This window comes from Bradyrhizobium japonicum USDA 6 (assembly GCF_000284375.1).
GTDB classification, from domain to species: Bacteria; Pseudomonadota; Alphaproteobacteria; order Rhizobiales; family Xanthobacteraceae; genus Bradyrhizobium; species Bradyrhizobium japonicum.
The window spans coordinates 3,836,676-3,893,259 of sequence record NC_017249.1; the positions used below are offsets into that span (position 1 = coordinate 3,836,676).

The following is a 56,584-nucleotide window of genomic DNA, read 5'->3' on the forward strand; positions in this document are numbered from 1 at the left end:
CAGTATTCCAGAGACGCTCGACGTTCCCCGAGAGGCCGCGGCGTACTGGATCCCCCGCTTTCGCGGGGGATGACAGTTGTGCGTGCAGCGAGAGCTAAGCTCACCACCCCAGCAGTTCCGGCTTGCGCGGCAGCTCGATGGTCTTGACCTTCTCGAGCTTGATCGTGCCCTTGGCCATGAGGTCGTTGAGGTCGCCGTCGGTCGCGCCAGCGATCTTGGTGCGATAGAGGTCGACCTTCAGCGTGCCGCGGTGGTCCTTGTCGGTCCAGGTCGAGGCATTGCAGACGCCTTCCATGCCCGACGGCACCCAGTCCTTCTTCTGGTAGAAGCCCTTCACGACGTTGTCGCCGGTGGCGCCGCCGTTCTTGGCAGCCCAGTCGAGCGCTTCCTTCATGTAGAGCGCCGAGCACACGGCGGCGATGTAGTGCACCGGCCGGTAGACTTTGCCGCTGGGGTCGGACATCTTCGAGATCTCCATCACCGTCTTCATGCCGGGCGCATCGCCGCCCCAGCTCACTGCGGTGCGCAGCGGGAAGATCACGCCGTTGGCGGCATCGCCGGCGGTCTTGGCGGCGTTCTCGTCCATGCCCCAGACATTGCCGAGGAACTGGATCTCGACGCCGGCGGTCTTGCAGGCCTTCATCACCGAGATGTTGGAAGCGGCGGTGTTGCCGAGATAAGCGTAGTTGGCGCCCGAGGATTTCAGGCTCAGGCACTGCGCGCTGTAGTCACCCGGGGCGAGCGCGAACACCAGCGGCGGCAGCACCTCGAAGCCGAGCTCCTGCGCCATGGCCTCGCCTGCGGCCTTCGGCGCGTTCGGATAGGGGTGGTTGGCGCCCATGTGAACGAACTTCGGCTTGCCGGGCTTGCCCTTGGCCTTCCAGTCCTCGGCCGCCCACATCAGCATCGCGCGCAGCGAGTCCGAGTAGCTCGGGCCGTAGAAGAAATTGTAGGGCGCGGGCTTGGCCTTGCCGCTGACGCCTTCGGGGTCGGTGAGGGCTGCGGCATAGGAGCCGGAGAGGTCGGGGATCTTGTCCTGGGCGAGGAAGCCGGTCAGCGCTTCGGTGTCCGCGGTGCCCCAGCCCATGATCGCGGCGACCTTGGAGTCCGGCGCCGACCATTTCTTGTAGAGCGCTATCGCGCGCGGCACCTGGTAGCCGTAGTCGTTGGTGTCGACATTGAGCTGCTTGCCGCCGACGCCGCCGTTCTTGTTGACCCAGGCGAAGGTGTCGGCGACGGCTTGGCCGTAGGGCGTGCCGACGTCGGAGGTGCCGCCGGAATAATCGGCGAGATGGCCGATCGCGATCTGCGCCTGCGCGCCGGCCGAGAATGCGGCGATCGCCAGCGCAAGCGATGCGGTGCTCAAAAGGGATTTTGTCTTCATTGGTTGCCTCCTCCTGTTTCTTCGTTGGTTAGAGAGTGGCCCGCGCTCAATGCGAGAACGGGTAGAGTTTCCAGTACGCCTTGATCTGTCGCCAGCGATGGGCGAGCCCGTCCGGCTCGAACATCAGGAACGCGATGATGATCACTCCGATCGCGATCTCGCGCAGGAAGGTGATGTTGGTGTTGAGGGACAGCGCCTTGTCGATCGCGCCGCCCTTCAGGTAGAGGCTGATGAATTCCATCGTCTCAGGCAACAGCACCACGAAGGCGGTGCCCATCAGCGTGCCCATGATCGAACCGGTGCCGCCGATGATGATCATGGCGAGGAACAGGATCGAACGCTCGATGCCGAAGCCTTCCTGGGACACCACGAGCTGGTAGTGCGCATAGAGCGCGCCGGCGATGCCGGCGAAGAAGGCGGCCAGGCCGAACGACAGCGTGCGGTATTTGGTGAGGTTGATGCCCATGATCTCGGCGGAGAGATAATGGTCGCGGATCGCCACCAGCGCGCGGCCGTCGCGTGTGCGCATCAGATTGGTGACGAGGACGTAGCTCGCGACCACATAGGCCAGCACGACATAGAAATATTGCCTGTCGCCGCGCAGGGTGAAGCCGAAGATCGAGAACGGATTGGCGCTGGCCGGCACCGAGCCGCCGGTGAACCACTCCGCGCGGGAGAAGAAGTCGAGCAAGATGTATTGCGCCGCCAGCGTTGCGATGACGAGGTAGAGCCCCTTCAGTCGCGCCGCCGGAATGCCGAAGATCAGCCCGACCAGCGCGGTGACGACACCCGCAAGCGGGATCGCGAAGAACACCGGGATCGGCGCGTTGTTGGAGATGTAGGCCGAGGTGAAGGCGCCGAGCAGGAAAAAGGCGGCATGGCCGATCGAGATCTGGCCGGTGAAGCCGACCAGGATGTTGAGGCCGAGTGCCGCGATCGAGAAGATGCCGATCTGGATCAGGATGCTGAGCCAGTACCCGCCAAGGATTTGCGGCACGAGGCAGAGCAACAGCACGCCGATGATCGCAAAGTTGCGGCTGGTCGTGGTCGGGAAGATCGTGGTGTCCGCCGCGTAGGAGGTGCGGAAATCACCAGCAGGGATGAGGGCAGGGCCGGCCATGGATCAGATCCGCTCGATGTCGTGGGTGCCGAACAGGCCGTAGGGCTTGATCATCAGCACGATGATGAGGACGTAGAACGGTGCGATCTCGTAGAGATTGCCCCAGTGCAGATACTCGCTGTCGACATATTGCGCGATGTTCTCGAGCAAGCCGATGATGATGCCGCCGAGCACGGCGCCGCCGACCGAATCGAGCCCGCCGAGGATCGCCGCCGGGAACACCTTGATGCCGTATGCTGCAAGTCCCGAGGACACGCCGTTGACGACGGCGACCACCACGCCCGCGACCGCCGACACTGTCGCGGAGATCGCCCAGGCCATCGCGAACACGCTCTTGACGGAGATGCCGAGTGATTGCGCGACCTGCTGGTTGAACGCGGTGGCGCGCATGGCGAGACCGTATTTGGAGGCGCGGAAGAACCAGGCCATGCCGATCATCATAGCGACCGAGACCACGAGGCTCATGACATAGACGGTCTGGATCTGAAGCCCGAGCAGGCTGACCGACTGGCTCTCGAACACGCGCGGGAACGGTTGCGGATTGACGCCGAACATCCATTTGAGCGTGGCCTGGAGCACGGTCGAGAGGCCGATCGTCACCATGATCACGGAGATGATGGGTTCGCCGATCATCGGTCTCAGGATCAGGACCTGGATCGCGATGCCGAATACGAACATGAACACCAGCGTCATCGGCATGCCGATCCAGAACGGCACCTGGTACTTCGCAAGCAGCGCCCAGCACACCCAGGCGCCGACCAGCAGCAGTTCACCTTGCGCGAAGTTGACGACCTGCGTCGCCTTGTAGATCAGCACGAACGACATCGCGACCACGCCATAGAGCGTGCCGACCACGAGGCCGTTGACCAGGAGCTGGATGAGGAAGGCGGTATTCATGTCGATGTCCGCGCAAAATGCAGAAGCGATGTCGGTGCACCCTCTCCCCTTGCGGGAGAGGGTGGCTTCGCGAAGCGAAGCCGGGTGAGGGGTTCTCTCGGCAGCAACGGTGCGGAGAGAGGACCCCTCACCCGGGCGAGGATGTGGTTGACTGTGGAGATGCCCTCTCCCTCAGGGGGAGAGGGCGCATCGGCTGGCAACGCGGTCTCGGTTCGAAGCAGGCTCACTCCGCGGCCTCCGCCATGTGGCCGTGCCCGCCGAGATCCACCACGCGCAGCGTCGTTCGCACGCGCTGCGTGGTGCCGTCCTGGAAGCGGATCACGGTGTCGACGGGGATGTCGGCATCGCCGCGGTAGATCGCGTTGATGATGCCTTCGTATTTCTCGTTGATGACGCTGCGGCGCACCTTTCGGGTGCGGGTGAGCTCGCCGTCGTCGGCATCCAGCTCCTTGTAGAGCAGCAGGAAGCGAGAGATGCGTTGAGCCGGCGGCAATGTGGCGTTGACGGTCTCGACTTCCTTCTTGAGCAGCGCGTAGACCTCGGGCCGCGAGGCGAGGTCGCTGTAGGTCGTGAACGAGAGTCGGCTCTTCTCCGCCCATTTCGAGATGATGGAGTAACGGATGCAGATCATCGCCGCGAGCGCGTCGCGGCCGGCGCCCAGCACTACGGCTTCGGCGATATAGGGCGAGAACTTCAGCTTGTTCTCGATGAACTGGGGCGAGAAGCGCTCGCCGCGCGAGGTCTCGGCCAGGTCCTTGATGCGATCGATGACGACGAGCTGCTTGCTATCGTTGAAGTAGCCGGCGTCACCGGACAGCATCCAGCCGTCCTTGATGTCGGCGACGCTCGCCTCGGGGTTCTTGTAATAGCCGAGGAACATGTTGGGATGCCGCACCACGATCTCGCCGACGCCGTGGACGTCGGCATTGTCGATGCGGATCTCGACGCTGTCGGCCATCGGCACGCCTGTCGTGTCGGGGTCGACCTTGCCCTCGGGGTGCAGCGTATAGGCTCCTAGCAGTTCGGTCTGGCCGTAGAGCGTGCGCAGCGGCACACCCATGGCCTGGAAGAACTTGAAGGTGTCAGGGCCGAGTGCCGCGCCGCCGGTCGCGGCCGAACGCAGGCGGGTAAAGCCGAGGCGGTCGCGGAGCGCGCGGAACAGGATTGCGTCGGCAAAGCTCGAACGCTTGCCGTCCGCGAGCGCCGCGAGGCCGCTTTTCATGCCGATGTCGAACAGGCGCTGCTTGAAAGGCGTCGCGTCCATCACCTTGGCGCGGACGTCGGCGGCGATGGATTCCCAGACGCGCGGCGCAAACAGCACGAACGTCGGCGCGATTTCGCGCAGATCGTTCATCATCGTATCAGGCTCTTCGACGAAGTTGATCTTCATCCGGCACAAGAGGCCTTTGCCGAGCACATAGACCTGCTCCATGATCCACGGCAGCGGCAGCACGGAGACGTATTCGTCGTCCGGCCCTTTCGGATCGAAGGCGAGATAGGTCGCGCAATGGCCGAGCACGCGGCCGGCGGCGAGCATGGCGAGCTTCGGGTGCGAGGTGGTGCCCGACGTGGTGCAGAGAATCGCGACGTCCTCGCCCTTGGTGGCATCGACGAGGCGATCGTAGAGCTCCGGCTCACGCGTGGCGCGGCCGCGGCCGAGTTCGGCGAACGCTTCCGCCGACATCAGTCTGGGATCGTCGTATTTCCGCATGCCGCGCGGATCGGAATAGATGATGTGCTTCAGCCGCGGCACGCGCTCGGCAAGCGCGAGCAGCTTGTCGACCTGCTCTTCGTCCTCGGCGAAAACGACCTGCGCCTCGCCATAGTTGAGGAGGTAGGAGGCTTCCTCGTCCAGCACGTCGCGATAGAGCCCAAGGCTCAGTCCACCGATGGCGTGCGTCGCCACTTCCGCCGCGACCCAGTCCGGCCGGTTGTCGCCGATGATGCCGATGACGTCCTCGCGCCCCAAGCCCAATTCGATCAGGCCGAGCGCAAAGTCGCGTACGCGGGTGTGGTAGTCATTCCAGGTGAAGACGCGCCAGAGCCCGAGATCCTTTTCGCGCAACGCGATCTCGTTGCCGTGCTCCCTGGCATTGAGCCGCAGCATCTTCGGATAGGTGTCGGCCTGCGCGACGCGGCCCGCGTAATCCATCATGCCGCACTCTCCTGCGCTGGCGGAGCATCGTCCGGATCGACCAGCACCTCGTCCTCCTCGCCGAGATAGGCACGCCTGACGTGGGGATCGGCGAGCACGGCGGCCGGATCGCCCTCGGCGATCTTGCGGCCGAAATCGAGCACCATGACGCGGTGGGAGATGTCCATCACCACGCCCATGTCGTGCTCGATCATCACCACCGTCATCCCGAACTCCTCGTTGAGGTCGACGATGTAGCGGGCCATGTCCTCCTTCTCCTCGAAGTTCATGCCGGCCATCGGCTCGTCGAGGAGAATGAGGCGCGGCTCCAGCGCCATGGCACGGGCGAGCTCGACGCGTTTGCGCAGGCCGTAGGAGAGGGTGCCGGCTTGCGCCTTTCGCACCGACTGGAGATCGAGGAAGTCGATGATCTCCTCGACCTTGCGGCGGTGCTCGAGTTCTTCCTTGCGCGCGCCGGTGAGCCAGTACAGCGATCCCGTGAGGAAATTGTTCTTCAGGAGGTGATGGCGCCCGACCATGATGTTGTCGAGCACACTCATGTGGTGGAACAGGGCCAGATTCTGGAAGGTGCGGCCGATGCCGAGCGTGGGGCGCGCGTTCGGCGTCAGCCCTGTGATGTCGCGGCCCCGGTAGAACAGCTGGCCCTCGGTCGGCTTGTAGCGACCGGAAATACAATTCACGATCGAGGTCTTGCCGGCGCCGTTGGGGCCGATGATCGAGAACAGCTCGCCGTCATTGATCGCAAAGCTGACATCGGTCAGCGCACGGACGCCGCCGAATCGCAAGGACACGCCGCGCACTTCGAGACTGGTAGCCACCAACAAATCCCTCCCGGTGATGGCGCATTCAGCGGCGCTCTTCGTCCGTTCCTGTCGGGCGATCCTAGTACGGCCGTGCCGGTGAGGCCATGCAGCTATTGGTCTCGACCGGCGCCGCGCCACTCTTGCTCCCGATCGGGATCAAAAGCCGCATCACCCAAGGTGGTCCTCAATAGGGGAAAGCGCTATTTTGAAATGTCTCCCGCCTGACAATTCTGCGACAAAGTTTTTTCAGGCGGGAGTGGCCTTCATCTTTCGTCGGATGGTGGTCGAAGCGATCGTGTTGCAGTGCAGCAGAGAGATTGGGTGGCGAACGGTGCGGCTGGCTTCGGCATCATGATTTCAGAGGATCAACTGAAGCGGGTCGCCGCCTGGTCGCGCGAGCTCACGGAAGCGGAGATCGAGGTCGCACGCGCCGGAATCACGGAACGGTCCTACCGCACCGGCGAGACCGTGTTCATGCGCGGCGACACGTTCGGCTATTGGGCGGGCATGGTGAGCGGCCTGGCACGGATGGGCGGGGTCTCGCGCGACGGCAAGGAGACGAGCCTTGCGGGGCTGACGGCCGGGGCCTGGTTCGGCGAGGGCAGCGTGCTCAAGAACGAGCCGCGCCGCTACGACGTGGTCGCGCTGCGCGACAGCCGCGTCGCGCTGATGGAACGCAGCGCCTTCATGTGGCTGTTCGAGAATAGCGTCGGCTTCAACCGCTTCCTGGTGCGCCAGCTCAACGAGCGGCTCGGCCAGTTCATCGGCATGCTCGAGGTCAACCGCACGCTGGATGCCACCGCGCGTCTCGCGCGCAGCATCGCCTCGCTGTTCAATCCGATCCTCTATCCGGAATCCACTGCACATCTGGAAATCACCCAGGAGGAGATCGGTGCGCTCTCGGGCATGTCACGGCAGAACGCCAACCGCGCGCTAAACCGGCTGGAGAAGGAGGGGCTGCTGCGGCTCGAATATGGCGGCGTCACCATTCTCGATGTCGAGCGGCTGCGCGGCTACGGGGACTAGCGCGCGTACTCCTAAACGTCAGCTTCCGAGGCTTAAGCGGAAGTTGCCCTGTTCGGTCGGCATCGACTGCTTGTGACCGGTTGCGGACCTCGGCCAACGATCGCCGCTACCTCAGGGGTAGCCGCCGCCGTGCGGCCGTGTCCAGCTGTTGCCGGGTAGTGTTCGGGGGGTGACGAAACAAAATCCGCCGGGATGAAACCATTTTCCGGCCTTCACGAAGGCATGGTGAAACAGTCGGACGTTTAAGAAAGTATTGGAAGCGATGGGCAAAGGGGCACAGCACAAAGAACGACGATCGCCATGGGGCGGGGAGCGAAGCCATGTCACAGATTCGCAAAGCTTTTTTGGGTGCTCTCGCGACAGTATTGACGATCGGTGCCGTGCAACTCGCTTCAGGTCACGACCTCGGAGACCGCTGGCAGGCGGGCTCTGAACAGCCAGGTCACATCGTCAATCGCGCCGGCAAGGCAGATCATCTTGCTGCCCCCAAGCCGTTCGCAGTCCAGACGAAAACGGTTTCCCTGCGCTTGAACGATCAAGCCGATACATCGGTCCTGATGCGTATTCCATTTGCGCAGGCCCGCATCACCAAGACGCCGCTGTGGAATCAGAGCCGTAAGCCGACAGTCGCCTGCGAGCCCATGGTCAGCACGCTCACGGAAGTCGCAAGGCTCCTGCAGCCCGGCCGTTGCGTGACCTGATCACTCAATCCGCTTTTCGGGGTGAAGCGGAAATGTCTGTGAAGCTTCTTGATATCGTGCTTTGACCCTCAACAGACCTTTCAATGTCTGCAAGGCCCTAGCGTGCATTGGCGGGGGCGTGGAGCGGCCAGAGGTCGGCGCGCCAGTGGATCGCGATCGCCAGCATCGCGATGAAGCCCGCGACGGCATAGAGCGAACCCGTCGCGGAATAGCCGATGATGTCGATCAGACTGCCGGCCGCGAGCAAGCCGAGCGGCAGGCCGTAGATCACCATCATGCGCACGCCCATCACGCGCCCGCGCAGATGTGCGCTGGCCGTACGCATCAGGATCACGGCTGCCGAGATCATGGACATGCTCTGGGCGATGCCGGCGAGAACGAGGCAAGCCATGGCGACAGGCATGGTCCTGATCTCGACGAACACCAGCAGCAAGGTGTACCAGGCCAGCGTCGCACAGATCAGGAGCCGGGCAATGCGCAGTCCGCCGACCAGGCTGAGCGTGATGGAGCCGATCAGCGAGCCGACGGCGAAGCTCGCCGAGAGATAGCCGAGGCCGGTCTGGTCGGTCTGGAAAATTTCGCGCGCGATATAGGGCAGCAATCCTCCGGTGAAGGGAAATGCGGTGAGATTGGCGAGGAAGGCGACGCACAGCGCCGCACCCATGCCCGGGCCGTTCCAGGCGTAGACGATCCCTTCCTTCAGTTCGTCGAGCAGTTTTGAAACGGCGCGGCTGTTCGCCGGCAGATCGGTCGTGGCAACGGACCTTTCCGGCCGGGTCAGGCAGAACATGAAAATCGCAGCAACCAGATAGAGGCCGGCGACCGCCGCATAAACGAGCCCAATGCCAAGCACGGCAAACAGCCCGGCTCCCGTCAGCGCTCCGGCAATGCGCGCGCTGTCCTGGGTCGTGCGTGACAGGCTGATCGCGCCGATCAAAAGCTCGGCCGGCATGATGTCGGCGAGCAACGCGCTGCGAAGGCCGAGATCGGAGGAGCGGATCAGGCCCATGATCGTCACGATGATCATGACGTTGAGCGGCGCCAGATGGCCGGTCAGCGCCAGCACCATGATGGTCGAGGCGAGCACCGTATAGACGAGGCGCATCACGACCAGGAGATCGCGATGACCGATGCGGTCGCCGATCATGCCGAACACCGGCGCGACGAGCGTCCCGACGAACTGGAGCGAGGCAAGCACGGTCAGCAGCAACACCGAGCCGGTCTCGACCAGGATGTACCAGCCGAGCACCAGCGTCTCGATCTCGAACGCCCAGGAGGTGAGCAGGTCGGACGGCCACTGGAAGCGATAGTTGCGGATGCGGAATGGCGCGAGTGCGGAAGGTCGTGCGGATGTGCTCAAGATGCGATGACGGGTTTCACGATGATTCCCCCTTATTCTTGTTCTTCTGTTCGGCAGGGTAGCTCCGGCCATGCCCCTGTCAATTGGTGCTACCGCATGCCGCCATGCTTGCCGACGACGCGCGGTGCGCCAGTGCGCCCGCAGCATCGCTTCGTCGCCCAGCCGATACGGAGAGGTCGACCAACCACCGCTTGCTCTTCCCGTGCGAGGAGCCCATGCTTGCCAGGTTCCTGGGCCCATCCGGCAGGTCCGGGAGCTCGCGCCATCGCGGCTTCCGCGAGGTCATGACCCATGAACTGCTCTTGCTGTGGTTTAGAGGTCCAGAGCGGCTTTGCCTTCTGCCCGAAGTGCGGCACGAAGCAGCCGAACGCGTGCCCCGGCTGCGGCTTTCCATGCGCGCCGGATTTCGCCTATTGCCCGAAATGCGGTGCCTTCGTCTCTGAGGCCTCTACAGGCGGCGGGCAGGCATCGGCGCGGACGAGCCCGACGACGCTCCCGATCCGGTCCTCGTCTCCGCCGCTCGTGCCGGCGGAGGACGCTCAAGCCGTATTTCGAGCTCCGTCGGACAAGATCGACAGCGAGGCGAACCGCCGTACCATCACCGTGCTGTTTGCCGACCTCAGCGGCTTCACTGCGATGAGCGAGCGGCTCGACCCCGAGGTCATGCAGACGCTTCAAAACGCATTGTTCGAGGAGTTGACGGCCGCGGTGCAAAGTTTTGGCGGCTTCGTGGACAAATTCATCGGCGATGCGCTGCTGGCTCTGTTTGGTGCGCCGGCGGCGCACGAGGACGACCCGGAGCGAGCGGTGCGCGCTGCCCTCGACATGATCGGCCGGACGGCGCGCCTCAGCGAACGCGCGGAGGCGTATGCCGGTTCACCGCTGCTGCTCCATGTCGGCATCAACACCGGGCACGTCGTCGCGGGCGGGCTCGGTGCGGGTGTTTCCAAATCCTATTCGGTGACCGGCGACACGGTGAACACCGCCCAGCGGCTACAATCGATGGCGGCTCCGGGCGAGGTGCTGGTCGGGCCGTTGACCCACCGTCTGACGCGGCATGCGTTCTCCTATGACTCGCTTGGCGAGGTCTCGCTGAAGGGCAAGATGGGCAGCGTGCTGGTCCACCGTCTGAAGGAGCCGCTCGACACGCCCCGTGCGGCGCGCGGTCTCGACATGCTGGGTCTCAATGCGCCGTTGATCGGACGCGACGCCGAGCTTGCGCGCCTGATCGGCAGCCTTGATCGCGCGTGCGGGGGCGCGGCTCAACTGGTGCGGCTGGTCGGTGAAGCCGGCATCGGGAAAACGCGCCTGGTCAGCGAATTCGTTGCGCGCATTCGCGATCAGGATCGATTCGCCGGCGTGGCGATCCGGCACGCGGCGTGCTCGCCGCTCGGCGAACAATCCTACGGCACGCTCGCCGCCGTGCTGCGTAGCGCCTATGGCATCGCGCAGAAGGCGGGCGCCGCAGAGGCGGAGGCGAAGGTCGCCGAAGCGCTGTCGGAGCTTGGCCTCGCGACCGACGAGGCCGACCGCCTGATGCCCCTCTATCTGCACGTCCTCGGCCTCGGCGACCCCAACGCCGCGCTCAGGCATGTCGAGCCCGAACAGCTCCGCCGGCAGATATTCTTCGCGATTCGCACCGTCTTCGAACGCCGCCTGGCACTGTCGCCACTGCTGATCATCGTCGAGGATCTGCACTGGGCCGACGCGGTGTCGCTTGAAGCGTTGCGGTTCCTGATGGATCGGCTGGAGCGGACGCGGCTGATGCTGCTGTTTACGCATCGGCCGATGCTGGAACTGGACCAGTTCGGTTCGAGCAGGATCAGTCACACGACCCTTCGGCTGCCCCCGCTTGGCGACGCCGACGGACAAAGGCTGCTCGCGGCCTATTTCAGTCACGGTTGGCGTGAACCGCCGGGAGGTCTGTTCGGTCGAATCCTCGATCGCGCCGGCGGCAATCCGCTTTTCCTCGAGGAGATCATACGCGGCCTGATCGAAGCCGGCACCCTGGAGCGCGACGGCGCGCAGTGGCGGATGAAGTCGGATGAAGCCTCCGCCGATATTCCGGCAAGCATTCAGGCATTGCTGCTGGCGCGTCTGGACCGGTTGCCGCATCAGGTGCGCCGCCTGGCACAGGAAGCCGCCGTAATCGGCCCGCGGTTTGATGCGGCCGCTCTCGGTGCGGCGGCAACCGAGCCGGCAAGGGTTGAAGCAGGGCTCGAGCTTCTGTGCGACGCGGAGATCATCGAGGAGATCGCGGGCGCGAACTCGATTTCGCTGCGGACCTACCGCTTCACGCAGACCATGCTTCAGGACGTGATCTATCAAAACCTGCTTCTGCAGCGCCGGATCGAGCTTCATGGACGGATCGGCGGGGCGCTCGAGAGGCTCTATGGCCATGAGCCCGAGCGCCTCGAAGATCTCATCCTGCTCGGACATCACTTCAGTCTGAGCGCGAGCAAGCCGAAAGGCGCGCGCTATCTGCGCGCGGCCGCCGATCGCGCTCGCGCCAGCTATGCCAATGACGATGCCATCCGTCTCTACCAACAGGCCCTCGCCGTGCTGTTGACCGGCGGCGAGCGGGAGCCGGAACGTCTGGTCCTGTACGAGCGGATTGCGGACCTCTGTGCCGCGGCTGGCCGCCGGAACACGGCCGAGGAGCACTATCAGAGCGCGTTTGAGGGGCACCGCGCCATCCAGGACCGGATCGGCGAAGCGCGAATCCTTCGCAAGCTTGGCCGATTGCTGTGGGACGCCGGCAAGCGGATCAAGGCAGAGACGCATTACGCCGAGGCGGCCAACCTGCTTGGAGGGATCGACGCGCCCATCGAGTGGGCGCATCTCCTGCAGGAGCGCGGCCGTCTCGCGTTTCGGACCGGCGATCACGTGGCCGCCGCAAGATGGGCAGACGAGGCGCTCGGCTATGCACGGTCCGCCCCCGCGGACGCGGACGAGCAGGCCGGTCTCGAGGCGGCACGCGCCATTGCGGAGGCCCTCAACACCAAGGGCGTTGCGCTGGCGCGGCTTGGACGACACGCGGAGGCGGTGCGCGAGGTGGAGCAAAGCGTTGCAGCCGCCGAAGCCGCCGGCCTCCTCAACGTAGCCTGCCGCGGCTACACCAATCTCGGTGTGCTCTACACGATCGTCGACCCGGCGAAAGCCGTGGAGGTCTGCCGGTGCGGACTCGATGTCGCGCGTCGGATCGGGGATCTCGGCTTCCAGGCGCGTCTTCTCGCCAATTTTGCCGTTGCCTGTTGCACCTTCACGGACAGATGTACCGAGGAAGGGGTACCGGCTGCCGAGAAGGCGATCGAAATCGACCGTGCGCTCGATCAGCGCGAGCATCTCTCCGTGCCCTTGATCGTGCTCGGGCAAATCCATCAATGCCACTTCCGCCCCGATCTGGCCGCCCTCTGCTACAATGAGGCAATCGAGGTGGCGAACGAAACCGGCGAACCGCAGCAGCTCTTTCCATGCTATGATGGTCTTGCGACGCTGAGCCTTGATCGAGGCGACATGCCCGAGGCCGACCGATATTTCGCGCTGGCGCATGATGTCTGCGCCCGCCACGGGCTTGATCCCGCCGGGCTGATCGTACTGCCATTTCTTGACTAGGTCATATGAAGGAGTTCAACCATGCCAGAACTTCATGTCGATGGACCGCTTCAACCGGGCGATCGCGCACCGGACATCGTGCTGGACGCCATCACACGCGACGGAACGATCTCGCTCCAGGATTTTCGCGGGCACAGTCCGATATTGATCGGCTTGTTTCGCGGGCTGCACTGCCCGTTCTGTCGGCGCCACATCGCGGCACAGGCGCAGCTTGACGCAGCCCTGCGCGACAAGGGCGTCGAAAGTCTCACGGTCGTCAATACGCCCATCGAACGCGCGCGGCTCTACTTCCGCTATCATCCCTTGCCCAATCTGCTCGCCGCGTCCGACCCCGAGCGGGTCTCGCACCGCGCGTTCGGCCTGCCCACTATCGAGTTTACGGAGAACGAAACCGAGTGGCCGCGCAAGGTGGGTATGGACGTCGTCAAGAGCATGCAGGTGGACATGCCCGGGGAGTTGCCCGGGCCAATGAATCGCTTGGCGGCCGCCGAGCAGCTCAACAATAAGGACGGTTACGAGATGATGGAGGCCGATCAGCGCATGGCGGCAACGGGCCAGGGCCAGCTGTTCGGCCAGTTCCTGCTCGATCGCGAGGGGATCGTGCGCTGGACCTTCACCGAGGTTCCTGAAGGCGGCCACCGCATGTTCGGGGCTCCGAGCCCTCAGGAGTTGATGTCGGCCGCATCGCAGGTGGCGAGCTAGGCATCGTCGGCTGGTGATTAACCCGCCACCTTCGGCCGCTTCTCGGCGAGCGCTGCCGCCATCGCCGAGATCAGCGGGCGCATGAAATAGTGGTCTTCCGCCGGCGCGATGTCCGTGCGCAGGCCATGCGCGGCGAGCTCTCCCGACACCGCAGGGCCCACTGACGCGATCAGCGTCCGCTCCAACCCCGCGCGCAACTTCGCCTCGCTGCCGTGTGCCTTCGCGGCTTCCACGAGGCGGCGGACCTGGCCAAGATTGGTCAGCGCGATGGAATCGATCCGCCCCTCGGCCATGTCGTCGATGGCGGCGACGATGTTGGCATCCGCCGCCTTGGAATCGTAGGCATAAGGCAGCACGGTGTCGACATCGGCGCCTTGGGCGGCAAGCGCGCCGGTCAGTGCGCTGTGATCCTTGTCCGGATAAAGCTGAAGGCCGACGCGTCGCCCGTTCAGATCGAGCCTGCCCAGCATTTCGATCACGCCCTCGGTGGTCGGCTTCTCCGTGGTCTGCTGCGCATCGAGGGAGATCTCGCGCAACGCCTTGCCGGGCTTCGGGCCGCGGGTGAATTTTCGCGACTTGGCAAGCGCTGCGACCAGAGCTTGGTCGAGACCACGGGTCCGCGCGAGCTTCATGATCCGCCGCAGGCCTTCGCCCGTCATCAGCACGAGGTCGTCAAAGGGTTGGTCGATGGCGCGGCGGATCCAGGCCTCGACCGGGGCGGGATCGGGCGCGTCGTGAATGGAGAACATCGGGCACTGCACGACTTCGGCACCTTGCTCCGCCAGAAGCTTTGAAAACTGCGCCTCCTCGCGCGTCTCCAGGATCAGGATGCGGTAGCCGTTCAAGCGGTCGGCCATGGGTGTGCTCCGGCGGTAAACTGCAATGGTCCGTTCATCCTGACTCCGCGCTTTATGTAGAAGCAAGTCTTGGGATCAAAGTCTTGGGATCAAGTCTTGGGATTGGCGCAAGGGCAGGGTCGGTGATAGAGCAGGGCGCAAATCGCGGGTCGCTCCGCACCCCGTTGCACAAACCTTCATCAAGAGCCATGCCCGATCATCAATATGTCCTGACCCTGTCCTGTCCGGATCGTCCCGGCATCGTCTCGGCGGTGTCGACCTTCCTGGCCCACAACGGACAGAACATTCTCGATGCCCAGCAGTTCGACGACGTCGAGACCAAGAAGTTCTTCATGCGCGTGGTGTTCACCGCCGCCGATCTCGCCGTGGAGCTGTCGGCGCTCCAAACCGGCTTTGCCGCGATCGCGGAGCGTTTCGGCATGGATTGGCAGATGCGCGACCGTGCCGCGCATCGCAAGGTGATGCTGCTGGTGTCGAAGTCCGACCATTGCCTGGTCGACATCCTCTATCGCTGGCGCACCGGCGAGCTGCCGATGGTCCCGACCGCAATCGTCTCCAACCATCCGCGCGAGGTCTATGCCGGGCTCGATTTCGGCGGCATCCCGTTCCACCATCTGCCTGTCACCAAGGAGACCAAGCGCGAGCAGGAGGCGCAGATCCTCGATCTCGTCGCCAAGACCGGCACCGATCTCGTCGTGCTCGCGCGCTACATGCAGATCCTGTCGGACGATCTTTCTGCCAAGCTTTCCGGCCGCTGCATCAACATCCACCACTCGTTCCTGCCGGGCTTCAAGGGCGCAAAGCCCTATCACCAGGCCCATGAGCGCGGCGTCAAGCTGATCGGCGCCACCGCCCATTACGTCACGCGCGACCTCGACGAAGGCCCGATCGTCGATCAGGACGTCGAGCGCATCAGCCACCGCGACACGCCGGAGGATCTCGTCCGCAAGGGCCGCGATATCGAGCGGCGCGTGCTGGCCCGCGCGATCCGCTACCACCTCGACGACCGCGTCATCCTCAACGGCCGCAAGACCGTGGTGTTCATGGATTGATTGCCCGTCGTTCCGGAGCGCGCGACGCGCGAATCCGGAACCTCGAGATTCCCCGGTGCGCAATTGCGCACCATAGGTCGCCTCTGCGAGCCGCCCCGGAGTGACAGCGAGATCGTTGTCGTGCCTCAGCGCACCGCACCGCCCGACGTGGACCCCGTCGCACCCTTCTGCGCCTGCTCTTCCTTCTCGCGATCGGCCGCCGGCAGCAGCCGCTTGCGTTCGCGCTCTTTCATGTAGGCGTCGTATTGCGGCGTGCCGGGCCGCGGCGGTGCGTCGGCCGGCAGGCCACCGGCCCATTGCGGGACGTAGTCGCCCATGCCGGCGGACAGCTTTTCGTTGACGGTGCCGCAGCCGGACAGCCCCGCGGCGAGCGCTACGAGGGTGAGGACGGAGCGGAAGGGTTTGAGCATTGTGCGCGCGCGAATTCAGTCAGGTTGGGCGCCGGGTTAGGCTGGCGCGGGAAGAGTAGTCTTCAACAAGGTAAAATAGACTTATTCGAGGTAGGTAATTAACTACCGATTTGCGGTGAGCCGAAGCCTCGCCGGTGTCCGAATTCTGCAAAAGAAAGACGAAATCCTCCATCCACGCGGCCGGCCGCTTTCTAGACTGTGGCAAGGGGCGCGCGACAAACTGGCTTGGTCGGCGGCGGGGCTTTTTCGTTGACAGGTCCATTTTATTTGTACATTCGTACAAATAGGAACGACCGGGATGGGGATGCTCGGGTTACCCCGACGTAACCAAGGCATCGCTCCTGTCGTCGGCAATCGGGACGCGCGGCTTGCGCCGAATGGTCGCCAAACGTCCGATTGACAATAAGGGCGCGAAAGACGCCATGTGGCGCGACATCGCGCGTGCGTGAGCTAAGGTTGAGCCAAGGACCGGGCACTCGGTCCGGCGCAAGAGGTCAGGAATGAAGGGGAGGGACATCTGATGTTCGAACGGAAGACGTTTTCTTACAAGGTCTCTTGGACCGCAGCAGCGGCCGCCATCGCGGGCCTTGCGGCCATCGTGCCGGCCAAGGCCGAGGACACCGTCAAGGTCGGCCTGATCCTGCCGATGACCGGCGGCCAGGCCTCGACCGGCAAGCAGATCGAGAACGCGATCAAGCTCTACATGCAGCAGAAGGGCGACACCGTCGCCGGCAAGAAGATCGAGATCATCCTCAAGGACGACGCCGCGATTCCGGACAAGACCAAGACGGCCGCGCAGGAGCTGATCGTCAACGACAAGGTCAATTTCATCGCCGGCTTCGGCGTGACGCCAGCCGCGCTCGCGGCCGCGCCGCTCGCAACCCAGGCCAAGATCCCGGAAGTCGTGATGGCGGCCGGCACCTCCATCATCACCGAGCGCTCGCCCTACATCGTGCGCACCAGCTTCACGCTGGCGCAGTCCTCGACCATCATCGCCGACTGGGCGGTGAAGAACGGCATCAAGAAGGTGGCGACGCTCACCTCCGACTACGCGCCGGGCAACGACGCGCTGAACTTCTTCAAGCAGAATTTCACTGCCGGCGGCGGTGAGGTGGTCGAAGAGGTGAAGACGCCGCTCGCCAATCCCGATTTCGCGCCGTTCCTCCAGCGCATGAAGGACGCCAAGCCCGACGCGATCTTCGTGTTCGTGCCGGCCGGCCAGGGCGGCAATTTCATGAAGCAGTATGCCGAGCGCGGCCTCGACAAGGCCGGCATCAAGGTGATCGGACCGGGCGACGTCACCGACGACGACCTGCTCAACAACATGGGCGATGCCGTGCTCGGCACGGTCACCGCGCATCTGTATTCCGCGGCGCATCCCTCGCAGATGAACAAGGATTTCGTCGCGGCCTACAAGAAGGCCTTCGGCAACCGTCCGGGCTTCATGGCCGTGAGCGGCTATGACGGCATCCACCTCATCTACGAGGCGCTGAAGAAGACCAATGGCGACACCGACGGCACCAAGCTGGTCGAAGCCATGAAGGGCCAGAAGTGGGAAAGCCCGCGCGGCCCGATCTCGATCGACCCCGAGACCCGCGACATCGTGCAGAACATCTACATCCGCAAGGTCGAGAAGGTCGACGGCGAGCTCTATAATGTCGAGTTCGCGACCTTCGAAGCCGTCAAGGATCTCGGCAAGACCAAGAAGTGACGCGCGAAAGCGCGTCATCCCCGAGCGCGCTTAGCGCGCATCGGGGATCTCGACGTGATGGAAATGGATTCCGGGTTCAGCGCTGCGCGCTGCCCCGGAATGACGAGTGATTACCAGGGTTCACCCGGCTTCCGATGACCTCTATCCTCACCAACCTGTTCGATGGCGTTGCCTACGGCATGCTGCTGTTCGTGCTCGCTTGCGGGCTTGCGGTCACGCTCGGCCTGATGAACTTCGTCAATCTCGCCCACGGCGCCTTCGCCATGGCCGGCGGCTATGTCTGCATGGTCCTGGTCAACCGGATGGGCTGGCCGTTCTTCGCAGCACTGCCGCTCGCCTTCGTCTCGTCGGCTGCGATCGGCATCGTGCTGGAGCGAACGCTCTACCGCCATCTCTATACGCGCAGCCATCTCGACCAGGTGCTGTTCACGATCGGTCTCACGTTCATGTCGGTCGCGGCCGTCGACTACATCCAGGGCTCGTCGCGCGTCTTCATCAATTTGCCGGCTGCGCTCCAGGGCCAGTTCGACGTGTTCGGCGTCGGTATCGGCCGCTACCGGTTGATGATCATCGTGATCTGCGGCCTGCTCACCATTGGTCTCCAGATGGTGCTGGCCAAGACCCGTTTCGGCAGCCGGCTGCGCGCCGCGGTCGATGATCCCCGTGCCGCGAGCGGCCTTGGCATCAACGTGCCGCAGGTGTTCGCCTTCACCTTTGCCTTCGGTTGCGGGCTCGCCGGTCTCGGCGGCGCGCTAAGCGCCGAGATCCTCGGCCTCGATCCGTATTTCCCGCTGAAGTTCATGATCTACTTCCTGATCGTGGTCACCGTCGGCGGCTCGTCCTCGATCACCGGGCCGTTCCTGGCCTCGCTCCTGCTCGGCATCGGCGACGTCGCCGGCAAATATTACGTGCCGAAGATGGGCCCCTTCGTGATCTACACCATGATGATCGTGATCCTGATCTGGCGCCCGAACGGCCTGTTCGGCCGCACGGCCGCGCGTTGAGGCCGCCATGAGCGCTTCCTCCGACGTCGGTTATCACGCCCAGCGCCAGGCGCGCTGGCACTACGGCGAAGTCGCCTTCTGGCTCGTCGTGCTGGCCTGCGGCTTCGCATTCCCCACGCGCTATCTGATCATGACCGACATCCTGCGGCTGGCGCTGTTCGCGATGTCGCTCGATCTCATCCTCGGTTATGCCGGCATCGTCTCGCTCGGCCACGCCGCTTTCTTCGGCGTCGGCGCCTACGCCGCGGGGCTCCTCGCCTTGCATGGGATCATCAACGAGCCCGTGCTCGCGCTGATCGTAGCCGGCCTTGCCGCGATGGTGCTGGGTTTCGCCACTAGCTTCCTGGTGATCCGGGGCGTCGATCTGACCCGGCTGATGGTCACGCTCGGCATCGCGCTGCTGCTGGAAGCGCTCGCCGAGCGCTTCTCCAACATCACCGGCGGCACCGACGGCCTCCAGGGCATCGAGATGCAGCCGATCTTCGGCGAGATTCCGTTCGACATGTTCGGCAAGACCGGCTTCTTCTACTCGCTGGCGGTGCTGTTCCTGTTGTTCCTGTTCGCCCGCCGCGTCGTGCATTCGCCGTTCGGGCTGTCGCTGCGCGCGATCAAGAACAATCCGCTGCGCGCAGCCGCCATCGGCATCCCTGTCAACCGCCGCCTGATCGCGATCTACACGCTCGCGGCGTTCTATGCCGGCATTGCGGGCGCGCTGTTCACCCAGACCACGGCGATCGCCTCCCTCGACGTGTTCGCCTTCGAGCGCTCTGCCGATTTGATGCTGGTGCTCGTCATCGGCGGGACCGGCTATCTCTATGGCGGGCTGGTCGGCGCGGTGGTGTTCCGCATGCTCCAGGAATTGTTCTCCACCATCACCCCGCAATATTGGCAGTTCTGGATCGGTCTCGTGCTGGTCGTGATCGTGCTGGTCGGCCGCCAGCGCCTGCATCGCTGGGTGCTGTACGTGCCGAACCTGGTCATCAAGCAGGTTGCCGGACGCAAGGCCGTCGTTGCCGTGCCGGAGAGCGACGCATGACCATCGCGCTCGAAACCCAGAACCTCGAAAAGCAGTTCGGCGGCCTGCGCGTGACGCGGGACCTGTCGCTCAAGATCGAGCAGGGCGCCCGCCACGCGCTGATCGGCCCGAACGGCGCCGGCAAGACCACTGTGATCAACCAACTGACCGGCGTGCTGAAGCCGAACTCGGGCCGGATCCTGCTCGAAGGCCAGGACATTACCGATCTGCCGGTGCACAAGCGCGTGCTGCGCGGCCTGTCGCGCACCTTCCAGATCAACCAGCTCTATCCCGACCTGACCCCGCTCGAGACCATCGGCCTCGCCGTTTCCGAGCGCCTCGGCCATGGCGGCGACTGGTGGCGGCGGATGGGCACGCGGAGCGACGTCAATGGCGAGATCGCCGATCTCCTGAGGCGCTTCCATCTGCTCGACGTGATGAACGAAGAGACCGTGACGCTGCCTTACGGCAAGCAACGCCTGCTCGAGATCGCGGTCGCGATCGCCGCCAAGCCGCGCGTGCTGCTGCTCGACGAGCCTGCCGCCGGCGTGCCGGAGAGCGAACGCCACGACATTCTTGCGGTCGTAGGCAGCCTGCCGCGCGACGTGACCGTGCTCCTGATCGAGCACGACATGGACCTCGTCTTCTCCTTCGCCGACCGCATCTCGGTATTGGTCTCGGGCGCGCTGCTCACCGAAGGTCCGCCCGACGTGGTCGCGCGCGACCCGCAGGTCAAGGCCGTCTATCTCGGCGAGGAGGCGGTCAATGTCTGACCTGCTCGCGATCGACGCCCTGCGCGCCGGCTATGGCGAGGCGGTGGTGCTGCCCAACATGTCCCTGCGCCTCGCCGAGGGACAGGTGCTTGCGTTGCTGGGCCGCAACGGCACCGGCAAGACCACGCTGATCAACTCCATCGTCGGCGTGACCCGCCGTTTCTCCGGCTCGGTCGCGCTCGCCGGCACCGATGTCACGAGCTTGCGGCCCGATCAGCGGGCGCGGGCCGGCATTGGCTGGGTGCCGCAGGAGCGCAACATCTTCCGCTCGCTGACGGTGGAAGAAAACATGACCGCGGTGGCGCAGCCCGGCCCCTGGACGGTCGAGAGGGTCTACGAGATGTTCCCGCGGCTGAAGGAGCGGCGGACCAATTTCGGCAACCAGCTCTCTGGTGGCGAGCAGCAGATGCTGGCGATCGGCCGGGCGCTGACCCTCAACCCCAAAGTTCTGCTGCTGGACGAGCCGACCGAGGGCCTCGCCCCCATCATCGTCGAGGAGCTTCTGAAGGCGATCGGCACCATCACCCGGGCGGGCGGCATCTGCTCGATCATCGTCGAGCAGAACGCGCAAAAGATTCTGGGGCTCGCCGACCGTGTTGTGATATTGGAGCGCGGAACGATCGTCCACGACGCCCCGAGCGCCGCGCTGAAGGCCGACCCGTCGGTTCTCGAGCGCCACCTCGGCGTCGCAGGGGCGGCGGCCCACTAAGTGCTCTGACGCGTTTTCTTAACGCGAACCGGTACCCACTTCGCTTGAAAACGCTATAGAAAATACCCGGGAGTAGAAAATGCAGCGAACCAAAGCCCCCTTCCGCGCCGACGAGGTCGGCAGCCTCTTGCGTCCCGCGAAGATCAAGGAAGCCCGCGCCAGGCTCGAGAAGGGCGAGATCTCGGCTGACGATCTGCGCAAGATCGAGGACATGGAGATCGAGAAGGTCGTGCACAAGCAGGCCTCGATCGGCCTGAAGCTCGCGACCGACGGCGAATTCCGCCGCTCCTGGTGGCACTTCGATTTCCTGGCCAAGCTCACCGGCTGCGAAATGTTTCACCCGGATACGGGCATCCAGTTCGCGGGCGTCGAGACGCGGCATGACGCGGTCCGCGTGATCGGCAAGCTCGACTTCCCCGACGACCATCCGATGCTGGATCACTTCCGCTTCCTGAAGAAGTCCGCCGACCAGGCCCATGTCACCGCCAAGATGACGATTCCCTCGCCGGCCGTGCTGCACTTCCGCGGCGGCCGCAAGGCGATCTCCAAGGACGTCTATCCTGATCTCGACGCGTTCTACGAAGACCTCGGCAAGACCTACCGCAAGGCCGTGAAGGCGTTTTACGATGCCGGCTGCCGCTATCTTCAGTTCGACGACACCGTGTGGGCCTATCTCTGCTCGCAGGACGAATCGAAGAAGGCGCGCGAGCGCGGCGACAATCCCGAGGGTCTCCAGCAGATCTATGCGCGCGTCATCAATTACGCGCTGGCCGAGAAGCCGGCCGACATGGTGGTGACGACGCATGTCTGCCGCGGCAATTTCCGCTCGACCTGGATTTCTTCGGGCGGCTACGAGCCCGTGGCCGAGACCATGCTGGCCGGCACCAATTACGATGGCTACTTCCTCGAATACGACTCTGACCGCGCCGGCGGCTTCGAGCCGCTGCGCTTCCTGCCCAAGGGCAACAAGGTCGTCGTCGTCGGCGTCATCACCTCGAAGTTTGGCGAGCTCGAGAAAAAGGACGACATCAAGCGTCGCCTCGAAGAGGCCGCCAAATTCGCGCCGCTGGAGCAACTCGCGCTGTCGCCGCAGTGCGGCTTTGCCTCAACCGAGGAAGGCAACATCCTCTCCGAGGAAGAGCAGTGGGCCAAGCTCGGCCTTGCGGTGGAGATCGCGAAGGAAGTGTGGGGCCAGTAAGCCCCGCTTAGCTCCTCGCGTGAGTGACGGGAGCCCTCTCCACATATTCGCTGTCATCCCCCGCGAAGGCAGGGAATCTCGGTGAATTACTGGCGTCTCGGATTACTGGATCGCCCGATCAAGTCGGGCGATGACACCGAGTGAGTGGCGGGCAGCGTCGCAGCCTTGAAAACCAGTGCGCTCACCCGCCCTCACTTCTCCGCCAGATAGACCTCGCCCAGCAGCGACGAGTTCGACCACGGCACCTGCTTGTTCTTCGTGCTCGAGACCACTTCAGCCCGCACCCGCGTCAGCATTTGTTGCACCTCCAGCCCCGGCGTGCCGAGATGGCGGGAGAGGGCGGCGGAGAACGGCGAGTTGGCGCCTTCGCCATCGAGCGCGACCTGGCCCGGCGCGGTGGCGAACGCGATCAGCGTGCCCGCGCCTAGCGTTGCACCGGCGCCCAGGCTCGTTGGCGCTGCGAGGCCCGAAGCGCCCTCGATGCCTCGGTTGGTGCCGGCGGCCGCGACCTGCTGCGCCATCGGATTGTTGCGACAGGCATCGAAGATCAAAATGTTGGTGCGGACCTGGTCGTCGAGGCCGGCCATGATCGTGTCCATGTCGATCATCGCCTCCGTCATGCCCGCGCCCGGCTTGAGCTCGACGTCGACGGGAATGAGATAGTTGCGGCCGTCGACCTGCACGCCGTGACCGGCATAGTACACTAACGCGACCTGTGCCCGCGCCGCCTCGCGCAGGAAGTCGCGCGTCACTTTCTGCATCGCTGCGCGGTCGAGATCGATGCCCTCCGACACCGTGAAGCCGATGTCGCGCAGGCTCCTGGCGACGGCGCGCGCATCGTTGGCCGGATTGGGCAGCGCCTTGACATGCGCGTAGGCGCCATTGCCGATCACCAGTGCGAGGCGCTTGCCAGGCGTCGCCGGGGCAGGCGAGGGCGCAGGCGCCGCGCCCGTTTGCTGCGGAGCCGGCTGCGTCACCGGTGACGGCGCATCGCGCGGGATGGGGGTGAGCGCATCCGTCACCAGCGACAGCCGCACCTTGGCGGTGGCCTGGTTGGCCTTGCTGCCGGCATCGGACGCCACGATCGCCAGCGTCGCCTTGTAGTCGTCGCGCGCATGGGCGTAGTCGCCCTTCGCCTCATAGGCCAGCGCGCGGTGGATATAGCCTGATATCAGCACGCTGTTCGGCGGCGTCATGATGTTGACGGGCGGCTTCTCTTTCGCAAGCCTGATCGCCTCGCTGCCATCGGCAATGGCGCGATCGAGATCGCCGCGCACGCGCCAGATCGCGGTGCGGTTGATCAGCGGCTGCGGCAGCGTCGGGTCGAGCCGGATCGCCTGGTTGATGTCGGCAAGCGCGCCGTCGAGATCGCCGAGCGCCTCCTTCGCGAGGCCGCGGTTCTGGAACGAGAACGTCGATTTGGGCTGCAGCTTGATCGTGGCATCGTAGTCGGCAATCGCCTTGGCGTAGTCACCCTTGCCGCGCCAGGCGTTGCCGCGATTGTGGAAGATGGTGCCATCAGCCGGGCCGAGCTTCAGCGCATCGTCGAAATCGGCGATCGCGATGTCGTAGTCGCCCTTGTCGTAATAGGCCGATCCCCTGAGATTGTAGGCCGCCTGGCTCGGCTGGAGCCGGATCGCCTCGGTGGTGTCGGCGATCGCCTTCGAATAGTCGCCCTTCTTGTTCCAGCCCACCGCACGCCAGAAATAGATCGTCGCGAGCTGCTCGCCGCGAAACACCCTCAGCGCGACGATCTTGTTGCAGGCGTCGATCATCTGGTCCGGCGGCGTGGTGTCGGTGGTGCAGAGCGGCCCGAGCTGGCTGCGCGCCTGCGCGAAGGCGGGCGCGGCCCACAGGGTTGCTGTGAGCAGGCAGAGCGCGACGAGCAGGCGGCGCATGGCGGTGGTCCCTTGAAGGAGAAGCGCTTGTTTGTTGCCCGGCGGTGCGCCGGGGTTCACGCGCTCGTCATTGGACATGGGGTAAAGCGGGGGAGGGTATTCCCTCAGTGGGCAGATTTTGCTACGACGCTGGTTCCCAACATTTCTGCCCACCGCTTTCCCACTCATGAAGAACGACGAAATCCTCAGCCAAATCACCGAGTTCTGCCGCACGGCGGACATGGCGGAATCGACGTTTGGCCGGCGCGCGGTGAACGATGGGAAGCTGGTCCATCGCCTGCGCGAGGGAAAGCGCATCACGATCGACACGCTGGAGCGGATCCAGGCCTATATCGCCGCGTCGACGACGGGTGGCCTGCCGCCGCCGCGGGGGCTCCAGGTGCCGCCGGAAAAACGCGATCCGCGCGGCAATTTCCGCTTCTTCGAGAACCGGCAGAAATACCTGTTGTTCGTCCATACCTGCAGCGAGAAGCGGGTGGTCGCCGAGCGCGTGGCGCTGGAGCTCGCCAGCATCCATCCGCGGCCGCCGGCGCTGCGTATCTTCGACGCGGGCGTCGGCGACGGCACGGTGCTGGCCCGGGTGCTGCGCGCGACGCACCAGCGCTATCCGCACATGCCGTTCTACGTCGCCGGGAAGGAGCTAAGCCTCGAGGACCTGCGGCTGACGCTGGAGCGGGTCCCGGACCGCATTTTCGAGCATCCCGCGTCGGTGTTCGTGTTCACCAACATGTTCTACTCCGAGGCGCCCTGGCTCACGCCGGCATCGCCTGCGGCGGCCGCGGCCACCGTCTGGCACGAGGTTCCGCTACGGGGCGCCTCATCGGGCGAGTTCGAGCAGCAGATCGCCGAGTTGAGGCCGTTCCTGGAGCAGAACTGGCGCGCCGCGATCAGCCCGCGCACGGCCATGCCGCTCTACGAGCGGCCCGTCGTCCTGGTGCTCTACCGCGAGGACCAGAGGTTCCTGCTGGATTCGACCATTCCGCGGCCGGGCCAGACCGAGGCCAATTTCGACCTGGTCATTGCGTCCCAGCCCTACCGCGCTCTGTCCTCGGTCAATTTCCGGGCAAAGCGGATCATTGCACCGCTGGCGCGGGCGCTCCGGCCGGGCGGGCGGCTGATCGGTATTCACTCCCATGGTCACGATCCCGGCATGGAAATGATCCAGGCGATCTGGCCTGGAGAAAATCCTTTCTCGGTCAGCCGTCATGAGCTATTGCGCGCGGTAAAGTATGAGCTCGGGTCGTTGGGCCGCGACCTAAATTTTAATGCTTATGCGGACAACCGTTCGATCTTCAGGTATGATATGGAAGCGCTGCCCAACGAGGTGACGGGTACCATCGGAACCTCGACGGCCTTTGCAGCGTGGAATGCGGCGGTGTATGTGGCGCAGATCGAGGACGACCGATTGACAGAAATGACTCAAAACGGCCGCACTCTGGATGCCGCCCGGGACGTGCTGCGGAAGTACAACGGGCTCTGGTTTCTCGACGAGTCCTACGTCATCTCGCGACGGCGTGATTGACATAATCCAAGGTTAAACATCGCAAACGCCCGCCAGGTTAACGGCGGAACAAGGGGTTACTGATGCGCGCGTCCTATCTCTTCACCAGCGAGTCCGTGTCCGAGGGCCATCCCGACAAGGTCTGTGACCGGATTTCCGATGAAATCGTCGATCTGTTCTACCGCGAGGGGCCGAAAGCCGGCATCGATCCGTGGCAGATCCGCGCGGCCTGCGAGACGCTCGCGACCACCAACAAGGTGGTGATCGCCGGCGAGACCCGCGGTCCGAAGTCGGTCACCAACGAGCAGATCGAGAGCGTCGTGCGCGCCGCGATCAAGGACATCGGCTACGAGCAGGACGGCTTCCACTGGGAGAAGGCCGACATCGAGATCCTGCTGCATCCGCAGTCGGCCGACATCGCGCAGGGCGTCGATGCGCTGCAGCCGGGCGAGGTCAAGGAAGAGGGCGCGGGCGACCAGGGCATCATGTTCGGTTACGCCACCAACGAGACGCCTGATCTGATGCCCGCGCCGATCTTCTATGCCCACAAGATCCTGCGCCTCATCTCGGAAGCGCGTCACTCCGGCCGCGAGAAGGTGCTGGGTCCGGACTCCAAGAGCCAGGTCACCGTGCAGTACGAGAACGGCAAGCCGGTCGGCGTGCGGGAGATCGTGGTGTCGCACCAGCATCTGGTCGAGGACATCTCGTCGAAGCAGATCCGCGACATCGTCGAGCCCTATGTCCGCGAGGCGCTGCCGAAGGACTGGATCACGCCGAAGACCATCTGGCACATCAATCCGACCGGCAAGTTCTACATCGGCGGTCCGGACGGCGATTCCGGCCTGACCGGCCGCAAGATCATCGTCGACACCTATGGTGGCGCGGCCCCGCACGGCGGCGGTGCGTTCTCCGGCAAGGATCCGACCAAGGTCGACCGTTCGGCGGCTTACGCGGCGCGCTACGTCGCCAAGAACATCGTCGCCGCCGGTCTCGCCGATCGCTGCACCCTCCAGCTCGCCTACGCCATCGGCGTCGCGCGTCCGCTGTCGATCTACATCGACACCCACGGCACCGGTAAGGTGTCGGAGGACCAGCTCGAGAAGGCCGCCGCCAAGGCGATGGATCTCACCCCGCGCGGCATCCGCAGCCATCTCGACCTCAACCGCCCGATCTACGCGCGCACCTCGGCCTACGGCCATTTCGGCCGCACGCCCGACAACGAGGGCGGCTTCTCCTGGGAGAAGACCGACCTGGTCGAAGCGCTCAAGCGCGCAGTCTAAGTACCAACGTCATTCCGGGGGCGCCGCGACAGCGGTGAACCCGGAATCCTTGTCCATCATGTCGAGATTCCGGGTTCGTCCCTCCAGGGCGACCCGGAACGACCAGTTCAACAACAGGACCTCCGCTATGAATGCGAAGCCCGGCTTCACCGACTACATCGTCAAGGACATTTCGCTCGCCGATTTCGGCCGCAAGGAACTCTCGCTGGCCGAGACCGAGATGCCCGGCCTGATGGCCACCCGCGAGGAGTTCGGCCCGAAGCAGCCGCTGAAGGGCGCGCGCATCGCCGGCTCGCTGCACATGACGATCCAGACCGGCGTGCTGATCGAGACGCTGGCGGCCCTCGGCGCCGACATTCGCTGGGTCTCCTGCAACATCTATTCGACGCAGGACCACGCCGCGGCGGCGATCGCGGCCGCCGGCATTCCGGTGTTCGCAGTCAAGGGCGAGACGCTGAAAGACTACTGGGACTACACCGCCAAGCTGTTCGACTGGCACGGCGGCGGTCACCCGAACATGATCCTCGATGACGGCGGCGACGCCACCATGTACGTCCATCTCGGTCTGCGCGCCGAGAACGGCGACACCGCCTTCCTCGACAAGCCCGGCTCCGAGGAAGAGGAAGTCTTCTTCGCGCTCCTGAAGAAGCAGCTCAAGGAGAAGCCGAAGGGCTACTTCGCCGAGATCGCCAAGAGCATCAAGGGCGTTTCCGAAGAGACCACCACGGGCGTGCATCGTCTCTATGACATGCAGAAGGCCGGCACGCTGCTGTGGCCGGCGATCAACGTCAACGACAGCGTCACCAAGTCGAAGTTCGACAACCTCTATGGCTGCCGTGAATCGCTGGTCGACGGTATCCGCCGCGGCACCGACGTGATGATGTCGGGCAAGGTCGCGATGGTCGCGGGCTTCGGCGACGTCGGCAAGGGCTCGGCCGCGTCGCTGCGCCAGGCCGGCTGCCGCGTGATGGTGTCGGAAGTCGATCCGATCTGCGCGCTGCAGGCTGCGATGGAAGGCTACGAGGTCGTGACCATGGAAGACGCTGCGCCCCGCGCCGACATCTTCGTCACCGCGACCGGCAACAAGGACATCATCACCATCGAGCACATGCGTGCGATGAAGGATCGCGCCATCGTCTGCAACATCGGTCACTTCGACAACGAGATCCAGATCGCGGGTCTGCGTAACCTGAAGTGGACCAACATCAAGCCGCAGGTCGACGAGATCGAATTCCCCGACAAACACCGCATCATCATGCTGTCGGAAGGCCGCCTCGTGAACCTCGGCAACGCGATGGGCCATCCGTCCTTCGTGATGTCGGCCTCCTTCACCAACCAGACGTTGGCGCAGATCGAGCTGTTCGCCAACAACAAGGACGGCAAGTACAAGAAGGAAGTCTACGTGCTGCCGAAGTCGCTCGACGAGAAGGTCGCGCGTCTCCACCTCGCCAAGATCGGCGTCAAGCTCACTGAGCTGCGCAAGGACCAGGCCGACTACATCGGCGTGAAGCAGGAAGGCCCGTACAAGTCGGATCACTACCGGTACTGAGATCGTATCCAGCTGCGACACGAAGGCCCCGGAGCGATCCGGGGCCTTTTTTGTAGCCTCATTGTGCTACGCTCAGAGGTAGAGCCAGAACAAGCCCGCCACTTCTGAAGCGGGTGGCCGCGTTTCCCACGTTCATTGTCAGATGCATATGGAGGGAATGCGATGTCCAGCGAAGCCAACGTTCAGTTGCTCAAGGAAGCCTATCGTCGGTGGAACGACAGCAAGGGCGGCAGCGTCGACTTTTGGTTCGACAGCGTCATCGGCCCGCAGATCAAATTCGACTCGCTTCCGCAGGGAGCTCCGGCGGTGCCCTTTGCCAAGTGCTATGACGACCGCGCTCAGCTGCGTGGCTATTTCGAGGGTCTGCTGGCTGACTGGAGCATGCTGCACTACACCATCAATGAATACGTCGCGCAGGGCGACGCTGTTTTCGCGCGCGGCTCAACTGCCTGGACCAATAAGAGGACCGGGAAGGTCGCTGAGACCCCGAAGGTCGATTTCTGGCGCTTCAAGGACGGCAAGGCGATCGAATTCTACGAGTATTTCGACACAGCCCTTGTCTACGACGCTGCCACCGCCTGACGGTTGCAATTCGGCACGGCGTCGCCCATCCTGTGCCGGGGAGAACGCCATGACCGCAGCCGCAGAACATTTCGACGTGCTGATCGTCGGTGCCGGCCTGTCCGGCGTCGGCGCGGGCTATCATCTTCAGAGCAAGTGCCCGGGCAAGAGCTACGTCATTCTCGAGGGCCGCGACTGCATCGGCGGGACCTGGGACCTGTTTCGCTATCCCGGTGTCCGCTCCGACAGCGACATGTTCACGCTCGGCTATTCCTTCAAGCCGTGGACCGATCCGAAGGCGATCGCCGACGGGGCGCAGATCCTGAACTATGTGCGCGAGACAGCAGCCGAGAACGGCATCGAGAAGCACATCCGCTTCCACCATCGCGTCAAGCGCGCGTCCTGGTCCACGCCGGATGCGCGCTGGACCGTCGAGGCAGAGCGCATCACGGGGGAGGGTGCAACCGAACTCGTGCGCTTCACCTGCAATTTCCTGTTCATGTGCTCGGGCTATTACAAATACGAAGCGGGCTATACGCCGGAGTTTGCGGGCGTGACGGATTTCGCCGGCCGCATCGTGCATCCGCAGAAATGGGCCGAGGACATCGACTACGCGGGAAAACGCGTCGTCGTGATCGGCTCGGGCGCAACCGCGGTGACGCTGGTGCCTGAGCTCGCCAAGAAGGCGGAGCAGGTCACCATGCTCCAGCGCTCGCCGACCTACGTGGTGTCGCGCCCTGCGCAGGACCCCGTCGCCAACAAATTGCGTCGCAATCTGCCGACGCGGCTTGCCTATCATGTCATCCGCTGGCGCAACGTGATGTGGGGGATGTTCTTCTTCCAGCTCAGCCGGCGCCGGCCTGCCAAGGTCAAGGAGCTGGTGCTCAAGGGCGTGCAGATGGCGCTCGGCCCCGACTACGACGTCGCGACCCATTTCACGCCGCGCTACAATCCCTGGGACCAGCGGCTCTGCCTCGTTCCGGACGGCGACCTCTTCAAGGCGATCCGCGAGCAGCGCGCCGCCGTCGTCACCAGCGAGATCGACACTTTTACGCGCGACGGTATCCGCCTCAAGGACGGCCGTGAGCTTGCCGCCGATATCATCGTGACGGCGACCGGGCTGGTGCTCCAGGTCGTCGGCGGTCTCGAGGTCAGCGTCGACGGCCGCGCCGTCGATTTCGCCAACACGCTGACCTACAAGGGCATGATGTATGCCGACGTGCCGAACATGGCCTCGGCCTTCGGCTACACCAACGCGTCCTGGACGCTGAAATGCGATCTCACCTGCGAATATGTCTGCCGGCTCATCAACTACATGGACCGGCACAATTTCCGTCAGTGCATGCCGCACAATGACGACCCCACGATCACCGCGCAGCCGTCGCTCGATTTCACCTCGGGCTATGTGCAGCGCTCGGTCGCGAAGATGCCGAAGCAGGGCTCGAAGCAGCCGTGGCGGCTGTACCAGAACTATGCACTCGACATCGTCTCCTTGCGCTTCGGCAGGATCGACGACGGCGTGATGCAGTATTCCTGATCACGCCGCCGCCCGCTTTATGCCTTGCGCGTGGTGAGCGCGAGCCCAAGATCGATCGCAAGCGCGAGCACCACGGCGGCGCCACCAAGTCCGAACAGGACGAGATAGTCGCCGCCGGTCTGCGCGTAGATCCAGGAGAAGCCGTAGGCCGCCGCCGCCTGGAACAGCGCAAAGCTGGTTGTGGCGTGGCTCCATGTCGCGCGCTGCTGCTCGGTCGAGTGCGGCACGAGTTCGTGGATGCGCCCGAGCACCAGCGGCACGATACCGGGTGTGAAGCCGCCGACCACCACGCTCGACACGATCAGCGAGAGAGGTGCGGTGCTGACGGTCGGCAGCAGCACGGCGGCCGCCTCGATCAGGAATGCGGCGCGCAAGGCCGGTCCAAATCCCGAGCGGTCACCGAGATGGCCGGTCACGAGCGGGCCGACGATGGCGCCGAGGCCGTACAGCACCCAGTAGCGCGAGCCCGCGGCAATGCCCTGGCCGAGGCCACGCGCCACGAAGTCGACGATGAAGACCATGTGCGGCACCAGGGCCACCGCGTTGAGGCCATACTGGACCAGAAGCGCGCGGACGGCGGGCGAGGCCTGATGGGACTTCGCGTGATGCGAAGGCGCGGCATCGCTCTTGGCCTCCGCGGGCCAATTCCACCAGCTCGCGAGCGTGAGCACGGCAGAGAGCACGCCGAGGCCGTACCAGCTCTGCTGCAAGCCCTGTTGAAGGAGCAACGGCACCAGCGTGCCCGATGCGGCGACGCCAAGACCGACGCCGGCAAAGATCACGCCGCCGACGATGCCGCGCCTCGCGGCCGATACGTGCGGCAGAATGACGGAGGCCGCCAGCACCATGATGATTCCGCCGGTGAGGCCCGACAGAAAGCGGCAGGCGAAAAACCAGGCGAATGACACCGGGGTGGAACTCGCGAAGAAGGAGAGGGTGGCAAGCAGCATCATCACCCGCAACGCGCGGACTGCGCCGATACGGGTGGCTAAGGCGCGTGCGGCGAGCGCGCCGGCGAGGTAACCGGCGAGATTGGCGGCGCCGAGATAAACGACGTCGGATGCGCTGAACCATTTTGCGGCGATCAGCGCCGGGATCAGCGGCGTGTAGGAAAAGCGGGCGAGGCCAAGCCCGACCAGTGATGCGGACAATCCCGCCACGGCGTACCGCCAAGCCTGCCGCGAAGTCGATTGCGATCCCGGCCGCTGATGCGGCCGGGCGTGATGCCTGGTGTTTGCATTGAGTTCGGTCATGTCATCCTCGTGCGCGCACAATGGCGCGCGGATCATCCTGTCTTTGCGGCGCCGCGGCGCCGGAAGTCCTGCACGGGCAGGCCGCCCCAGCCCCAATTGTCGGTGTCGACTTCCTCGATCACCACGAAGGTGGACTCGAGCGGCTTGCCGAGCACATCGAGCAGCAACTGGCTCGATCCCTTGATCAGCGCGGCCTTTTCCTCCGCCGTGAGCGACGCCGCTTCCGGCGTCGTTCCTTCGCGGGTCACTTGAATGGTGACGATCGGCATGGCGTTTCTCCGCGCTCAGTGGCCGGCGCTCTGGCCGCCGTCGACGTGCAGGATTTCGCCTGTGACGAAGCTCGCCTGCTCGAGATAGAGCACGGCACCGACGATGTCGGACATCTCGCCCATGTGGCCGACCGGATGCAGCGCGTCGAGCTGGGCATGCGTCGCAACGGGATGCATTGGCGACTTGATGACGCCGGGCGCCACTGCGTTCACGCGGATGCCGCGCCTGGCGTATTCGATCGCGAGCGACTTGGTGGCAGCGTTCAGCCCGCCCTTGCTCAGCGATGCCAGCACCGACGGCACATTCGAATTGGCCTGATCGGCCAGGGTGGTCGTGATCTGGACGACGTGACCCGAACCCTGCTTCTCCATCTCCGCAATGGCGAGCTGCGTGATGTGAAAGAAGCCCGCGACGTTGGTGCCCATCACCGCCGCGTAGTCTTCCGCCGTGTACTGAGTGAACGGCTTTGCGACGAAGATGCCGGCATTGTTGACCAGCGTGTCGACGCGGCCAAAGCGCGCGACGGCCTGCGAGACCACACGTTCGGCGGTGGCCCGGTCGGCGATGTCGCCGGGAACGGCGAGGATGTCATCGTCGCCCGACGGCTTGATGGAACGCGCCGTTGCGACGACGCGATAGTTGCGATCGCGAAAACCCTGGACCAGGGCGGCGCCAATGCCCTGCGATGCACCGGTGATGATGGCGACCTTCTGCTCGATACCCATGACGGACTCCTGTTGTTGGCCTTCAGAACCTGCGCCAGCAGCGGCTGGCCTGCGTGCTGAGGTACGCCGCGGCGGCCGGGCCGCGAATACACGTTGTCCGGCAGACACTGTTACGTGGCGCGAACGAATGCCGGACCGGCCTTTGGCGGCGGTTGTCGCGGCGGGGGCGAACGCCTAGCTTGTCACTGGAATTTGATGGGGCGACGGGTAGGCATGGATCGTCTGGATGCGATGAAGGTGTTCGTCCTTGCAGTGGACGAGGGCAGCTTGGCCGCCGCAGGGCGCAAGCTCGGCCGCTCGCCGGCGGCGGTGAGCCGCGCCATCGCCTTCCTCGAGGAGCGGATCGGCGCCGAGCTGCTGCACCGGACGACGCGATCGATCAAGCTGAGCGAGGAGGGCGAGCGCTATGTTGCGATCTGCCGTCGCGTGCTCACCGAGCTGGAGGAGGCCGACGACATCGTGGCCGGACCGCGCACGGCACCCCGTGGCCTGCTCACGATCACTGCCCCCGTGGTGTCGGGCGAGATGGTGTTGCGGCCGATCCTCGATGCATTTCTCGATGCCTATCCGACGGTGTCGGCAAAGCTCCTGCTGTTCGACCGTTCGGTCAATCTGATCGAGGAGGGTGTCGACATTGCGCTTCGCATCGGACCTCTCGCGGATTCGGCGATGGTGGCGATGCGGGTCGGCGGGATCAGCCGCGTCGTCGTCGCAGCGCCGCGCTACCTGAAGCAGCACCCGCGCATCGCTGAACCCGGCGATCTCGCCAAGCACCAGATCGTGGCGATGGCGCACCTTCCCAATTCCTGGACCTTTGCGCCACCGGCCGGCTCATCGGCAGCCAGGACAGTCCAGTTCACGCCGCGGCTCGTCGTCAACAGCACCTATGCGGCGGTGGCGTCCGCGGTCGCGGGGCGCGGCGTGGCGCGGATGTATTCGTACCAGGTGGCCGAGCAGGTCGGGCGCGGCGAGCTCGAGATCGTACTGGCCGGCGACGAGGATCCGGAGATGCCCGCGCATTTGATCTGCCCGCAGGGCCGGCTCGCGGTGCCCAAGGTGCGGGCGTTCACGGATTTCGCCGTGCCTCGGCTGAAGAAGCACTTCGCGCAGCTCAAGAAGAGCCTCAGTGCACGCTAGACATTGCGGCCGCGCGGCGACTGCCAATGCGTTGTTTTGCGTATACGGCCGCCGGGCTGAATCGGCGATGGTTCCAGAACGGTTAACGCCGATTTAACGGATGAGTCCTAGCCTGTCTCGGCCGGGGTTACTCGCAAGGCCGAGGTGAGCCCAATGGAAGCCCAGAAGATTGCGGTCGACGCCGTCGTCGCGCTGACCGATTGCGACCGCGACGCCGTCATCGCCTTCATCCGCCGGCTCTATCTCGCCGGCGTCACCGACCCCAAGCGCCTCACGTTCAAAGGACTGCAGGCGCTGTCCCGGGCTTGATCGGACGCAATCGAATCTACTTGATGGTCGGATCGCTGATCCGGATCGACGTGACGTGGTCCTGCCTCACCTCGAATGAGAAGGGCCATGGCTCGTAAGTCCAGAGCTCGGTCTTCTCCAGCCCGCTCGGCCCGACATGGAAGGGGCCGCCGAAGCGCGCCATCAGTTTCTCGATGCTGTCGCCGAGATTGACCTGGTTGAAGCTGTAGGCGGCGAGCGGCGCCGGCCCGTTGACCTGAAGCGCGACGACGCGGTTCGCCTTCACGGTCGCGGCGAGGTAAGGAAGTTGGTCTGGCTTACCGAGGAAGTACACATAGTTCGTGGCATTGTTGGCCGGTGGCAGCTTGCGGTGCGGCTCGCCGAGCGCGGCCTTGAGTGAGGCCTCCGAGATGCCGACCCCAAGCGCGCCCATGCGCTGGCAGGCAAAGCTGAGCACGTCGGGATCGGGCGGGGTGATGCGCTTACCGGCTTCGACCTTGCAGGCGAATGTCTGCCCGACCCGTAGCCACTGGCCGCGCAGCTCCGGATCCGGAGGCGTGCGGCCTTGGGGTGACGGCGAAGTGCCTTGGCCGTTCACGGGTGCGAATATTCCAAGCAGAACCAGCGCGAGCCCGGAGCCCGCCAACGACCTGCACCCCGATTTTCCCACCCCGGAACCACGATAGCACGCCGCAAACCGACCGCAACGCGGGGATTGGCGGCGGGTCAGCTACCATTTCAAATTGTGTGCGGCACGGCTCGGGACGTCCCAATCACAACCTGCGGAACAGCCTCAGGATGCACGCCAATATCTTGCAGCTCGGGCCGGGTCGGAGTAGATCACGTCCCCGGCTGGGTCACTCGGGATTTGGGGAAATGCTGAAACAGCTTTTTGCGCCGCAGCTTGTCATTCTCTATGTGCTCGCGGCTTCGACCATTTACGTTCACTTCCGCGGCAAGCAGCGACTGCGCTTCGCCCGCCAGCTCGGCGATCACTCGACCTATCTCGCGCCCTACAACGTGCTGATGTATGCGGGCTCGGCCGTGCCGAACAGCCCGGTGATCCCGGTCGAGCAGTTTCCGGAGCTGAAGCCGCTCAGCGAGAATTGGGAGACCATTCGCGACGAGGCCGTGCGCCTGTTCGACGAAGGTTTCATTCGCGCCGCGGCGAAGAACAACGACTGGGGCTTCTACTCGTTCTTCAAGAGCGGCTGGAAGCGGTTTTACCTGAAATGGTACGACGACTTCCTGCCGTCGGCGAACACGCTGTGCCCGAAGACGGTGGAGCTGCTCAAATCAATCCCAAGCGTGCACGGTGCGATGTTCGCGATGCTGCCGCCGGGCGGCAAGCTGGGCGCGCACCGCGACCCCTTTGCCGGCTCGCTGCGCTATCACCTCGGGCTCGTCACGCCGAACTCGAACAAGTGCCGCATCCTCGTCGACGGCGTCGAATGCGTCTGGCGCGACGGCGAGGCCTTCATGTTCGACGAGACTTTCATCCACAGCGCGGAGAACGCGACCGACGTTAACCGCATCATCCTGTTCTGCGACGTCGAGCGCCCGATGAAGTACGGCTTCATGACCGCGATCAACCGCTGGGTCAGCCATCACATCGTCAAGGCGTCGGCGACCCAGAACGTGGACGGCGAGAGCGTCGGTGCGCTCAACAAGGTGTTCGGCAAGCTCTACGAGATCCACCTCGGCAGCCGCAAGGTCAAGGAGTGGAACCGCAACGTCTATTACACGCTGAAATATTCGCTGACGGCGCTGATCCTCGGTCTCATCGTGATGTCGGCGCTGCGCTAATCCGCCCTACGAAAAACCCCGGAGCGGGCTCCGGAGTTTTGTTTTTGCGGACGTTGCCGCTGCCTCACACCGGCTTCGCGCCAGTGCTGATGATCGACCCCACATGCTGGCCGCGCAGCGCCGCCGCGATCCGACCCGGCACGAGACCGTTGACGACCTGCACGCGCGTGATGTGCCGCGCGTTGGCCATCACCTCGAGCAGTGCCGGATCGAACGGCAGTGTGCCCTTCAGCTTCGCAAGCTCGGCAAAGCTCGTCTCTTTCAGCAGCTCGGCCTTCTTGCCATCCGCGCCATTGGGATCGGTCGTGTAGACGCCGTCAACGTCCTCTACGATCGTGAGGCCCGCCGCACCGAGCGCGTCGGCGAGCAGGAAGGCGCCGGTATCGGCCCGATGCAGCGGGATGCGCGCGGTCGGGAATTCATGATGGTGGTAGGGCGGGAACGCGCTGCCGACGACCGCGCGCGCCGCCTGGAGGTGAATGGCGAGCTGGCTCGCGATGGTCGGGTGTTCGACATAGGAGACACCCTCCGGTGCGAGCAGGCTTGCCAGGATGTGGCCGTTCTGGCCGGCCTCGCTGGCGGCGAGCGGTGCGAGCGAACCCACGGGAAGGCCGAGGTCGAGGCCGACGCTGTAGAGATGGCGGGCGCGGATGCCGGCACCGGTCAGGATGAGCAGTCGATGCTCCGACAAGAGCGACCGCAGCTCGTCGACGAGCGGGAGGATCGCTTCGTGACCGCGGTCCATGATGCGGCCGCCGATCTTGATGACCTGCAGCCAGGGCAGCAGCTTGATCGGACGGTTGCCGGCAACGGGACGGGTGAGATCGCTGTCGAGCAGAGTCTGGCGCGCGAGCGGCGAGGCGACGTGCTTGATCTGGTTGGTGTCAGCCATGACGGTGCTCTCTTCAGCTCGCGGTGATGATGGTGCCGACATGCTCGCCCGCGAGCGCGCGGGTAAGATTGCCGGGGACGAGGCCGTTGATGATCTGCACCTGCCGGACATGGCGCGAGGCGTTGAGCAGATCGAGCACCGGGAATTCCAGGATCGAATCCTGGAGGCCCTTGGCCTTCATCTCCGCTACCGAGATCTTCGGGATGAAAGTGGCGTTCTTCGACGTCTTGGGGTTCGCGGTGTAGAGGCCGTTCTCGTCCTTCACATAGATCATCGCCTTGCAGCCGAACTGCTCGGCGACGAGGAAGCACCCGGCGTCGGTGCGATAGGGCGGGATCACACCCTCGGCCGCGGGCCGCATCCACAGGCTATAGGGTGGCATGCCGCTGAAGATCACCGCATTCACCTCGGCGAGGAACAGCGGCACCGACGACAGCCCGGCGCTGGAGACGGCGGAGATGCCGTGCTTGGCCAGCAGCTGCCCGAGCATCGCGGCGTTCTGGTCGGCGACGGAAGCGCCAAGCTGCGACAACACGCCCGCGGGCAGGCGGAGCCCGGCGGCGATCGAATACAGATGCCGCGCACGGGTGCCGGCGCCGGTGCCGATCAGGAGCTTGTGCGCCTTGCGGGCGGCGACGATCTCCTCGACGACCGGATAGACCGCGGCACGGCCGCGATCGATCATGCTCTGGCCGCCGATCTTGATGACCGTGGCTTCCGGCAGGATGCGGAAGTCCGCTGCCTTTTCCGCTGCGGCCACAAGCTGTGGGTCGGTGAGCGAGCGCTGCATCAGCAGCCCCTCGAGCTCCGTGATCGTGTTCGACATCCGAGACATCCTCTCGTTTTGTGACGCAGTCTCTGCGGCGGGACCCTCCGGTCCAAACCTGCGAATCTTGCTGCACTCCGCGGTCCATGGCAACAAGGTCGCCGCGATTTAGCGACCAAACATGGAGCAGGCAATGGCCCCGTTGCCACTTGCGAACACCGAGATCGTGCAATTCTTCCGCGAGTGGTTGGATACCTTCTCAGGGTATGTCCGTGAGGTCGACTACGCCTCGGCGCGGCCGCTCTTCCACCCGGACGTGCTGGCCTTCGGCACGCACAACGATGTCATCCCCGGCCTTGATCAATGGGTCTCGACGCAATGGAATAACGTCTGGCCGAAGACGACTGACTTCCGCTTCGTGCTCGAGCAGGTCTCCATTCTGGCATCCCCCGACGGCACAATGGCCACGGTGGTCGCGCCGTGGACGAGCACGGGCTACCATCCCGATGGCAGCGCGTTTCCGCGCCCCGGCCGGGCGACGATGGTGTTCTCAAAAAATGCCGATGGCTGGCTGTGCGTGCATTCCCACATGTCGCTCAATCGCGGGGTGCCGCAGGCGAGCCACGCTAATCGGCCGGTGAAGGCCTGGTAGAAATGCAAAAGGCCCCGGACATGTCCGGGGCCTTTCGATTCCAGATGTCGTTCAGCCTATTCCGGCTGGCCGATCGAGACCTTCAGCGCGCCGACGCCGTCGACGCCGCATTCGAGCTTGTCGCCGGGCTGGAGCTGCGACACGCCGGCCGGCGTGCCCGTCATGATGATGTCGCCGGCGGCGAGCTTCACCTGCTGCGAGAGCTGCCAGATCGTCTCCGGCACGTTCCAGATCATCTGCTCGAGGTCGCCGGTCTGGGCTTCCTTGCCGTTCACCGTCAGCCAGATCCTGCCCTTGGTGGGATGACCGATCTTCGAGGCCGGCTGTACCGCGGAGGCGGGGGCCGAACCGTCGAACGACTTGCCGATCTCCCACGGACGTTCCTTCTTGCGCGAGGCGATCTGGAGGTCGCGGCGGGTGAGGTCGATGCCGACGGCGTAGCCGTAGACGTGGTCCAGCGCCTTCTCCGCGGGGATGTTGAGGCCGCCGCTCTTCATCGCGACGATCAGCTCGACCTCGTGATGCAGATCCTTGGTCAGTGGCGGATAGGGAATGGTGGCGCCGTCGGGCACCAGCATGTCGGCGTGCTTGGCGAAGAAGAACGGCGGGGCGCGCTCGTCATTGCCCATCTCGCGGATGTGCTCGAGGTAGTTGCGGCCGACGCACCAGATGCGGCGCACGGGAAAGCGGCCGCTTTCTCCGACGACGGGAAGCGAAGCCTGGGGCGGAAGCGGAATGACGTAGGAGGCGGCGTTCATGGAGCGGTCTCGCTGCTCTTGGTGGGTGAAGGAACTCTATGCGGTTGCGCTGATCGGCGCCAGAGCGCCGGCGTCGTGGTGCTGCAGGCGGAAGAACGAGGCGTAGCGACCCGAGCGGCGGAGCAATTCGTCGTGCCGGCCCTGTTCGACGATCTCGCCGCCCTCGACCACCAGGATCGCGTCGGCGTGCATGATCGTGTGCAGGCGATGCGCGATCACGATGGTGGTGCGGTTCTGGCAGAGATGCTCGATCGCTTCCTGCACCTGCCGCTCGGACTCCGAATCCAGCGCGGCGGTGGCCTCGTCCAACAGGATGATCGGCGCGTTCTTGATCAGTGCGCGCGCCACCGCGATGCGCTGGCGCTGGCCGCCGGAGAGCTGCGTGCCGTGCTCGCCGACCGGTGTGTCGTAGCCGAGCGGGAAGCTCATGATGAAATCATGCGCGCAGGCCGCTTTCGCAGCATCAACGATTTGCTCTTCGCTCGCGCCGGGCTTGCCGAAGGCGATGTTGCTGCGGATGGTGTCGCGGAACAGATAGACGTCCTGGCCGACATAGGCGGTCTGCGCGCGCAGCGATTTGCGCGAGACCGCGCCGATCGACTGGCCGTCGATCACGATGTCGCCTTGTGCCACCTCGTAGAAGCGCAGCAGCAGCCCCAGCACGGTCGATTTGCCACCGCCGGAGGGGCCGACCAGCGCGGTGACTTTTCCGGGCTCCGCAACGAAGGACATGCGGTTGAGCACGGTCTCGCCAGTCCGGTAAGAGAAGCTGACGTCGCGCATCTCGATCTTCGCTTCGGACAGCTTCAGCGCCGGCTTGTCGTCGTCGGAATGTTCGCTCGCCGGGCTGTCGACCACCTCGAGCAGCATGCGGGCGCCGACGAGCTGGCTGTTGAGGTCGATGTTGAGCCGCGCCAGCCGCTTGGCCGGCTCGGTCGCCATCAGGAACGCGGTCATGAAGGAGAAGAACGCGCCGGGCGTGGCGTTGAGCGCGACCACGCTGTAGCCGCCATAGAGCAGGCAGCCGGCGACCGCGAAGCCGCCCAGCATCTCCATCAGCGGATTGGAGCGGTTGGCGACGCGGGCCATCTTGTTGGCGTTGCGCTCGACGATCGCGATGTTCTCGTCGATGCGCTTCTGCATGGTGTCTTCGAGCGTGAATGCCTTCACCGTGCGAATGCCCTGGAGCGATTCCTGCATCGTCTCCAAAATGTCGGCGGTGCCGGTGAACTGGTTGAAGGCGAGGCCCTTGATGCGCTTGACCAGCTTGCGCAGCACCAGCATTGCCGGCGGCACCACGACGAGGCCGATGAACGACATCACCGGGTCTTGCCACACCATCACGCCGATCATGGCGAGCAGCATCAACAGGTCGCGCCCGACGGCGTTGACCAGCATGTTGAGCACGTCGGTGATGGATTTGGCGCCGGCGGTCAGCCGCGCCAGGAATTCAGACGAATGCCGTTCGGAGAAGAAGCCGACGCTCTCGCGCATCAGCTTTGCGAACAGCTGGCGCTGGTTGGTGGCGAGGATCGCGTTGGAGATCTTGGTCAGGATCACCATGTGGCCGTAGGTCGCCACGCCCTTGATGAACAGCAGGATCACCGTGATGCCCGAGAACATCGCGATGCCCGCGACATTCTTGTCGACATAGGCCTGGTTGATGACCTGGCCGAGCACGTAGGTCGCGGCCGCGGTCGATCCGGCGGCAAGCGCCATCAGCGCGAAGGCGACGAGGTAACGCCGCCAGTAAATGATCCCCTGTTCCGTGACCAGGCGGCGAATCAGGATTGCCGCCGTATAGGGATCGTCGGTGATTTTCTTTGGAAACTGGGCCATCCGGTGTCCATTGACGGGGCAAGGAAAGGCCTGCCCGCGCGTCAGGGATCGAAGGGCCTCTGTGCCCGCTAAAGCCGCGCTTTTCAAGCCCAATTAAGGGCTTGCGCCGGGATGGAATCTAGGCCGAGGCGGCGTGGCGGAGCTCGCCATGGCGCTCGCGGAACAGCTTGTCCTCCCAGGCCAGCGCGTGGGCCGCGATGGTCTCGAGGTCGTCGTATTGCGGCTTCCAGTCGAGCAGGCCGCGGATGCGGCTGGTGTCGGCGACCATGGTCATGATGTCGCCGGGCCGGCGCGGGGCGTATTGCACGGCGAAGCTGCGCCCCGAAACCCGGCGCACGGCGTCGATGGTCTCCAGCACCGAATAGCCGCGGCCATAGCCGCAATTCAGCGTCGTCGAGGCGCCGCCATTGCGCAGGTAGGCGAGTGCCGAGCGATGCGCCTGCGAGAGGTCCGAGACGTGGATGAAGTCGCGGATGCAGCTGCCGTCCTGGGTCGGGTAGTCGGTGCCGAACACGTCGATCTTGGCGCGCTGGCCGGTCGCGGCCTCGACCGCGATCTTGAGCAGATGCGTGGCGCCGACGGTGGCCAGCCCGATGCGAGCCTGCGGATCGGCACCGGCGACGTTGAAATAGCGCAAGGTCACGTACTGCATGCCGTAGGCGGCGGCGACATCGTGCAGCATGATCTCGGTCATCAGCTTCGACGAGCCGTAGGGCGACAGCGGCCGCGTCGGCGCATGCTCGGGCACCGGCACCAGGTCCGGATTGCCATAGACGGCGGCGGTCGAGGAAAAGATGAAACGGCTGATGCCGCGCTTGACGGCGACATTGAGCAGGTTGCGCGCGGTCATGAAATTGTTGCGGTAGTAGCCGAGCGGATCGCGCATCGAGTCCGGCACGACGACGGAGCCCGCGAAATGGATGATGCTCTCGATGTCGTGCTGGGCGATCACGCCCTCGACCAGGTTCTCGTCGCCGGCGTCGCCAATGAACAGCGGCACGCCCTCGGGCAGATAGGCGGAGAAACCGGTGGAGAGATCGTCGATCACGACGACGTCCTCGCCGGCTTCAGCCAGCGCCAGGACCGTGTGACTTCCGATATAGCCGGCGCCGCCGGTGACTAGCACAGTCATGATCTCACCCGTCTTCGATCAACGCGCCAAGTTAACGTTTGCGCGGTGAAGAGGGGGTTTCGGCAGCCCTGAACTGGTCACTATGCTTAATGTTGCGTATAGGGGGCTTCCGTAACGGAGCATGACGTGGCGAATTCCCCCGGCGATCTCGAAGTGATCGTGCCAAATCTGCACAGGCGCTATTCCGGGGTCACCGCGACCAACCGGATGGTGGCGCCACGGCTGGCCAAGCTCTATCGCGCGGCGTGGTTCGGCTCGGATGCGCCGGAGGGGATTTCGCGGTTGAGCACTGCCGATTTCTTCAGGCTATGGGGCCGCAAGACGCCATTGATCTGGCATGCGCGGCGCAACAACGAGATGATCGCAGGCGTGCTCCTGCGCGCGCTCGGCTGGCCGCTCAAACTCGTGTTCACGTCGGCCGCGCAGCGTCATCACAGCTGGATCACGCGCTGGCTGATCCGGCGCATGGACGCGATCATCGCGACGTCGGATATCTCGGCCTCGTTCCTGAAGGTGAAGGCGACCGTGATCCCGCACGGCGTCGACACTGACGTCTATGCGCCGCCGAGCGATCGCGCCGCGGCGTTCGCGGAAGCCGCGCTGCCGGGCCGCTACGCGATCGGCTGCTTCGGCCGTGTGCGCGCGCAGAAGGGCACGGATGTGTTCGTCGATGCGATGTGCCAGTTGCTGCCGCGCTATCCGGATTTCACGGCAATCATCGTCGGCCAGGTCACGCCGGAGCAAATGCCTTTTGCGAACGACCTGAAGAAGCGCATCGAGGCCGCCGGCCTGCAATCGCGCATCGTCATCACCGGTGAGCTGCCGATCGAAGCGGTGCAGCGCTGGTATCAGCGGCTGACGATCTACGCCTTCACCTCGCGCAACGAGGGATTTGGCCTGACGCTGATCGAGGCGATGGCCGCCGGCAGTGCGCTCGTCGCTGCGCGTGCTGGGGCTGCCGAGCTCGTGGTTGAGGACGGCTCGACAGGTGTGCTGATCCCGACCGGTGACGCTGACGCGTTGGCGGCCGTGCTCGAACCGCTGATGCGCGACCCGGACGCCGCGCTCGCCATGGGCGCGCGGGGGCGGGCACGGGTGCTCGAGAAGTTCAGCCTCGATGCCGAAGCGGCGCGGATCGGCGAGGTCTATCGTCCGCTGCTCTGAAGCGTCGTTTCCAGGGCCGCAAGGCAAAACCGCGAAAACAACCCCATGCACAGTAGCCGATGCCAGCAGAATCAATGGCTTGGCGGTCGGCGATTGATCTAATTCTGATTTTACGAAATAGATTTGACTCGTCGGGCAAAACACCGGCATGATGTCATCATCGGCCGCAGTTGCGATACCCGGATCATCCATCCAGGTTCGTTCAAGCCGTCGCTGCCGGCTTCACATTGGGCAGCGCACGTACAGCATTTGCACCGGCACCGGCTCCTTGGAGCTGAGTGTGATATTATTCTCTCCGGAGATCGTCAGGTCGAATGCCACGTCTGAAATCGCGACGCCGTCAGAGCACGACGCGATCAGTCGCATGTTCGGCCCGTCTTCGCGCAATGATTTGACAGTGCATTTTTCAAATGTGCCGGTGATTTGCTTTCCTTGGACGATCAAGCCGCCCGCGTGGAGATCGGCATCTTTCTTGAAGGCAAGCCTGTTGTTCTCTTTGGTGAACATGTCGCCACAGGCCGAGGCGTCGATTGACCAGGCTCCGTTCAAATCCGCAGCCTGTATCGAGGCCGATTGCGTCACGAGAAGTACCAGCGTCACCAAAGGATTGAAGGTTCTCATGAAACTCTCCGACTGAATGGTCAATACCGCTAGATCAGCCTCTTCGACGGGGGCGCAGCAAAACGCGGCCCTTCGTATCGGTTTCGAGCCGCATTTAGGTGCGGCGAACTGGCGAACGTCTAGTTGATCTAAATCAATAGGTTCTGCAGAGCACGCGTCTGCCCGGGGACCCGACTAAGGCGCGTACTCATGGCGTCAATGAGTTCACACTCCGAGCACCCGCTGCGCGATCGCCACGACCTCGGAGGCCGCGATGTCCCGCATGCAGCGGTGGTCGTTCATCTTGCAGATCGTGCTCTGGCAGGGCTGGCACGACAGCACGCTCTTGTCTTGCACCACGGTCGCGGCAAGGCCGTTGAGGGGGGCCCAGAGATAGGGGCTGGTCGGGCCGAAGATGCCCATGGTGGGCGTGCCTAAGGCGGCTGCGATGTGCATCAGGCCGGAATCATTGGAGATGGCGACGCCGGCCGCCGCCATGGCCAGGACGCCGTTGCGCAGATCGGTGCCGGTGAGGTCCCGGACCCCCGGGCCGCCCGCGGCGACGATCTCCTGGGCGAGGCCCTTTTCGGCGGGGCCGCCGACCACCCAGACCTCCAGGCCGCGCTTGGCCAGCAAACGGGCAGCCTCCGGATAGTAGGTCCAGCGCTTTGAGACGCCGACCGAGCCGGGGGCCAGCGCGACCGCCGCCCCGGCGCTGAGGCCATTGGCCTGCCGCCAGCGGACGATGTCCTCGGCCGGGACCCGCAATTGCGGCACCGGCCATTCCGGGGGCAGGGGGGCACAATCGGGCTGGGCCAGGGCGGCGTTCTTGTCGATGAAGCGGGGCAGCTTCTTCTCGCCCCAGCGCCAGCGGTTGAGCAGGCCGAACCGGAATTCGCCGACGAAGCCGACCCTTTCCGGAATCCCGGCCAGGGCGGGCGCGATGGCCGCCTTCCAGGTCCGGGGCAGCACCAAGGCTGTCCCGTAATTCCGCTCGCGCAGGAGCTTCGCCAGGCCGAACTGGCGGCCAACGGCGAGCCGGCTGCGCGGCAGGTCCCAAACGATGCCATCGCGAACGCCGGGCATGTAATCGACCAAGGGGGCGCAGAGGGAGGTGGTCAGGAGATCGACCGGCCGGTTGGGCCAGCGTTCGTTCAGGACCCGGACAACGGTGTGATTCCGGACGAAATCGCCGATCCACATATAGGGGATGATCAGGATCGGGCGGGTGTCGCTCCGATCTGCATCTCGACCAAATTGCGAATCTTGGTTCATTCGTTAATAGGACCGGGAACGCGCTGATGTGGCGGTTCGGTTACCCGCTCCGGACCTGCAGGTAAAGCCGGGACAGCGCCGATCCCAAAACCGCTTACACTTTGGCGGATCATGCGCTAGGGCAGGATCGGGCCGTGAAAATCGGGCAGGGCAAAACCTGGCAGGGTAGGTGGAATGTTGCTGGTGACCGGTGGGGCCGGTTTTATCGGATCGAATGTCGTCGCCGCGCTGAACGAGGCCGGTCGCAGCGATGTCGTCGTCTGCGATCTCCTCGGGACCGAGGGCAAGTGGCGAAACCTCGCCAAGCGCCAGCTTGTGGATATCGTCCCGCCGGCCGAGCTGCTCGACTGGCTGAAGGGCCGCAAGCTCGACGCCGTGATCCATCTCGGGGCGATTTCCGAGACCACCGCGACCGACGGCGACCTCGTGATCGAGACCAATTTTCGCCTGTCGATGCGTCTTCTGGACTGGTGCACGGCGGCTGCGGTGCCGTTGATCTACGCCTCCTCGGCCGCGACCTATGGCGATGGTGCCGACGGCTTTGGCGACGACGCCTCACTGCCCGCGCTGAAGAAACTGCGGCCGATGAATCTCTACGGCTGGAGCAAGCACCTGTTCGATCTCGCCGTCGCCGAGCGCGTCGCGCGCGGCGAGAAGCTGCCGCCGCAATGGGCTGGATTGAAATTCTTCAACGTGTTCGGCCCCAACGAATACCACAAGGGCTCGATGATGAGCGTGCTGGCGCGCCGCTTCGACGATGTGAGGGCGGGCCGTGTCGTGCAATTGTTCAAGTCGCACCGCGAGGGTATCGCCGACGGCGATCAGCGCCGCGATTTCATCTATGTTGACGACGTCGTCCGCGTCGTCATGTGGCTGCTGGCGACGCCGTCGGTGTCCGGTCTCTTCAACGTCGGCACCGGCAAGGCGCGCAGCTTCAGGGATCTGATGTTGGCCGCCTACGCGGCCCTCGGCGCCAGGCCCAACATCGAATATGTCGACATGCCCGAGCAGATCCGCGGCAGCTATCAATACTTCACCCAGAGCGAGGTCGATCGCCTGCAGCGCGCCGGCTATAACGGCGGCTTCACGACGCTCGAGGACGCGGTGAAAGCCTATGTCGGCGATTATCTCGACCGGCCCGACCGCTTCCGCTGAGGCTTCAAGGACCATGCCGACGCCCATTCTCGATTTCGACGCCCTCGCGCAAGCCATCTCAAGCCGTACGGTGCTGTGCATCGGCGACATCATGCTGGACGAATTCGTCTATGGCGAGGTCTCGCGGATCTCGCCGGAAGCGCCGGCGCCTGTCATCGCCGCCCAGCGCAGCGAGATCCATATCGGCGGCGCCGGCAACGTCGCGCGCAATATCGCCTCCCTCGGGGCGCGCTGCATCTTCATCGGCCTCGTCGGCGAGGACGATGCGGGCAAGCGGCTCGAAGCGGCGCTCGCGGAGCATGCCGGCATCGAAAGCGCGCTGGTGTGCGATCCGTCGCGGCCCACCACGCGAAAAGTCCGCTTCGTCTCCGAGCATTTTTCCACGCATATGCTGCGCGCGGATTGGGAGCAGGCGGTGCCTGCCTCCGACGACATCGAGACCAGGCTGATCGACGCAATCCTGCCGCAGATCGCGCGCGCCGACATCGTGCTGCTCTCCGACTACGCCAAGGGCGTGCTGACCGCGCGCGTGATCCGCCACACGATCGACGCCGCGCGAACGCTCGGCAAGCCCGTGATCGTCGATCCCAAGAGCCTGAACTGGGCGATCTATCGCGGCGCCACGCTGCTCACGCCCAATCGCAAGGAATTTTCGGAGGCGACGCGCAGCCGCGCCGACACGCCGCAGAGCATCGTCGATGCCAGCGAGGACGTGATGCGGCTCGCCGATTGCGAGGCGATCCTGGTCACGCAAGGCGAGCACGGCATGACGCTGGTGCCGCGCAATGGCGAAGCCGTTCACGTTCCGGCTGTCCCCGTGAAGGTGCGCGACGTCTCCGGTGCCGGTGACACCGTCGCTGCCGCGCTTGCGGTATCGCTCGCGGCGGGCGCGGACTGGGACACGGCGTTGCGGATGGCCAATGCGGCCGCTGCCGTCGCCGTCGGCAAGCAAGGCACGGCCAGCGTGAGCGCGGCCGAGCTGCGGCGGAAGATCCTGCCGCATGCCTATCTCGCGGCCGAGGAGAAGATCGTGCTCGAGCCTGATACGCTCGACGCACAGCTCGCGGAATGGCGCCGGCAGGACCTGCGCGTCGGCTTCACCAATGGCTGCTTCGACATCCTGCATCCCGGCCACGTCAAGGTGTTGACCGCGGCGCGCGGAGCCTGCGATCGCCTGATCGTCGGCCTCAACAGCGATGCCTCGGTGCGGCGGCTGAAGGGCGCCGATCGCCCGGTTCAGGACGAACGGGCGCGTGCGGAAGTGCTCGCGGCGCTCGAAGCCGTCGATCTCGTCGTCATCTTCGAGGAGGATACGCCGATCGATTTGATCACCCGGATCAAGCCGAGCGCGCTGGTGAAGGGCGGCGACTACACCCGCGAGCAGGTGGTCGGCCATGAGGTCGTCGAAGCCGCCGGCGGAACCGTCGTGCTGGTCGACATCCTCCAGGGCTTCAGCACGACCGCGCTGGTTCATCGCGCGCGGGGAGGGGGCAAGTGACGGACCAAGCGACGACGCTCGCCCGGGAGACGACTGGCCAGATGCTGCGGCGGCGCTTTCGCAGCCCGGCGGCGTGGTGCGAGGCGGTCGACCTGTTCGCGATCCTGACCGTGGCGTCACTGCCCTGGTCGACCTCGCTCGCGGCGATCTTCAACGTTGCGTTCCTGGCCTGCATGGTGCCGTTTCTCGACGTCCGCGCATTCCTGCAATCGCTGAAGCGCCCGATCGCAGCCGCGCCGATCGCACTGGTCCTGCTCGCGCTGGCGGGAACGCTGTGGTCGGATGCGGCCTGGGGCGCGCGCCTCTATGCGGTCAACCCGACCGTCAAGCTGCTCGTGCTGCCGGTCTTCCTCTATCATTTCGAGCGCTCGCCGCGCGGGCACTGGATCTTCATCGCGTTCCTGGTGTCCTGCGCGCTGCTGTCGGTGATGTCGTGGCTGGTGGCCTTCTATCCCAACCTGACGCTCAAGTCCGACCATCTCGAGCGCGGCATCTTCGTCAAGAACTACATCGACCAGAGCCAGGAATTCACGCTGTGCGCGGTTGCGCTGGCTTATCCGATCGTGATGCTGCTGCGCGAGAGGCGCTATTGGCTCGCCGGATTGCTGACCGCGCTGGCGCTCAGCTTCTTCGTCAACATGGCCTTCGTGGTGGTGTCGCGCACCGCGCTCGTCACTATTCCGATCATGTTCGGCGTGTTCGCGCTGCTGCATCTGAGATGGCGCAGCATCGCGATCATCTCGGCCGCTCTGCTCGCCGGCGCCGCTCTCGCCTGGCAGGCCTCGCCGCAATTGCGCAAGACCGCGGACACCTTCGCCAGCGACTACACGCGCTATGTCGAAAAGGGCGAGCCGACCTCGCTGGGCCTGCGGCTCGAATTCTGGCGGAAATCGCTCGGCTTCTTCGCGGAGGCGCCGATCAAGGGGCACGGCACCGGCTCGACGCGCGGATTGTTCGAAGCGGTCGCGACGCCCAGCGGCCACTACCAGGCCTCTGCCGAGGTGATCGGGAATCCGCATAACCAGACGCTGAATGTCGCCGTGCAATGGGGCGTCATCGGCATCGTCGTTCTCTACGCGATCTGGATCCTGCATCTCCTGCTGTTCCGCGGCGACGGGCTGGCCCATTGGATTGGCCTGCTGGTCGTGGTGCAGAACGTCTTCACCTCGCTGTTCAACTCCCATCTGTTCGACTTCCACGAGGGCTGGATGTATGTCATCGGCGTCGGCGTTGCCGGCGGCATGGTGATCCGGGCCCGACACGCCGAGGCGAAGGTGGGGGAGGCCGGTTCCTGAACGGCCGCGCGGCCGGCAAGCCTTGTACTGGCAAGTCTTGTCGAGATGGGCTATCAGCGCGGTCAGGTTGCACTTAACTGGGATTTCATCGGTCGGCGGATGACGCGTCTTTCGCATCTCACCCTGCGCAATTTCCTGATCGCGCTCCACGACCTGCTGGCGACCACGGCGGCGCTGTTCGCAGCCTTCTACCTGCGTTTCGAGGGCGGCGACGGCTTCTTCGATCGCCTGCCGCTGCTGTTCCAGATCCTGCCCTACTTCCTCGCCTTCAGCGTGGTTGTGTTCTTCCTCTTCAACCTGACCACGACGAAATGGCGTTTCATTTCGCTGCCTGATGCGCTGAACATCATCCGGGTCGCGACTGTGCTGACGGTTGCCCTCCTGGCGCTCGACTACATCTTCGTCGCTCCCAACGTCCGCGGCGCCTTCTTCCTCGGCAAGGTGACGATCGTCCTCTACTGGTTCCTCGAGATCGCCTTCCTCAGCGCGCTGCGCATGGCGTATCGCTATTTCCGCTATACGCGGGTGCGGCGGCATGCGAGGGGCGAGGATGCCGCGCCGACGCTGCTGATCGGCCGCGCCGCGGATGCCGAGGTGCTGCTGCGCGGCATCGAGAGCGGGGCGATCAAGCGCATCTGGCCGGTGGGTGTGTTGTCGCCGTCGAGATCCGATCGCGGCCAGTTCATCCGCAACGTGCCGGTGCTGGGCGACATCGAGGACATCGAGGACGTCGTCGGCGACTTCGCCAAACGTGACAAGCCGATCGCACGCCTGGTGATGACGCCGTCCGCGTTCGAGCCGGACGCTCATCCGGAATCGATCCTGATGCGCGCGCGCAAGCTGGGCGTGATCGTCAATCGCATGCCCTCGCTGGAGAGCGGCGATGCGCCGCGCCTCACAGCCGTCGCGGTCGAGGACCTCCTGCTGCGGCCGAGCGAAAAGATCGACTATGCGCGGCTCGAAGCGCTGATCAAGGGCAAGGCTGTCATCGTCACCGGCGGCGGTGGATCGATCGGGTCCGAGATCTGCGAGCGTGTCGTTGCCTTCGGCGCCGCGCGTTTGCTGATCGTGGAAAATTCCGAGCCGGCGCTCTACGCGGTCACGGAGACGCTGGCTGCGCAGGGCGCAGCGGCCGCGATCGAGGGGCGGATCGCCGACATCCGCGACCGCGAGCGCATCATCCGCCTGATGGCGGAGTTCAAGCCGGACATCGTGTTCCATGCCGCCGCGCTCAAGCACGTGCCGATCCTGGAGCGCGACTGGAGCGAAGGCGTCAAGACCAACATCTTCGGCTCGATCAACGTCGCCGATGCGGCGCACGGCGCCGGCGCCGAAGCCATGGTGATGATCTCGACCGACAAGGCGATCGAGCCGGTGTCGATGCTCGGCCTCACCAAGCGCTTCGCCGAGATGTACTGCCAGGCGCTCGACCACGATCTTGCCGCAGCTAGCGGCAGTGCCAGGCCGCCGATGCGGTTGATCTCGGTCCGGTTCGGCAACGTGCTGGCCTCGAACGGCTCGGTGGTGCCGAAGTTCAAGGCCCAGATCGAGGCCGGCGGCCCCGTGACGGTGACGCATCCCGACATGGTCCGCTACTTCATGACCATCCGCGAGGCCTGCGATCTCGTCATCACGGCGGCAACGCATGCGCTCGGCACCGCACGCCCCGATGTCTCGGTCTACGTGCTCAACATGGGCCAGCCGGTGAAGATCGTCGATCTCGCCGAGCGCATGATCCGTCTCTCGGGCCTCCAGCCCGGCTACGACATCGAGATCGTGTTCACCGGCATGCGGCCGGGCGAGCGCCTGCACGAGATCCTGTTCGCCTCCGAGGAGCCGACCCGCGAGATCGGTGTCGCCGGCATCATGGCCGCGCAGCCGAACGAGCCGCCGATGCAGACGCTGCGCAAATGGATCGCGGCGCTGGAGCAGGCGATCGCGCGGGACGATCGGGCCACGATCAAGACGATCCTGAAGGATGCGGTCCCGGAATTCGGGTCGACCGCGGCCTGACCATGCAGTCTCAAGGCAAGATCGTCGTCGCGAGCCAGCACTATCCGCCTGATCCGAGCACGACCGCCGCGATCATGGCAGAGATCGCCTGCCGCGTCGCCGTCAACCACGAGGTCATCGTGCTGTCGGGCTCGCCCGGCGAATTGCCGGCCTCGCAAACCGGCCCGGGCAAGCCGCGTGTCATTGCCATCAAGAACCGGATGGCGGGAAAGGCCGCGCTGGTGCGGCGCGGATTGTCCGAGCTGCTGTTCGCGGCGCGCACCTTCTTCGCGCTGCTCCGGGAGCTTAGGGCAGGTGACGTCGTGGTCACCGTCACCGCGCCGTTCATGCTGCCTTACGCGGTCGCGGCAGCGGCAAGATGCAAGGGCGCGCGCTCGGCGCTGATCATGCACGACCTCTTCCCCGATGTTCTCGTGATGGCGGAAATCCTGAAGCCCGGCTCGTTCGTGACGCGGACGATGCGCGCGGCCAACAGCCTGATGTTCCGCGCGCTCAATGCCGTCATCACCATCGGCCGCGATGCGGAGCGGCCGCTCTTGAGCTATTCCGGCATGACGCGGAACAAGATCCGCTTCATCCCGAACTGGGCGACGCTCGTCCCGGCGGCACGCCCCCTGGCGCAGGACAATCCGTTCCGCAAAGCGCTTTCCGCGCGATTCATTGTCGGCCTGTCGGGCAATCTCGGCTTCACCCATGATCCGGACATCGTGTTCGAGGCGGCACGCCTTTTGAAGGACGAGCCGGACATTCACTTCCTGCTGTCCGGCTGGGGCATCGGCTTCGAGCGGCTGAAGCAGTTGCAGGCTGAAGCGAACTTGCCCAATGTGTCCTTCGTGGCGCGGGTCGCGGATGCCGAGCTCGAGGCGTTCCTGGCGGCTGCCAATCTCTGGATCATTCCGTACCGGAAGGACGTGGCGGGGGTGTCGGTGCCGAGCCGGTTCTACAATCTGCTGGCAGTCGGCCGTCCCGTGGCGCTGGTCTCGGAGCCGGAAGCCGAGGCTGCGTTGACGGTGGTGGAGAACGGGCTCGGCTGGGTCGTGACGCCGGGCCGCGCCGATCAGCTCGCCGACGCAATCCGCGCGGCATCCCGCTGCGACGCCGCCGCCATGGCCGAACGCGCGGTGAAGGCGGCGGCGAGATTCGACCGGACGACCGCGATGAATGCCTATGCCGGGCTGATCGACGAATTGTTGCGCAACCCCGATCTCGCGGAGCAACGATGAACGAGCGAAAACCGGTCGTGCTGGTGACAGGGGCGAGCGGCTTCGTCGGCCGCCATGTTGCGCCTGAGCTGGCGCGCGCGGGATGGTCGGTCCGCCGCGCGGTGCGCAGCCCGGAGGGGATCGACGACGAGGTCGTGATCGAATCGATCGGCCCCGATACCGATTGGCAAGCGGCGCTCGAAGGCGTCGACGCCGTGGTCCATCTCGCCGCGCGCGTGCATCACAAGCACGAGGAGCACGCGGTCCAGCTCTACCGCAACGTCAACATCGCCGGCACGCTGCACCTGGCGCGCTCCGCGGCGACGGCGGGCGTGCGCCAGTTCATCTTCGTCAGCACCGTTCTGGTGCACGGCCGCAGCAATGAAGGCCGCGCGCCGTTCAGCGAAGAGGACATCCTCACGCCGCGCGGCCTCTACGGCATGTCCAAGGCCGCCGCCGAGGCGGGCCTGAGGACGCTGGCGCGCGACAGCGACATGAAGATCTCGGTGATCAGGCCGCCGCTGGTCTATGGCGCGGGCGCCAAGGGCAATTTCGCGCTGCTGACGCGCGCGGTGAATCTGGGACTGCCGCTGCCCTTTGGCGCGATCCGCAATCAGCGCGCGTTCCTGGCCGTGCAGAATCTGTCGTCGTTCATCCTGCGTCGGCTGGCTCACCCCGATCCGACGAGCAATTTCGAGATATTCCTGGTCGCCGACACGGAACAGGTCTCGACGCCCGAATTCATCGAGCGGCTGGCAAAGGCTGCCGGCAAGAACTCGCGGCTGTTCGGCATGCCGCCGGACCTGCTCTCAACGCTGCTCAGCGTGATGGGCCGGCAGGATACCCATGACAGCCTGATCGGCTCGCTCGAGCTCAACCTCGCCAAGGCGATCGCGACCGGCTGGCAGCCGCAGGTCTCCCTCGACGAGGGCCTGCGGCTCGCGCTGTCGGCTCAGGACGCCTGAGGGCGGGAGAAGCGGCGCAGCACGAATCCGATCGCGATCGCGCCCGCGACGAGCGCGAGCCATGTGATCGAGGTCGAGCTTGCGCGAACGGTGACGACGGCAAGCACCGCCAGCAATAGATTGAGCGCGAACACATCGCCGATCACGCGGCGGACCGTGAAGCCATTGTCGGTGGCGCGCTGGTAGAAGTGCGAGCGGTGCGCCGACCAGAATTGTTCGCGGCGCGCGATGCGCCGAAACAGCGTGATGGTGGAATCCACGAGGTAATAGGCCGGCAGCAGCAGCGCCGCGGCGGGCTGCCCGTGCCAGGCGAGCTCCAGCAGGCACCAGCCGAGCAAAAGGCCGATCGGCAGGCTGCCGACATCGCCCAGGAACACTTTTGCGACCGGACGGTTGAACGGCGCGAACCCGAGCATCGCGCCGCACAGCGCCGTGGCGATCAGCGCGGCCGGCCACGAGAGATCACCGAGCAGTCCCAGCAGCAGCAGCGCCGCGGTGACCGGCACGACTTCCGCAACCGTCATCAGGTCCAGCCCGTCCATGAAATTGACGAGGTTCACGAACCAGACGCCGGCGAGCAGGATGAGGCCGCGCTCGAGCGGAAGCGGCAGTGCCGGCACGATGCGCGCGGTCTCGGGCGCGGTGAACACGACCGCGCCGACGCAGGCTGCTTGCAGCGCGAGCCGCACCAACACCGGCAGCGACACGATGTCGTCGGCGAATCCGACCAGCGCGATCACGATCGTTGCAATGATCAGCGCCGGTGGGATCGCAAGGTTCGCCCAGGCGGCCCAGGCCGATGCGACCAGCAGCGTGGCGGTGATCACCGCGATGCCGGCGCCCTGCGGGGTCGGAATGCGATGCGAGGAACGGGCATTCGGCCGCGCCAGGGCGTAGCGCTGGAGCAGGGGACGGCTGGTCCAGGTGACGAGGGCCGACATCAGCGCGGCGACCGCGACGGCAAGCAGCGAGGACATGGCGGCGACAGCGTCGATGGCTGGGCTCACTCCGGCACCCCGAGCGGCGCCGACCCTTTCGCGGCCTTCTCCGCGCTGAGGATCCAGACCAGGCCGCCGATCGCGCCGACGATGAAGAGCACGGCGCCGAACAGCAGCGAGACGTTGACTCCCTCGTTGGCGGAAAGCCCGGCGAAACCGAAGGCCAGGCCCATCGTCGCCTCGCGTACGCCCCAGCCGGCGATCGAGATCGGCATCAGGGTGATCAGCATGATCGGCGGAATGAGGAGGAATGTCTGGCCGAAGCTGACCGGTGCGGCAATCGACTGCACCACGCACCACGCAATGACGACGGCGAGCACGTGAACGAGAAGCGACAGAATTGCGACGATCGGTCCACGCTTGACGTTGAAGATCACGCGGTTGGCAATCACGGCGCAGGCGTGGATGTGATGGGTGGCCCACCAGGTCTTCAGCCACGACCATTTCAGCGCGCCGAAGATCAGGAAACCGACGCCGCCCGCGAGCGCGGCGAGATCGACGAGCAGCAGCGCCGAGCGTCCGTGCGGATCGGTGATGAGCTCGTAGCTCCAGGGCAGGCTGGCGACGACGACGATCGCCAGCGCGACGAGGCCGATCGCGCGGTCGACGAAGATCGAATAGGTGGCCGCACGCCATCCGGCGCCGGCGCGCGCGACCAGCCACAGCCGGACCGCATCGCCGCCGATCGCGGACGGCAGCGTCTGGTTGAAGAAGGCGCCGATCACGTTGTAGCGCATGGCGCGGCCGAGCTCGAGCGGCGCGCCGCATTCGGCGCTGATCTCGCGCCAGCGGACCACGCCGACAAAGATTTGCAGGAACGTGACCGCGATCGCCATGGCGATCCAGAGCAGGCTGGTCGCGGTCAGGCGCGAAAACAGCTCGGACAGATCGACCTTGCGCAGTGCCAGGTAGAGCAGCGCTCCGGAAATCAGGATTTTGGCCGTCGACAGCAGGATTCGGCGCATCTCGCCCGCATGAACTGGGTTTGCGAAGATCTGAGGCAACCCGACGCGAGGCGTCGAATTCGGCCGCTTTGGTATGGTTTTGGCGCCGATCTTGCAATAGCGCTTATCTGGAGCGGTGACGAATAGCGGCGAGGCTATTGCGACGGCCTCGATACCGCGGCTAAAGAGGCGCCGCGGGACCGGCTTGGGGATCGCGTGGCAACAGATCGCTTGGGAACAGGATGACGGATCAGGCGATTTTGGTCACGGGAGCCGCCGGGTTCATCGGCTTTCACGTCGCCCGGCAGCTCCTGGCCGAGGGCCGGCCCGTGGTCGGGCTCGACAATCTCAACAGCTATTACGATCCGGCGCTGAAACAGGCGCGCCTGGCGCTGCTTCGGAACGATTCCAACTTCGCCTTCGTCGAGGCCGATCTTGCCGACCGCGAGACCATCGCGGCGCTGTTTGCGCGACATCGATTTGACAAAGTCGTGCATCTCGCGGCGCAGGCGGGCGTGCGCTACTCGATCGACCATCCGCACGCTTACGCCGATTCCAACCTCCAGGGCTTTCTCAACGTCCTGGAGGGCTGCCGCAACAACTCTTGTCGTCATCTCGTCTACGCCTCGTCATCCTCCGTTTATGGCGCCAACACTAAACTGCCATTTGCCGTGCAGGACCGGACCGACCATCCCGTGAGCTTCTATGCCGCGACCAAGAAGGCGAACGAATTGATGGCGCAGTCCTACAGCCATCTCTACCGGCTGCCGGTCACGGGCCTGCGCTTCTTCACCATCTACGGCCCGTGGGGCCGACCCGATATGGCCCTGTTTCTGTTCGTGAACGCCATCATGGCTGAGCGTCCGATCCGGCTCTTTAACCATGGCAAAATGCGTCGCGACTTCACCTATATTGACGACGTCACCCGTGTAGTATCCAAGCTCATCGATCGGGTGCCCGCGGATGACCCGGCTGCCGCAAATGCGCCGTCTAAGGTCTACAATGTCGGCAACCACCATCCGGAAGAGCTGATGCATGTCGTCGGGCTTCTGGAGCAGGAGCTGGGTCGGACGGCAATCAAAGAATTGCTGCCGATGCAGCCGGGAGACGTCTTGGAAACGTTCGCGGATGTCGAGGAT

Annotated in this window: 50 protein-coding genes (1 of these 50 running past the window's edge); 28 read left to right on the forward strand and 22 right to left on the reverse strand. The window is 64.8% G+C overall.

Annotated features, from left to right (window positions below):
- Positions 1-100: 100 nt before the first annotated feature.
- From BJ6T_RS17905 to BJ6T_RS17925, 5 genes are all read right to left on the reverse strand, one after another.
- Positions 101-1,384 carry an ABC transporter substrate-binding protein gene (locus BJ6T_RS17905; RefSeq protein ID WP_014493864.1) on the reverse strand — a complete coding sequence of 428 codons (1,284 nt, stop codon included), beginning with the start codon at positions 1,382-1,384 and terminating at the stop codon, positions 101-103.
- A 46-nt stretch (positions 1,385-1,430) separates the two neighbouring features.
- Positions 1,431-2,504, reverse strand: coding sequence for a branched-chain amino acid ABC transporter permease (locus tag BJ6T_RS17910; RefSeq protein ID WP_014493865.1), 1,074 nt, complete (start codon positions 2,502-2,504; stop codon positions 1,431-1,433).
- Positions 2,505-2,507: 3 nt separating this feature from the next.
- Positions 2,508-3,401, reverse strand: a complete 894-nt coding sequence (locus tag BJ6T_RS17915) for a branched-chain amino acid ABC transporter permease (RefSeq protein WP_014493866.1) — start codon at positions 3,399-3,401, stop codon at positions 2,508-2,510.
- A gap of 223 nt (positions 3,402-3,624) precedes the next feature.
- Positions 3,625-5,556, reverse strand: coding sequence for a long-chain fatty acid--CoA ligase (locus BJ6T_RS17920; protein ID WP_014493867.1), 1,932 nt, complete (start codon positions 5,554-5,556; stop codon positions 3,625-3,627).
- A complete protein-coding gene (locus tag BJ6T_RS17925) occupies positions 5,553-6,374 on the reverse strand; it encodes an ABC transporter ATP-binding protein (RefSeq protein WP_014493868.1) in 822 nt (273 codons plus the stop codon). Before BJ6T_RS17925 ends, BJ6T_RS17920 begins: the two co-directional genes overlap by 4 nt.
- A 336-nt stretch (positions 6,375-6,710) precedes the next feature.
- On the opposite strand from BJ6T_RS17925, the gene BJ6T_RS17930 reads away from it, so the two are divergent.
- Positions 6,711-7,385, forward strand: coding sequence for a Crp/Fnr family transcriptional regulator (locus BJ6T_RS17930; protein WP_028160237.1), 675 nt, complete (start codon positions 6,711-6,713; stop codon positions 7,383-7,385).
- A 320-nt stretch (positions 7,386-7,705) separates the two neighbouring features.
- Positions 7,706-8,086, forward strand: a complete 381-nt coding sequence (locus BJ6T_RS17935; protein WP_014493870.1) for a hypothetical protein — start codon at positions 7,706-7,708, stop codon at positions 8,084-8,086.
- A gap of 97 nt (positions 8,087-8,183) precedes the next feature.
- On the opposite strand, the gene BJ6T_RS17940 is transcribed toward BJ6T_RS17935, so the two are convergent.
- Positions 8,184-9,446: an MFS transporter gene (locus BJ6T_RS17940; RefSeq protein ID WP_014493871.1), complete on the reverse strand. Its 1,263-nt coding sequence runs from the start codon at positions 9,444-9,446 to the stop codon at positions 8,184-8,186.
- Between the two features lie 291 nt (positions 9,447-9,737).
- Here BJ6T_RS17940 and BJ6T_RS17945 point away from each other — a divergent pair, with 291 nt between their 5' ends.
- Together BJ6T_RS17945 and BJ6T_RS17950 are read left to right on the forward strand one after the other, a co-directional pair.
- A complete protein-coding gene (locus BJ6T_RS17945; RefSeq protein WP_028170550.1) occupies positions 9,738-13,061 on the forward strand; it encodes an adenylate/guanylate cyclase domain-containing protein in 3,324 nt (1,107 codons plus the stop codon).
- A gap of 21 nt (positions 13,062-13,082) precedes the next feature.
- A complete protein-coding gene (locus tag BJ6T_RS17950; RefSeq protein ID WP_014493874.1) occupies positions 13,083-13,763 on the forward strand; it encodes a redoxin domain-containing protein in 681 nt (226 codons plus the stop codon).
- A gap of 17 nt (positions 13,764-13,780) precedes the next feature.
- On the opposite strand, the gene BJ6T_RS17955 is transcribed toward BJ6T_RS17950, so the two are convergent.
- Complete coding sequence (locus BJ6T_RS17955; RefSeq protein WP_014493875.1) at positions 13,781-14,620, reverse strand: uroporphyrinogen-III synthase; 840 nt, start codon at positions 14,618-14,620, stop codon at positions 13,781-13,783.
- A 188-nt stretch (positions 14,621-14,808) separates the two neighbouring features.
- Between BJ6T_RS17955 and purU the strand changes: the two genes are divergently transcribed.
- Positions 14,809-15,672: a formyltetrahydrofolate deformylase gene (gene purU / locus BJ6T_RS17960; protein ID WP_014493876.1), complete on the forward strand. Its 864-nt coding sequence runs from the start codon at positions 14,809-14,811 to the stop codon at positions 15,670-15,672.
- A gap of 125 nt (positions 15,673-15,797) precedes the next feature.
- Here the strand turns inward: purU and BJ6T_RS17965 are convergent, their stop codons facing one another.
- On the reverse strand, positions 15,798-16,082 hold the full coding sequence (locus BJ6T_RS17965; protein WP_014493877.1) for a hypothetical protein: 285 nt from the start codon (positions 16,080-16,082) through the stop codon (positions 15,798-15,800).
- Between the two features lie 520 nt (positions 16,083-16,602).
- Here BJ6T_RS17965 and BJ6T_RS17970 point away from each other — a divergent pair.
- From BJ6T_RS17970 to BJ6T_RS17995, 6 genes are all read left to right on the forward strand, one after another.
- Complete coding sequence (locus BJ6T_RS17970) at positions 16,603-17,793, forward strand: ABC transporter substrate-binding protein (protein WP_014493878.1); 1,191 nt, start codon at positions 16,603-16,605, stop codon at positions 17,791-17,793.
- Between the two features lie 134 nt (positions 17,794-17,927).
- A complete protein-coding gene (locus BJ6T_RS17975) occupies positions 17,928-18,797 on the forward strand; it encodes a branched-chain amino acid ABC transporter permease (RefSeq protein WP_014493879.1) in 870 nt (289 codons plus the stop codon).
- Between the two features lie 7 nt (positions 18,798-18,804).
- Positions 18,805-19,833, forward strand: a complete 1,029-nt coding sequence (locus tag BJ6T_RS17980) for a branched-chain amino acid ABC transporter permease (protein WP_014493880.1) — start codon at positions 18,805-18,807, stop codon at positions 19,831-19,833.
- Positions 19,830-20,585: an ABC transporter ATP-binding protein gene (locus BJ6T_RS17985; protein WP_014493881.1), complete on the forward strand. Its 756-nt coding sequence runs from the start codon at positions 19,830-19,832 to the stop codon at positions 20,583-20,585. The genes BJ6T_RS17980 and BJ6T_RS17985 overlap by 4 nt, the downstream gene beginning before the upstream one ends.
- Positions 20,578-21,294 (forward strand): ABC transporter ATP-binding protein, encoded by a 717-nt coding sequence (locus BJ6T_RS17990; RefSeq protein WP_014493882.1) that lies wholly within the window; start codon positions 20,578-20,580, stop codon positions 21,292-21,294. The genes BJ6T_RS17985 and BJ6T_RS17990 overlap by 8 nt, the downstream gene beginning before the upstream one ends.
- Positions 21,295-21,373: 79 nt before the next feature.
- Entirely contained in the window at positions 21,374-22,492 is a 1,119-nt protein-coding gene (locus BJ6T_RS17995) for a cobalamin-independent methionine synthase II family protein (protein WP_014493883.1), read from the forward strand.
- A gap of 191 nt (positions 22,493-22,683) precedes the next feature.
- On the opposite strand, the gene BJ6T_RS18000 is transcribed toward BJ6T_RS17995, so the two are convergent.
- Positions 22,684-24,390 (reverse strand): caspase family protein, encoded by a 1,707-nt coding sequence (locus tag BJ6T_RS18000; RefSeq protein ID WP_014493884.1) that lies wholly within the window; start codon positions 24,388-24,390, stop codon positions 22,684-22,686.
- Between the two features lie 166 nt (positions 24,391-24,556).
- Here BJ6T_RS18000 and BJ6T_RS18005 point away from each other — a divergent pair, with 166 nt between their 5' ends.
- From BJ6T_RS18005 to BJ6T_RS18025, 5 genes are all read left to right on the forward strand, one after another.
- Positions 24,557-25,912: a hypothetical protein gene (locus tag BJ6T_RS18005; RefSeq protein ID WP_014493885.1), complete on the forward strand. Its 1,356-nt coding sequence runs from the start codon at positions 24,557-24,559 to the stop codon at positions 25,910-25,912.
- Positions 25,913-25,974: 62 nt separating this feature from the next.
- Entirely contained in the window at positions 25,975-27,171 is a 1,197-nt protein-coding gene (gene metK, locus BJ6T_RS18010; RefSeq protein WP_014493886.1) for a methionine adenosyltransferase, read from the forward strand.
- 127 nt (positions 27,172-27,298) lie between these two features.
- Positions 27,299-28,720: an adenosylhomocysteinase gene (ahcY, locus tag BJ6T_RS18015; protein ID WP_014493887.1), complete on the forward strand. Its 1,422-nt coding sequence runs from the start codon at positions 27,299-27,301 to the stop codon at positions 28,718-28,720.
- Positions 28,721-28,882: 162 nt separating this feature from the next.
- Positions 28,883-29,302 carry a nuclear transport factor 2 family protein gene (locus BJ6T_RS18020; RefSeq protein WP_014493888.1) on the forward strand — a complete coding sequence of 140 codons (420 nt, stop codon included), beginning with the start codon at positions 28,883-28,885 and terminating at the stop codon, positions 29,300-29,302.
- Between the two features lie 49 nt (positions 29,303-29,351).
- Positions 29,352-30,818, forward strand: a complete 1,467-nt coding sequence (locus BJ6T_RS18025; RefSeq protein WP_014493889.1) for a flavin-containing monooxygenase — start codon at positions 29,352-29,354, stop codon at positions 30,816-30,818.
- Between the two features lie 17 nt (positions 30,819-30,835).
- On the opposite strand, the gene BJ6T_RS18030 is transcribed toward BJ6T_RS18025, so the two are convergent.
- Genes BJ6T_RS18030 through BJ6T_RS18040 form a run of 3 tightly spaced genes read right to left on the reverse strand, consistent with a single transcriptional unit; the run spans position 30,836 to position 33,066 of the window.
- Positions 30,836-32,071: a YbfB/YjiJ family MFS transporter gene (locus BJ6T_RS18030; RefSeq protein WP_014493890.1), complete on the reverse strand. Its 1,236-nt coding sequence runs from the start codon at positions 32,069-32,071 to the stop codon at positions 30,836-30,838.
- A 32-nt stretch (positions 32,072-32,103) separates the two neighbouring features.
- On the reverse strand, positions 32,104-32,340 hold the full coding sequence (locus tag BJ6T_RS18035; RefSeq protein ID WP_014493891.1) for a tautomerase family protein: 237 nt from the start codon (positions 32,338-32,340) through the stop codon (positions 32,104-32,106).
- A gap of 15 nt (positions 32,341-32,355) precedes the next feature.
- Positions 32,356-33,066: an SDR family NAD(P)-dependent oxidoreductase gene (locus tag BJ6T_RS18040; RefSeq protein ID WP_014493892.1), complete on the reverse strand. Its 711-nt coding sequence runs from the start codon at positions 33,064-33,066 to the stop codon at positions 32,356-32,358.
- Between the two features lie 213 nt (positions 33,067-33,279).
- Between BJ6T_RS18040 and BJ6T_RS18045 the strand changes: the two genes are divergently transcribed.
- Together BJ6T_RS18045 and BJ6T_RS47275 are read left to right on the forward strand one after the other, a co-directional pair.
- Positions 33,280-34,203, forward strand: a complete 924-nt coding sequence (locus BJ6T_RS18045; RefSeq protein ID WP_028170552.1) for a LysR family transcriptional regulator — start codon at positions 33,280-33,282, stop codon at positions 34,201-34,203.
- A 153-nt stretch (positions 34,204-34,356) separates the two neighbouring features.
- Entirely contained in the window at positions 34,357-34,512 is a 156-nt protein-coding gene (locus BJ6T_RS47275; RefSeq protein WP_014493894.1) for a hypothetical protein, read from the forward strand.
- A 16-nt stretch (positions 34,513-34,528) separates the two neighbouring features.
- Here the strand turns inward: BJ6T_RS47275 and BJ6T_RS18050 are convergent, their stop codons facing one another.
- The gene (locus BJ6T_RS18050) at positions 34,529-35,089 is read right to left on the reverse strand and encodes a hypothetical protein (RefSeq protein ID WP_141378589.1); all 561 of its coding nucleotides are present in this window, start codon (positions 35,087-35,089) and stop codon (positions 34,529-34,531) included.
- A gap of 278 nt (positions 35,090-35,367) precedes the next feature.
- Between BJ6T_RS18050 and BJ6T_RS18055 the strand changes: the two genes are divergently transcribed.
- Entirely contained in the window at positions 35,368-36,297 is a 930-nt protein-coding gene (locus BJ6T_RS18055; protein ID WP_014493896.1) for an aspartyl/asparaginyl beta-hydroxylase domain-containing protein, read from the forward strand.
- 64 nt (positions 36,298-36,361) lie between these two features.
- On the opposite strand, the gene BJ6T_RS18060 is transcribed toward BJ6T_RS18055, so the two are convergent.
- Together BJ6T_RS18060 and BJ6T_RS18065 are read right to left on the reverse strand one after the other, a co-directional pair.
- Positions 36,362-37,189: an amino acid kinase family protein gene (locus BJ6T_RS18060; RefSeq protein WP_014493897.1), complete on the reverse strand. Its 828-nt coding sequence runs from the start codon at positions 37,187-37,189 to the stop codon at positions 36,362-36,364.
- A 13-nt stretch (positions 37,190-37,202) separates the two neighbouring features.
- Positions 37,203-38,015 (reverse strand): amino acid kinase family protein, encoded by an 813-nt coding sequence (locus tag BJ6T_RS18065; RefSeq protein WP_014493898.1) that lies wholly within the window; start codon positions 38,013-38,015, stop codon positions 37,203-37,205.
- A 133-nt stretch (positions 38,016-38,148) separates the two neighbouring features.
- Here BJ6T_RS18065 and BJ6T_RS18070 point away from each other — a divergent pair, with 133 nt between their 5' ends.
- Positions 38,149-38,607, forward strand: a complete 459-nt coding sequence (locus BJ6T_RS18070) for a YybH family protein (protein WP_014493899.1) — start codon at positions 38,149-38,151, stop codon at positions 38,605-38,607.
- Between the two features lie 56 nt (positions 38,608-38,663).
- Here BJ6T_RS18070 and BJ6T_RS18075 read toward each other — a convergent pair whose 3' ends face one another.
- The 3 genes from BJ6T_RS18075 to galE all read right to left on the reverse strand — a co-directional run bounded on the left by BJ6T_RS18075 (position 38,664) and on the right by galE (position 42,336).
- Positions 38,664-39,365 (reverse strand): fumarylacetoacetate hydrolase family protein, encoded by a 702-nt coding sequence (locus BJ6T_RS18075; RefSeq protein ID WP_014493900.1) that lies wholly within the window; start codon positions 39,363-39,365, stop codon positions 38,664-38,666.
- A gap of 36 nt (positions 39,366-39,401) precedes the next feature.
- On the reverse strand, positions 39,402-41,204 hold the full coding sequence (locus BJ6T_RS18080) for an ABC transporter ATP-binding protein (protein WP_014493901.1): 1,803 nt from the start codon (positions 41,202-41,204) through the stop codon (positions 39,402-39,404).
- Between the two features lie 118 nt (positions 41,205-41,322).
- Positions 41,323-42,336: a UDP-glucose 4-epimerase GalE gene (gene galE / locus BJ6T_RS18085; protein ID WP_014493902.1), complete on the reverse strand. Its 1,014-nt coding sequence runs from the start codon at positions 42,334-42,336 to the stop codon at positions 41,323-41,325.
- 126 nt (positions 42,337-42,462) lie between these two features.
- Between galE and BJ6T_RS18090 the strand changes: the two genes are divergently transcribed.
- Positions 42,463-43,500 (forward strand): glycosyltransferase family 4 protein, encoded by a 1,038-nt coding sequence (locus BJ6T_RS18090; RefSeq protein ID WP_014493903.1) that lies wholly within the window; start codon positions 42,463-42,465, stop codon positions 43,498-43,500.
- Positions 43,501-43,722: 222 nt separating this feature from the next.
- Here the strand turns inward: BJ6T_RS18090 and BJ6T_RS18095 are convergent, their stop codons facing one another.
- Positions 43,723-44,121: a hypothetical protein gene (locus BJ6T_RS18095; RefSeq protein ID WP_014493904.1), complete on the reverse strand. Its 399-nt coding sequence runs from the start codon at positions 44,119-44,121 to the stop codon at positions 43,723-43,725.
- 204 nt (positions 44,122-44,325) lie between these two features.
- Complete coding sequence (gene waaF, locus BJ6T_RS18100) at positions 44,326-45,375, reverse strand: lipopolysaccharide heptosyltransferase II (RefSeq protein WP_028170553.1); 1,050 nt, start codon at positions 45,373-45,375, stop codon at positions 44,326-44,328.
- 174 nt (positions 45,376-45,549) lie between these two features.
- On the opposite strand from waaF, the gene rfaD reads away from it, so the two are divergent.
- From rfaD to BJ6T_RS18130, 6 genes are all read left to right on the forward strand, one after another.
- Entirely contained in the window at positions 45,550-46,530 is a 981-nt protein-coding gene (rfaD, locus tag BJ6T_RS18105) for an ADP-glyceromanno-heptose 6-epimerase (protein ID WP_014493906.1), read from the forward strand.
- A gap of 13 nt (positions 46,531-46,543) precedes the next feature.
- A complete protein-coding gene (gene rfaE1, locus BJ6T_RS18110; protein ID WP_014493907.1) occupies positions 46,544-48,028 on the forward strand; it encodes a D-glycero-beta-D-manno-heptose-7-phosphate kinase in 1,485 nt (494 codons plus the stop codon).
- Positions 48,029-48,069: 41 nt separating this feature from the next.
- Positions 48,070-49,323 carry an O-antigen ligase family protein gene (locus BJ6T_RS18115; RefSeq protein WP_039229242.1) on the forward strand — a complete coding sequence of 418 codons (1,254 nt, stop codon included), beginning with the start codon at positions 48,070-48,072 and terminating at the stop codon, positions 49,321-49,323.
- A 99-nt stretch (positions 49,324-49,422) separates the two neighbouring features.
- Positions 49,423-51,336 (forward strand): nucleoside-diphosphate sugar epimerase/dehydratase, encoded by a 1,914-nt coding sequence (locus BJ6T_RS18120; protein WP_028170554.1) that lies wholly within the window; start codon positions 49,423-49,425, stop codon positions 51,334-51,336.
- Positions 51,337-51,338: 2 nt separating this feature from the next.
- Positions 51,339-52,559, forward strand: coding sequence for a glycosyltransferase family 4 protein (locus BJ6T_RS18125; RefSeq protein ID WP_014493910.1), 1,221 nt, complete (start codon positions 51,339-51,341; stop codon positions 52,557-52,559).
- Entirely contained in the window at positions 52,556-53,503 is a 948-nt protein-coding gene (locus tag BJ6T_RS18130; protein WP_014493911.1) for an NAD-dependent epimerase/dehydratase family protein, read from the forward strand. Before BJ6T_RS18125 ends, BJ6T_RS18130 begins: the two co-directional genes overlap by 4 nt.
- Here the strand turns inward: BJ6T_RS18130 and BJ6T_RS18135 are convergent.
- Positions 53,491-54,510, reverse strand: coding sequence for an MraY family glycosyltransferase (locus BJ6T_RS18135; RefSeq protein WP_028170555.1), 1,020 nt, complete (start codon positions 54,508-54,510; stop codon positions 53,491-53,493). The genes BJ6T_RS18130 and BJ6T_RS18135 overlap by 13 nt on opposite strands.
- Positions 54,507-55,466 (reverse strand): lysylphosphatidylglycerol synthase transmembrane domain-containing protein, encoded by a 960-nt coding sequence (locus tag BJ6T_RS18140; protein WP_014493913.1) that lies wholly within the window; start codon positions 55,464-55,466, stop codon positions 54,507-54,509. Before BJ6T_RS18140 ends, BJ6T_RS18135 begins: the two co-directional genes overlap by 4 nt.
- Positions 55,467-55,687: 221 nt before the next feature.
- Between BJ6T_RS18140 and BJ6T_RS18145 the strand changes: the two genes are divergently transcribed.
- Positions 55,688-56,584 carry the 5' portion of an SDR family NAD(P)-dependent oxidoreductase gene (locus tag BJ6T_RS18145; protein ID WP_014493914.1) on the forward strand. 93 nt of this gene lie beyond the right edge of the window, so only the first 897 of its 990 coding nucleotides appear in the window; the start codon lies at positions 55,688-55,690; its stop codon lies off the right edge, out of view.

Excerpts from the sequence above, each read along its gene's own strand:
- BJ6T_RS17920 (WP_014493867.1), bottom strand. The coding sequence starts at position 5,556 with ATGATGGATTACGCGGGCCGCGTCGCGCAGGCCGACACCTATCCGAAG.
- BJ6T_RS17990 (WP_014493882.1), top strand. The coding sequence starts at position 20,578 with ATGTCTGACCTGCTCGCGATCGACGCCCTGCGCGCCGGCTATGGCGAG.
- BJ6T_RS18045 (WP_028170552.1), top strand. The coding sequence starts at position 33,280 with ATGGATCGTCTGGATGCGATGAAGGTGTTCGTCCTTGCAGTGGACGAG.
- BJ6T_RS17915 (WP_014493866.1), bottom strand. The coding sequence starts at position 3,401 with ATGAATACCGCCTTCCTCATCCAGCTCCTGGTCAACGGCCTCGTGGTC.
- BJ6T_RS17970 (WP_014493878.1), top strand. The coding sequence starts at position 16,603 with ATGTTCGAACGGAAGACGTTTTCTTACAAGGTCTCTTGGACCGCAGCA.
- BJ6T_RS17930 (WP_028160237.1), top strand. The coding sequence starts at position 6,711 with ATGATTTCAGAGGATCAACTGAAGCGGGTCGCCGCCTGGTCGCGCGAG.
- ahcY (WP_014493887.1), top strand. The coding sequence starts at position 27,299 with ATGAATGCGAAGCCCGGCTTCACCGACTACATCGTCAAGGACATTTCG.
- BJ6T_RS18040 (WP_014493892.1), bottom strand. The coding sequence starts at position 33,066 with ATGGGTATCGAGCAGAAGGTCGCCATCATCACCGGTGCATCGCAGGGC.
- BJ6T_RS17975 (WP_014493879.1), top strand. The coding sequence starts at position 17,928 with ATGACCTCTATCCTCACCAACCTGTTCGATGGCGTTGCCTACGGCATG.
- BJ6T_RS18060 (WP_014493897.1), bottom strand. The coding sequence starts at position 37,189 with ATGGCTGACACCAACCAGATCAAGCACGTCGCCTCGCCGCTCGCGCGC.
- BJ6T_RS18055 (WP_014493896.1), top strand. The coding sequence starts at position 35,368 with ATGCTGAAACAGCTTTTTGCGCCGCAGCTTGTCATTCTCTATGTGCTC.
- purU (WP_014493876.1), top strand. The coding sequence starts at position 14,809 with ATGCCCGATCATCAATATGTCCTGACCCTGTCCTGTCCGGATCGTCCC.
- BJ6T_RS17905 (WP_014493864.1), bottom strand. The coding sequence starts at position 1,384 with ATGAAGACAAAATCCCTTTTGAGCACCGCATCGCTTGCGCTGGCGATC.
- metK (WP_014493886.1), top strand. The coding sequence starts at position 25,975 with ATGCGCGCGTCCTATCTCTTCACCAGCGAGTCCGTGTCCGAGGGCCAT.
- BJ6T_RS17980 (WP_014493880.1), top strand. The coding sequence starts at position 18,805 with ATGAGCGCTTCCTCCGACGTCGGTTATCACGCCCAGCGCCAGGCGCGC.
- BJ6T_RS17955 (WP_014493875.1), bottom strand. The coding sequence starts at position 14,620 with ATGGCCGACCGCTTGAACGGCTACCGCATCCTGATCCTGGAGACGCGC.
- BJ6T_RS18065 (WP_014493898.1), bottom strand. The coding sequence starts at position 38,015 with ATGTCGAACACGATCACGGAGCTCGAGGGGCTGCTGATGCAGCGCTCG.
- BJ6T_RS18020 (WP_014493888.1), top strand. The coding sequence starts at position 28,883 with ATGTCCAGCGAAGCCAACGTTCAGTTGCTCAAGGAAGCCTATCGTCGG.
- BJ6T_RS18075 (WP_014493900.1), bottom strand. The coding sequence starts at position 39,365 with ATGAACGCCGCCTCCTACGTCATTCCGCTTCCGCCCCAGGCTTCGCTT.
- galE (WP_014493902.1), bottom strand. The coding sequence starts at position 42,336 with ATGACTGTGCTAGTCACCGGCGGCGCCGGCTATATCGGAAGTCACACG.
- rfaD (WP_014493906.1), top strand. The coding sequence starts at position 45,550 with ATGTTGCTGGTGACCGGTGGGGCCGGTTTTATCGGATCGAATGTCGTC.
- BJ6T_RS18035 (WP_014493891.1), bottom strand. The coding sequence starts at position 32,340 with ATGCCGATCGTCACCATTCAAGTGACCCGCGAAGGAACGACGCCGGAA.
- BJ6T_RS18095 (WP_014493904.1), bottom strand. The coding sequence starts at position 44,121 with ATGAGAACCTTCAATCCTTTGGTGACGCTGGTACTTCTCGTGACGCAA.
- BJ6T_RS17935 (WP_014493870.1), top strand. The coding sequence starts at position 7,706 with ATGTCACAGATTCGCAAAGCTTTTTTGGGTGCTCTCGCGACAGTATTG.
- BJ6T_RS18120 (WP_028170554.1), top strand. The coding sequence starts at position 49,423 with ATGACGCGTCTTTCGCATCTCACCCTGCGCAATTTCCTGATCGCGCTC.
- BJ6T_RS17995 (WP_014493883.1), top strand. The coding sequence starts at position 21,374 with ATGCAGCGAACCAAAGCCCCCTTCCGCGCCGACGAGGTCGGCAGCCTC.
- BJ6T_RS17965 (WP_014493877.1), bottom strand. The coding sequence starts at position 16,082 with ATGCTCAAACCCTTCCGCTCCGTCCTCACCCTCGTAGCGCTCGCCGCG.
- BJ6T_RS17950 (WP_014493874.1), top strand. The coding sequence starts at position 13,083 with ATGCCAGAACTTCATGTCGATGGACCGCTTCAACCGGGCGATCGCGCA.
- BJ6T_RS17910 (WP_014493865.1), bottom strand. The coding sequence starts at position 2,504 with ATGGCCGGCCCTGCCCTCATCCCTGCTGGTGATTTCCGCACCTCCTAC.
- BJ6T_RS18115 (WP_039229242.1), top strand. The coding sequence starts at position 48,070 with ATGCTGCGGCGGCGCTTTCGCAGCCCGGCGGCGTGGTGCGAGGCGGTC.
- BJ6T_RS18000 (WP_014493884.1), bottom strand. The coding sequence starts at position 24,390 with ATGCGCCGCCTGCTCGTCGCGCTCTGCCTGCTCACAGCAACCCTGTGG.
- BJ6T_RS47275 (WP_014493894.1), top strand. The coding sequence starts at position 34,357 with ATGGAAGCCCAGAAGATTGCGGTCGACGCCGTCGTCGCGCTGACCGAT.
- BJ6T_RS18080 (WP_014493901.1), bottom strand. The coding sequence starts at position 41,204 with ATGGCCCAGTTTCCAAAGAAAATCACCGACGATCCCTATACGGCGGCA.
- BJ6T_RS18130 (WP_014493911.1), top strand. The coding sequence starts at position 52,556 with ATGAACGAGCGAAAACCGGTCGTGCTGGTGACAGGGGCGAGCGGCTTC.
- BJ6T_RS17945 (WP_028170550.1), top strand. The coding sequence starts at position 9,738 with ATGAACTGCTCTTGCTGTGGTTTAGAGGTCCAGAGCGGCTTTGCCTTC.
- BJ6T_RS18125 (WP_014493910.1), top strand. The coding sequence starts at position 51,339 with ATGCAGTCTCAAGGCAAGATCGTCGTCGCGAGCCAGCACTATCCGCCT.
- BJ6T_RS18030 (WP_014493890.1), bottom strand. The coding sequence starts at position 32,071 with ATGACCGAACTCAATGCAAACACCAGGCATCACGCCCGGCCGCATCAG.
- BJ6T_RS18005 (WP_014493885.1), top strand. The coding sequence starts at position 24,557 with ATGAAGAACGACGAAATCCTCAGCCAAATCACCGAGTTCTGCCGCACG.
- BJ6T_RS18140 (WP_014493913.1), bottom strand. The coding sequence starts at position 55,466 with ATGCGCCGAATCCTGCTGTCGACGGCCAAAATCCTGATTTCCGGAGCG.
- rfaE1 (WP_014493907.1), top strand. The coding sequence starts at position 46,544 with ATGCCGACGCCCATTCTCGATTTCGACGCCCTCGCGCAAGCCATCTCA.
- waaF (WP_028170553.1), bottom strand. The coding sequence starts at position 45,375 with ATGAACCAAGATTCGCAATTTGGTCGAGATGCAGATCGGAGCGACACC.
- BJ6T_RS18070 (WP_014493899.1), top strand. The coding sequence starts at position 38,149 with ATGGCCCCGTTGCCACTTGCGAACACCGAGATCGTGCAATTCTTCCGC.
- BJ6T_RS18025 (WP_014493889.1), top strand. The coding sequence starts at position 29,352 with ATGACCGCAGCCGCAGAACATTTCGACGTGCTGATCGTCGGTGCCGGC.
- BJ6T_RS17985 (WP_014493881.1), top strand. The coding sequence starts at position 19,830 with ATGACCATCGCGCTCGAAACCCAGAACCTCGAAAAGCAGTTCGGCGGC.